At 54.4% G+C, this 57,671-nt stretch carries 43 protein-coding genes, 5 tRNA genes and 2 pseudogenes (1 of these 50 cut by a window edge); 8 read left to right on the top strand and 42 right to left on the bottom strand.

Features of this window, described 5'->3' with window-relative positions:
- The 5 genes from J4772_RS30890 to J4772_RS30910 form a co-directional block, all read right to left on the bottom strand.
- On the bottom strand, nt 1-540 hold the 5' portion of the coding sequence (locus J4772_RS30890; RefSeq protein WP_116062792.1) for a carbohydrate ABC transporter permease. Its footprint begins 375 nt before the window's first position; 540 of the gene's 915 nt are visible here — the first part of the coding sequence; the start codon lies at nt 538-540; the stop codon falls past the left edge of the window.
- A gap of 24 nt (nt 541-564) precedes the next feature.
- The gene (locus tag J4772_RS30895) at nt 565-1,500 is read right to left on the bottom strand and encodes an ABC transporter permease (RefSeq protein WP_116062793.1); all 936 of its coding nucleotides are present in this window, start codon (nt 1,498-1,500) and stop codon (nt 565-567) included.
- A 90-nt stretch (nt 1,501-1,590) separates the two neighbouring features.
- On the bottom strand, nt 1,591-3,075 hold the full coding sequence (locus J4772_RS30900) for an ABC transporter substrate-binding protein (RefSeq protein WP_116062794.1): 1,485 nt from the start codon (nt 3,073-3,075) through the stop codon (nt 1,591-1,593).
- Between the two features lie 195 nt (nt 3,076-3,270).
- Nucleotides 3,271-4,782 (bottom strand): response regulator transcription factor, encoded by a 1,512-nt coding sequence (locus J4772_RS30905; RefSeq protein ID WP_209072839.1) that lies wholly within the window; start codon nt 4,780-4,782, stop codon nt 3,271-3,273.
- Complete coding sequence (locus J4772_RS30910; protein WP_209072840.1) at nt 4,775-6,598, bottom strand: sensor histidine kinase; 1,824 nt, start codon at nt 6,596-6,598, stop codon at nt 4,775-4,777. The genes J4772_RS30905 and J4772_RS30910 overlap by 8 nt, the downstream gene beginning before the upstream one ends.
- Before the next feature lie 231 nt (nt 6,599-6,829).
- Between J4772_RS30910 and J4772_RS30915 the strand changes: the two genes are divergently transcribed.
- The 4 genes and pseudogenes from J4772_RS30915 (at nt 6,830) to J4772_RS30925 (ending at nt 12,035) form a co-directional block, all read left to right on the top strand.
- A complete protein-coding gene (locus J4772_RS30915) occupies nt 6,830-7,957 on the top strand; it encodes a transglutaminase domain-containing protein (protein WP_116062797.1) in 1,128 nt (375 codons plus the stop codon).
- 982 nt (nt 7,958-8,939) lie between these two features.
- A pseudogene (locus J4772_RS37695) lies at nt 8,940-9,101 on the top strand (transposase); the annotation flags it as partial.
- An 18-nt stretch (nt 9,102-9,119) separates the two neighbouring features.
- Entirely contained in the window at nt 9,120-9,851 is a 732-nt protein-coding gene (locus J4772_RS30920; RefSeq protein WP_247740901.1) for a hypothetical protein, read from the top strand.
- A 258-nt stretch (nt 9,852-10,109) separates the two neighbouring features.
- The gene (locus J4772_RS30925) at nt 10,110-12,035 is read left to right on the top strand and encodes a beta-N-acetylhexosaminidase (RefSeq protein ID WP_209072843.1); all 1,926 of its coding nucleotides are present in this window, start codon (nt 10,110-10,112) and stop codon (nt 12,033-12,035) included.
- A 109-nt stretch (nt 12,036-12,144) separates the two neighbouring features.
- Here J4772_RS30925 and J4772_RS30930 read toward each other — a convergent pair whose 3' ends face one another.
- The gene (locus J4772_RS30930; RefSeq protein ID WP_116062800.1) at nt 12,145-12,465 is read right to left on the bottom strand and encodes a hypothetical protein; all 321 of its coding nucleotides are present in this window, start codon (nt 12,463-12,465) and stop codon (nt 12,145-12,147) included.
- A gap of 25 nt (nt 12,466-12,490) precedes the next feature.
- Entirely contained in the window at nt 12,491-12,826 is a 336-nt protein-coding gene (locus J4772_RS30935) for a helix-turn-helix domain-containing protein (protein WP_209072844.1), read from the bottom strand.
- 222 nt (nt 12,827-13,048) lie between these two features.
- On the opposite strand from J4772_RS30935, the gene J4772_RS30940 reads away from it, so the two are divergent.
- A complete protein-coding gene (locus J4772_RS30940; protein WP_209072845.1) occupies nt 13,049-15,919 on the top strand; it encodes an ATP-binding protein in 2,871 nt (956 codons plus the stop codon).
- On the opposite strand, the gene J4772_RS30945 is transcribed toward J4772_RS30940, so the two are convergent.
- From J4772_RS30945 to J4772_RS31010, 14 genes are all read right to left on the bottom strand, one after another.
- The gene (locus tag J4772_RS30945; protein WP_209072846.1) at nt 15,897-16,451 is read right to left on the bottom strand and encodes a hypothetical protein; all 555 of its coding nucleotides are present in this window, start codon (nt 16,449-16,451) and stop codon (nt 15,897-15,899) included. The two genes, J4772_RS30940 and J4772_RS30945, sit on opposite strands and share 23 nt — an antisense overlap.
- Nucleotides 16,448-17,092: an SCO family protein gene (locus J4772_RS30950; protein WP_209072847.1), complete on the bottom strand. Its 645-nt coding sequence runs from the start codon at nt 17,090-17,092 to the stop codon at nt 16,448-16,450. The genes J4772_RS30945 and J4772_RS30950 overlap by 4 nt, the downstream gene beginning before the upstream one ends.
- A gap of 9 nt (nt 17,093-17,101) precedes the next feature.
- The gene (locus J4772_RS30955; protein WP_209077550.1) at nt 17,102-18,691 is read right to left on the bottom strand and encodes a cbb3-type cytochrome c oxidase subunit I; all 1,590 of its coding nucleotides are present in this window, start codon (nt 18,689-18,691) and stop codon (nt 17,102-17,104) included.
- A 68-nt stretch (nt 18,692-18,759) separates the two neighbouring features.
- Nucleotides 18,760-19,227 (bottom strand): cytochrome c oxidase subunit II, encoded by a 468-nt coding sequence (locus J4772_RS30960; RefSeq protein ID WP_209072848.1) that lies wholly within the window; start codon nt 19,225-19,227, stop codon nt 18,760-18,762.
- 18 nt (nt 19,228-19,245) lie between these two features.
- A complete protein-coding gene (locus J4772_RS30965) occupies nt 19,246-19,398 on the bottom strand; it encodes a cytochrome c oxidase subunit 2A (RefSeq protein ID WP_246016640.1) in 153 nt (50 codons plus the stop codon).
- Nucleotides 19,399-19,547: 149 nt separating this feature from the next.
- The gene (locus J4772_RS30970) at nt 19,548-20,237 is read right to left on the bottom strand and encodes an LrgB family protein (protein WP_209072850.1); all 690 of its coding nucleotides are present in this window, start codon (nt 20,235-20,237) and stop codon (nt 19,548-19,550) included.
- Nucleotides 20,212-20,508: a CidA/LrgA family protein gene (locus J4772_RS30975; RefSeq protein ID WP_209072852.1), complete on the bottom strand. Its 297-nt coding sequence runs from the start codon at nt 20,506-20,508 to the stop codon at nt 20,212-20,214. The genes J4772_RS30970 and J4772_RS30975 overlap by 26 nt, the downstream gene beginning before the upstream one ends.
- The gene (locus tag J4772_RS30980) at nt 20,478-22,013 is read right to left on the bottom strand and encodes a TIGR02679 domain-containing protein (protein ID WP_209072853.1); all 1,536 of its coding nucleotides are present in this window, start codon (nt 22,011-22,013) and stop codon (nt 20,478-20,480) included. The genes J4772_RS30975 and J4772_RS30980 overlap by 31 nt, the downstream gene beginning before the upstream one ends.
- The gene (locus J4772_RS30985) at nt 21,988-26,199 is read right to left on the bottom strand and encodes a TIGR02680 family protein (protein WP_209072855.1); all 4,212 of its coding nucleotides are present in this window, start codon (nt 26,197-26,199) and stop codon (nt 21,988-21,990) included. The genes J4772_RS30980 and J4772_RS30985 overlap by 26 nt, the downstream gene beginning before the upstream one ends.
- 17 nt (nt 26,200-26,216) lie before the next feature.
- On the bottom strand, nt 26,217-27,473 hold the full coding sequence (locus tag J4772_RS30990) for a TIGR02678 family protein (protein WP_209072856.1): 1,257 nt from the start codon (nt 27,471-27,473) through the stop codon (nt 26,217-26,219).
- On the bottom strand, nt 27,466-28,971 hold the full coding sequence (locus tag J4772_RS30995; protein ID WP_209072857.1) for a TIGR02677 family protein: 1,506 nt from the start codon (nt 28,969-28,971) through the stop codon (nt 27,466-27,468). The genes J4772_RS30990 and J4772_RS30995 overlap by 8 nt, the downstream gene beginning before the upstream one ends.
- A gap of 418 nt (nt 28,972-29,389) precedes the next feature.
- A complete protein-coding gene (serS, locus tag J4772_RS31000; RefSeq protein ID WP_209072858.1) occupies nt 29,390-30,682 on the bottom strand; it encodes a serine--tRNA ligase in 1,293 nt (430 codons plus the stop codon).
- A 13-nt stretch (nt 30,683-30,695) separates the two neighbouring features.
- Nucleotides 30,696-31,781 carry a 3-phosphoserine/phosphohydroxythreonine transaminase gene (gene serC / locus J4772_RS31005; RefSeq protein WP_209072859.1) on the bottom strand — a complete coding sequence of 362 codons (1,086 nt, stop codon included), beginning with the start codon at nt 31,779-31,781 and terminating at the stop codon, nt 30,696-30,698.
- A 336-nt stretch (nt 31,782-32,117) separates the two neighbouring features.
- Nucleotides 32,118-33,980, bottom strand: a complete 1,863-nt coding sequence (locus J4772_RS31010; RefSeq protein WP_209072860.1) for an SLC13 family permease — start codon at nt 33,978-33,980, stop codon at nt 32,118-32,120.
- Nucleotides 33,981-34,160: 180 nt separating this feature from the next.
- Between J4772_RS31010 and J4772_RS31015 the strand changes: the two genes are divergently transcribed.
- Both J4772_RS31015 and J4772_RS31020 read left to right on the top strand, forming a co-directional pair.
- The gene (locus J4772_RS31015) at nt 34,161-34,742 is read left to right on the top strand and encodes a TetR/AcrR family transcriptional regulator (RefSeq protein WP_181917859.1); all 582 of its coding nucleotides are present in this window, start codon (nt 34,161-34,163) and stop codon (nt 34,740-34,742) included.
- 54 nt (nt 34,743-34,796) lie between these two features.
- Nucleotides 34,797-36,632, top strand: a complete 1,836-nt coding sequence (locus J4772_RS31020) for an alpha/beta fold hydrolase (protein WP_209072861.1) — start codon at nt 34,797-34,799, stop codon at nt 36,630-36,632.
- A gap of 7 nt (nt 36,633-36,639) precedes the next feature.
- Here the strand turns inward: J4772_RS31020 and J4772_RS31025 are convergent, their stop codons facing one another.
- The 6 genes and pseudogenes from J4772_RS31025 to J4772_RS31050 form a co-directional block, all read right to left on the bottom strand.
- Nucleotides 36,640-37,647, bottom strand: coding sequence for a S1C family serine protease (locus J4772_RS31025; RefSeq protein WP_209072862.1), 1,008 nt, complete (start codon nt 37,645-37,647; stop codon nt 36,640-36,642).
- A gap of 121 nt (nt 37,648-37,768) precedes the next feature.
- Nucleotides 37,769-38,980, bottom strand: coding sequence for an MFS transporter (locus J4772_RS31030; protein WP_209072863.1), 1,212 nt, complete (start codon nt 38,978-38,980; stop codon nt 37,769-37,771).
- Between the two features lie 25 nt (nt 38,981-39,005).
- Nucleotides 39,006-39,663 (bottom strand): annotated as a pseudogene (locus tag J4772_RS31035) (hypothetical protein).
- Between the two features lie 16 nt (nt 39,664-39,679).
- Nucleotides 39,680-41,434 (bottom strand): methyl-accepting chemotaxis protein, encoded by a 1,755-nt coding sequence (locus tag J4772_RS31040; protein ID WP_209072864.1) that lies wholly within the window; start codon nt 41,432-41,434, stop codon nt 39,680-39,682.
- Nucleotides 41,435-41,603: 169 nt separating this feature from the next.
- The gene (locus J4772_RS31045; RefSeq protein WP_209072865.1) at nt 41,604-42,635 is read right to left on the bottom strand and encodes an ABC transporter substrate-binding protein; all 1,032 of its coding nucleotides are present in this window, start codon (nt 42,633-42,635) and stop codon (nt 41,604-41,606) included.
- Nucleotides 42,636-42,678: 43 nt separating this feature from the next.
- A complete protein-coding gene (locus J4772_RS31050; protein WP_209072866.1) occupies nt 42,679-44,322 on the bottom strand; it encodes an AraC family transcriptional regulator in 1,644 nt (547 codons plus the stop codon).
- Between the two features lie 141 nt (nt 44,323-44,463).
- On the opposite strand from J4772_RS31050, the gene J4772_RS31055 reads away from it, so the two are divergent.
- Complete coding sequence (locus J4772_RS31055; RefSeq protein WP_116062815.1) at nt 44,464-44,925, top strand: ion transporter; 462 nt, start codon at nt 44,464-44,466, stop codon at nt 44,923-44,925.
- A 216-nt stretch (nt 44,926-45,141) separates the two neighbouring features.
- On the opposite strand, the gene J4772_RS31065 is transcribed toward J4772_RS31055, so the two are convergent.
- The 15 genes from J4772_RS31065 to J4772_RS31135 all read right to left on the bottom strand — a co-directional run bounded on the left by J4772_RS31065 (nt 45,142) and on the right by J4772_RS31135 (nt 57,242).
- Entirely contained in the window at nt 45,142-45,366 is a 225-nt protein-coding gene (locus tag J4772_RS31065) for a cold-shock protein (RefSeq protein WP_371822786.1), read from the bottom strand.
- A gap of 237 nt (nt 45,367-45,603) precedes the next feature.
- On the bottom strand, nt 45,604-46,347 hold the full coding sequence (locus tag J4772_RS31070) for an NAD-dependent protein deacylase (RefSeq protein WP_209072867.1): 744 nt from the start codon (nt 46,345-46,347) through the stop codon (nt 45,604-45,606).
- 24 nt (nt 46,348-46,371) lie between these two features.
- Nucleotides 46,372-47,688, bottom strand: a complete 1,317-nt coding sequence (locus tag J4772_RS31075; RefSeq protein WP_209072868.1) for an ATP-binding protein — start codon at nt 47,686-47,688, stop codon at nt 46,372-46,374.
- A gap of 7 nt (nt 47,689-47,695) precedes the next feature.
- Nucleotides 47,696-49,126: an RtcB family protein gene (locus J4772_RS31080; protein WP_209072869.1), complete on the bottom strand. Its 1,431-nt coding sequence runs from the start codon at nt 49,124-49,126 to the stop codon at nt 47,696-47,698.
- A gap of 523 nt (nt 49,127-49,649) precedes the next feature.
- The gene (locus tag J4772_RS31085; protein WP_209072870.1) at nt 49,650-50,876 is read right to left on the bottom strand and encodes an RtcB family protein; all 1,227 of its coding nucleotides are present in this window, start codon (nt 50,874-50,876) and stop codon (nt 49,650-49,652) included.
- A gap of 239 nt (nt 50,877-51,115) precedes the next feature.
- Nucleotides 51,116-51,901, bottom strand: coding sequence for a nucleotidyltransferase domain-containing protein (locus tag J4772_RS31090; RefSeq protein WP_209072871.1), 786 nt, complete (start codon nt 51,899-51,901; stop codon nt 51,116-51,118).
- 271 nt (nt 51,902-52,172) lie between these two features.
- Nucleotides 52,173-52,634: a DIP1984 family protein gene (locus tag J4772_RS31095; RefSeq protein ID WP_209072872.1), complete on the bottom strand. Its 462-nt coding sequence runs from the start codon at nt 52,632-52,634 to the stop codon at nt 52,173-52,175.
- A 32-nt stretch (nt 52,635-52,666) separates the two neighbouring features.
- The gene (locus tag J4772_RS31100; protein ID WP_209072873.1) at nt 52,667-54,160 is read right to left on the bottom strand and encodes a TROVE domain-containing protein; all 1,494 of its coding nucleotides are present in this window, start codon (nt 54,158-54,160) and stop codon (nt 52,667-52,669) included.
- Between the two features lie 428 nt (nt 54,161-54,588).
- Nucleotides 54,589-55,398 carry an ankyrin repeat domain-containing protein gene (locus tag J4772_RS31105; protein ID WP_209072874.1) on the bottom strand — a complete coding sequence of 270 codons (810 nt, stop codon included), beginning with the start codon at nt 55,396-55,398 and terminating at the stop codon, nt 54,589-54,591.
- A gap of 683 nt (nt 55,399-56,081) precedes the next feature.
- Complete coding sequence (locus tag J4772_RS31110; protein WP_247740902.1) at nt 56,082-56,642, bottom strand: ribonuclease H-like YkuK family protein; 561 nt, start codon at nt 56,640-56,642, stop codon at nt 56,082-56,084.
- Nucleotides 56,643-56,771: 129 nt separating this feature from the next.
- A tRNA-Trp gene (locus J4772_RS31115) sits at nt 56,772-56,846 on the bottom strand.
- A gap of 1 nt (nt 56,847) precedes the next feature.
- A tRNA-Asn gene (locus tag J4772_RS31120) sits at nt 56,848-56,922 on the bottom strand.
- A 7-nt stretch (nt 56,923-56,929) separates the two neighbouring features.
- Nucleotides 56,930-57,006 (bottom strand) — tRNA-Glu (locus J4772_RS31125).
- 83 nt (nt 57,007-57,089) lie between these two features.
- Nucleotides 57,090-57,163 (bottom strand) — tRNA-Gln (locus J4772_RS31130).
- Between the two features lie 4 nt (nt 57,164-57,167).
- Nucleotides 57,168-57,242, bottom strand: a tRNA-His gene (locus tag J4772_RS31135).
- Nucleotides 57,243-57,671: the final 429 nt, after the last annotated feature.

Below are 57,671 nucleotides of genomic sequence, written 5' to 3' on the forward strand. Positions count from 1 at the left end.
CGATTCGATAATCGCGTCGGGAATCATCGTGGAGAAAAAAGTCCGCATGATCATGATGTAGAAGGCGTTGACCGCCAGCGGCATAATCAGCGCCCAGATCGAGTTTTGCAAGCCGAGCAGCTTGGTCGTCACGATATAGGTCGGCACAAGACCCCCGTTAAACAGCATCGTGAAAAACGCGAAAAACGAGAAGAACGTTCTGTACTTAAAGCTCTTGCGCGAGATCGCATAAGCGAACAGCGAGATGAAGATGAGGCTAAGCACCGTTCCAACGATGGTAACGAAGACCGTTACCCCGTAAGAACGCAGCAGTTGATCTCCCGCCTTGAAAATGTATTTGTAAGCTTCGAGGCTCCATTTTTCCGGAAACAAGGAGTAGCCGTTCCGCGCCAGCGTCTTCTCGTCGGTGAACGACAGAATGACGATGAACAGAAACGGGAACACGCAGGCAAGCGAGAACAAGCCGGCGATCAAATTAAACGTAACGTTCAAGACTGGGCTAAGCCGGTGAAAATCGCGGGATTTCGCCAAAGAGGCCATAAGAGTTGCTCCTTTCTGCGCAAATTAGAAGAGCGCGTTGTCCTTGTTGAACTTGCGGACAATGTAGTTGGAGGTGATGACGAGCACGAAGCCGACCAGCGATTGATACAGTCCCGCCGCCGTGCTCATGCCGATCTCCCCGGTCGTCTTCAGACCGCGATAGACGTAAGTGTCGATAACGTTGGTGACGGAATAGAGCGTTCCGGAATCCCGCGTCACTTGGTAGAACAGACCGAAATCCGCGTAGAAAATGCGGCCGATCGCCAGCAGCGTCAAAATCGTCATCAGCGGCGTCAGCATCGGAATCGTAATGTTGCGGATTTGCTGCCACTTGTTCGCTCCGTCGATCATCGCCGCCTCGTACAGCGACTTGTCGATACCCATAATCGCGGCGAGATAGATGACGCTGTTATAGCCGAGCGATTTCCACGTAAAGACGAGCACGAGAATTAACGGCCAGTATGCCGGCTCGGAATACCACTGTACCGGGTCGGCCCCGAAGGCGGTAGCAATCCGGTTGACCATACCGCGATCGAAGCTGAGGAAGCTATATACGAAATAACCGACGATAACCCAGGACAGGAAGTACGGAAGGAACATCCCGGTCTGGTACCATTTCGCCAGTCTTTTGTTTGCGATTTCGGACAGAACGATCGCCATCGCAACGGCCAGAACGAGGCCGATGAAGATGAAAACCGCATTATAGAGAATCGTGTTGCGCGTAATAATGTAAGCGTCGTCGGTGCGGAACAGAAACTTGAAATTGTCGAAGCCGACCCATTTGCTGTTGATAATGCTGGACAGGAAGTTGCCGCTGAAACGGTATTCCTTAAACGAAATGATTGTTCCGAGCATCGGTAAGTAAGAAAAGCAGATAAACCATACGGTGGCGGGCAGGACCATCAGCAGCAACGCTCTGTTGCGGTTGACGTCTTTTAAATGGCGCCTTAAGGCTTTCATGAACAATCCCCCTTGCGCTGTAGAATACAAACGCGAACCTGATCGTGAAAAGCGGGCGAATGCCGATCATTCGCCCGCAATATTCACTTTTTACTTGTTGTTTGCGGCTTTCCAGGCGTCGATCTGGCTTTGCGCTTCGGCCATGATCTTATCCAGGCCGGCAGCTTTCATCTTCTCGATCGCTTGCGGCACGTATTTCTCAGGATCGACCGTACCGGTCATCAGCGGCGACCAGAATGCTTCCTTCGCATTCTGAACGGCTGCGATTTCTGTCGACACCTTCGAAGGATCGAAGTTAAAGCCGAGCAGGACGGCCGGTTTGCCTGAATCGTTGTACTTCTTGAACTCTTCCCACTTGTTTTCCGGATCGCCCTCGACCAGGTACGTCAGCATGACGTTTCCGAAGGAGAAGGTCGGCATATCGTAGTTTTTCGATTCCGGCAGGTTTTCCATATACTTATCGTCGAGCTTCTTGTAGTGAACTCCCTCGATACCGGAGTCGACCATGTTGCGCAGCACCGGATCAGTATTAAGCAAGTTCAGGAAGTCCATTGCCTTCTCCTTATGCTTGGAGTTGGCGGAAATCGCCTGCATGGAACCCATAACCGATACGTTGTAGATCAGCGCATCGCTTTGCGGGGTGGAGACGATCGGGTAGCCCGCGCTCATCGACCACACGTTGTCCGCGAACGGCTGCGTTGTAGCTTTGTCGGCAAACCATTGCCCCGTTGCAATGACATCCGTCGAAGACTCGAGCGTCGCCGCTTCCGTCGGAACGTAGCCGGCTTTGTAGTATTTGTTCATCGTTGCGAGCGCCTGCTTCATTTCCGGCGTTTCGAAGATGTTGACAACTTTGTAGCTCGTATCGTCCAGCTTAACGGCCAGCGGGAATTTCTCGATCAAGTAGTCGTACGGCACGTATGGTCCGTAGTTTTTGTCCACTTGAAGCGGCATCACGTCCGGATTGTTGGCCTTAACCGTTTTCAGCAGCGGCTCCAGGCTTTCCAGCGAGCGTACGCCGTCCAGGCTCAGATTGTTCTCTTCGAGAACCTTTTTATTGAAGCGCCATACTTCTTGAGCCGGAAGCTCTTTATTCGCCGGAACGCCGTAGTTTTTGCCGTCGACCTTGGAGCCTTCCAGGAACGCCGGATCCAGCACCTGCTTGATGCCTTGACCGTTCGTCTCCAGCAGCTCGTCGATCGGAGCGAATGCGCCTTTACGCGCGTTCTGCACATAATCGAACGCCCACGATGCCGTAAACATGATGTCCATATCCGAGCCGGAAGCAGTCAAAACCTGCATTTTCTGGTTGTAGTCGCCCCAGTCGATCATCGTCATTTTGACCGTTACGCCGATTTTCTCTTTCGTGTACTTGCTAACTTCCGCCATGACCTTGTCCACGTCTTTTTGCGGCGTGCCGATCGTGTACCAGCTCAGTTCAACCGCTTCGCCCTTGTTTTCGCCGGATGCGGAGGAGTTGTTTGCTGCTTTATTGTCTCCGCAAGCGCTCAGGAAGAGCGACGTGGCCAGAATCGACGTTAACCCGATCGAAAGTTTTTTGCGAGTGTTGCTCATGTTATGGCCTCCCTTATCTGTCTGCACTAGTATGTTGCATCTTCATTTTGAATATTAAAGGATGAAAACATTTTCAAAAATATTAGAAACCAAAGATTCCATGGACAAACTAAACAAAACAACAAAAGACGCTAAACTTCGAGTCGTGATGTCGACTTGAAGCTTAGCGTCCATTCGATGCGACCGGCGACTGCCTTACAGCAGCCCCTTATACTCGCTGGGCACAATCCCGACGTGCTTTTTGAACTGTTTGTAAAAATAACCGATCTCCCAGTAGCCCACCTGTCGAGCGATTTCGTTCACCTTCAGAGGACTTTCCAGCAGCATCGCCTTAGCTTTGCCGATCCGATACTTATTCACGTAATCTGCGAACGTCTCGCCCGTCTGTTTGTGGAACAATTGTCCAAGATAGTTGGGATGAATATGGTACGTCTGCCCAAGCGATTTGAGCGTCATGGAATCCGCGTAATGCGTCTCAATGTGCCGCAGCACCTGCTTTATTACCGGGCTCATATCTTCACCCGCAAACGAATCGGCGGAAAATGTCGCCGCTGCCGTCACCGCTTCCTCTAGCGCCTCCATCGTATCCGCGCCGACGGCCCGATCCAGCGCGCTTCGGTACGCTTCGGCTGCATCGGGCCGATTCAGCTTGTCGGTCTCCAGCTTCATTCGGATGATCAGCTCGACGGCAGCCCCTTTGGCGCGCATCAATTCGACGCCGACGGCTCGGATGGCAGCGAAATCGGCGGCAATCCGGTGCAGCAGCTCGGTCTTGTCTTTGGAGACGAATTCCTTCGCGTAGGCTTCCCATTCCATCAGGCCTTCGGACAGGGCAAAATCGGAAGCAGAAGGGAGTGCGTTGCAGTCGATGTAGTGGCGGTCCGGCGCGATCAGAAACATTTGCTGCGCGCGTCTGGCCTGCTCGTAGCTCTCTCCGGCTGCCTCGGTCGGCTTTCCCCCGCCTAGCGAAATGCGCAAGCGCCCCTCACCGGCCTCCGCGAGCCCAAGCAGCTTTTTCTCGGCCATCCTCCTGCCCTCGTCCGGACTGTCCATACCGAATATGGCGATCGTATCGTCTTCTTCCGCATCTTTGAACAGGATGACGGCTTCCTCGTCCGCGAGCAGCTTCTCCACCTTGTCGCAGCCTTCGTCCCCACCCCCGGAACAACGGACAATCGCCACTGCCGAATAGGGCTTCTCCAGCCGAATGTCCAGCATTTCCAGTCTTTCCGCCAGTTCCGCCGCCCCGATTTTCCCCGTCAACCAGCGCTTCATAACGTTGTCCCGCAAAATTCCGAGCTCATCCTCGCCGAAAGCCCGCTCGGGCCGCGCTGCGTTCAGCTTGTCGACCGTGTCGCGCAGCGTCGCTCGCAGCTCTTCGAAATGGACGGGCTTGAGCAAATAATTTTCGATGCCGAGGCGCATGCCTTCCTTCAAATAATCGAATTCGTTATAGCCGCTCAGAATAATGACCTTAAGCCCGGGCAGCAGCTCGCGAGCTTCCCGGATCAGCGTCAAGCCGTCCATAACCGGCATCGAGATGTCGGTAATCAGAATGTCCGTCGGCACTTGTCGCAGCAGCTCCAGCGCCTGTTTTCCGTTCTCCGCGCTGCCGACGACCTCCAGTCCGAAGTCCGACCAGTCGAGCGCGTCGCTCAGCCCTTCGGTTATAAACGGTTCGTCGTCGACGAGCAGCACGTTATACATCGTCCGATTCCGCCCCTTTCTTCTCTAACGGCCATACCGCCGTAACCGTCGTTCCTTCTCCCGGTTTGCTCTCTATATCGACTCCGTAGGATGGTCCGTAAGCCAGCTTCAACCGTTCGTTCACGCTGCGCAGGCCGAACGATTCTCCTTCGGCGGCTTCCGGAGTCTCCAGTCCGCCAACGATCGCCTTAAGCTTGTTCGGCTCTATGCCTTTGCCATTGTCGCGCAGTTGCGCGACAATCCGTCCGCCATCTCCGAATACCCGGATTTCCAGTACATTATCCTTTCGCTCCGGATCTAGCCCGTGCAGGACGTAGTTTTCCGCCAACGGCTGCAGCAGCAGCTTAAAGATAACGATTCCCGCCAGCTCCGGCTCGCATTCGATCGAATAGGTAAACTTATCTTTATATCGGATGCGAAACAGCTCCAAGTATAGCCTGCACATTTCCAGTTCCTCGCGCAGCGCGCAGTCCGGACTTGCGCTGACTGAGTTGCGGAACAGCGCCGCCAGGCTGTAGATCATCTCCGCAACGTCCTCTGCCCCGCGAGACATCGCCCGCATCCGGATGACCTCAAGCGTATTGTACAGAAAATGAGGCTTGATCCTTGCCTGCAGCGCGGACAGCTCGGTTTGCTTCATCCTGATTTCCGCCTTGTATTCCCGATCGATCCGGCGATTCAGCTCGTCCAGCATCTCATTAAAGCTATGAGAAATTTGCCCGAGCTCGTCTTCTCGCGGATCCTGCAAACGCGCGGTCAGATTGCCTCCCTCGACCTTCTTCATGAAGAGAACGATCTGGTTTGCTCTTCTGGCCACGCTGGCGATAACAAGAGAAGGAATAACAATCGCTACAGCGATGCAAATCATCGCGATGAGAATGATCGTCCTCTTAAGGCCGGCGTAAGCTTGGACGACTTCATCAACCGGCGAGATGCCTACGACGACGTAGCCCGCTTTGTTTTGCGATAACGCGGAAATATAGGAAGGCTCGTCCAGCGTCTCGATCGTATTCAGCGACCGGAGCTGCTCCATATAGGGGAAGTCGGCGTCGTAATAACGATTGGACGTATCCATCATCACTCGCCCCTCTGGCGTAAGGACAAGAATCGTTCCATTAAAAGGAATTCGGTTCTGTTCCAGCACCCGGTTAACCATACCGGCGTCAAAGTAGACGTGCAGCTCCCCGATGTTTTCCAAGGAATTCTTATCGTTAAGACGGGCGCGAATTCCATAGAGCTGAGAATTCCATTGTCCGATTGTCTTGCGGATCCAGACGTTGGGCGCGAACGCGGCCGTACCTTCAGCAGCCATAATCTCCGGGATGTAGGAGCGGGTGGCGTTCACGTCATACAACCGCCCCATTCCGTTGGCATCGTAGACGTACATCGTCTGCTTTTGCGAGCTGTAAAGAATGACGTTCTGAATGTCGGGATCCGTCTCCCTTCGTCTGGACAAATAGTTCAAAACGTCCGTCGAGCCTCCCCCCTCATAATTTTGTTCCAACATATGCTGAACATAATCGGGGTAGGTGTGCTTAAGAAAATACGAAGCGTTGCTCGCCAGCGCGTCATTCCGGTAAAGCTCCGACACCACGCCCTGCAGCCAATCGTATTTTTGCTCAATATAACGGTTAACTCGATCCATCGCTTGCTTCTGATTGTTAAGCTCGCCTTCGACGACCGAAGCGGACATGAGCCGATACAGCAAAACGGAAAAAGTAATAATCGTCGCGTTAACGATGACCGCGAACACGAGAATTACTTTGACAAATAAATGGTTGCGAATGTAGTTGCGGTAGAGCTTCCCGAGTTTCATCCTGTTGTCCTCTCTCGCGCAGGATTCGATCTGCGACCATCATAGCAGATCGGCCGTAAGAAACCCAGCGCCTCCCATGGGAAGACCATTCTAAACCTGTCTGCTGCCGAATAAAGATGTACGGCCGAACGAGCGGTATGCTATATTACGATTATAACCCGTTCGGCTGAATATCGATGCCGTCGGGACGCAGCCTCGACGCTCGACGATACGAGAGAGGACACGACGACTATGAACGACAAACTGAAAGCTTTGCTCGCTTCCTCGCTCTTGTTGGGTATTCTGCTGATCACGGCAGGGTGCAAATCTCTCCAAATCATTTACGCCGCTGACGCCGCATCGTCTCAAGCGCGAATGCAGCAAGATATTCTAACCGCGCTCAGCCAACGACAAAGCTCCATTCAATTGAAATACGTCGGCAATAAGAACTCATCTCTCAAACAGGAAATCAAGGACATCTTAGAGGCCGCTATTCGTACCGACGATTACTTGCACTATACCGTTAAGACCTACAAGTATAAAGCATCGATACAAGGAAACTACGCAACTATCGACTTCAGCTTTACTTACTGGGAGTCGCAAGCGCAAACTGCGGAAGTTCGCAGACAGGTTGCATCCATTGTTAAACGAATTATAACCCCCGGCATGAACGACCATCAGAAAGTCAAAGCCGTTCACGACTGGGTCGTTGCGAATTTGGCCTACGACACTCGACTTGTTTCCCATTCCGCCTACGATGGGTTGGTAGACGGATCGACCGTGTGTCAAGGCTATGCTCTGTTGACCTATGAAATGATGAAGCAAGCGGGAATTCCCGTGAAGATCGCGGAAGGCACTTCTAGAGGGAGAGCCCATACGTGGAATCTTGTGCAAATCGGAGGAAAATGGTACCACCTCGACACGACCTGGAACGATCCTGTTCCGGACGCTCCCGGCAAGGTTCAATACGGCTATTATAATCTGACCGATGCCCAGATCCGGGTCGATCACAAATGGTCCGCCTCCTCTGGATATCCAGCCGCCTCGTTCGATTACGGCCAAGCGATTTCGGCGCTCGCCGTTAAGGGTACGGGTATGGCCGCTTTTTACCGCCAGCTGCACGACCTGATGGGTTATGCTTATCTCGGGGACGCCTACACCGCTTCCAACGTCTCCGAACTGACAGATCGAATCCGGGAAGCCGCCGACAACGGCGATTCCGAGCTTATCGTTCGCTATACTAAGGGAGTCACGGTCGCTTCGGATCTTAAAAAAGCGTTTAATGCCCAATCCGGCACATCGCGCATCAGCTACACACTCGAGGATTATACTCGCACTCCGGCCAACGACAAGCTTCTTCGCATTACGCTTCATCGCTAAATCCCTTTAAAATGCCAAAGCCCCGACCATGAACCTACATGGTCGAGGCTAGAGTTGCGGTAAGCTATTCATTTGTACTCGTTCCAACCTCCGATACATGCGTCGCATGCACTTCAAATTAATCTTCCCTGAACATGCTTGGCATGTAACCATTCACGTTCTTCTTACTTATGTGTTGCTTAATTCGTTAATTCACTTTCTTCGGATACCCGCATGCCGGGAGGTATGCTGGCACGCTTCGCCTTTCGCTACGTCATCGGATGATTCTCCCTTCTTCCCGTCGTGTATATTGTCAGTTCAGGCGAGTAATTATTGGGGGTGAGCCGGACCGTCTTATTTGTTGCTGCGAGACGCCGTTTGGTCACCTGAGCTTCGCCTGAAGCAGGACAATCATTGTTGTTGTAATCTTTGTTTCTTGGTTGCTTCTGTCTTTATTATAGTATATCGCCTAATTAAATTAAATATTCAGATAATTCTGTTTTAGTTGAAATTGAAGTGATTTTCCAGCCTATCGTCTTGCATAATCGCTCTCCCTCAATCTTTCGCGTTTTTTCGACTTCTTGTTGTATTCGTTGTTTTCGCCGCTTATGGCCATTATCCCTTTGTCTCAGATTTTCTCTACACTCACCCCGTTTCACCATCTCAGTTCACGTCAGTTACCTCAATTCACCTAAGATAACCTCCTTTTGCTCGAACAGTATTTCCTTTTTTCACCTTATGGCCATTATCCCTCTCCCTCAGAAAATATACGAATCAGCCAACCCGCTTGTCCCCGCCAGCACTCAAAAATGACAAAAAACTAACCATTATTGATTCAGAATTTATTACTTTTTCTCCCCCAATTCCACCATGAAAATCTTGTAAATAATTCAAAAATGATTTATAATAAGAACATAAGTTCCCATCGATAAAACTGTCCGTTCTCTCGCCTCAAATTAATCGTTAAAGAAAGCGGGTGGCTTCCATTTCTACCCCTAACGAGATGACGTTTGAGCAATTCTGTTCCCGATTCGCTACAGAGACCCAGTGTGTTAAGGCTTTATTTCATTCCCGCTGGCCCCAAGGATTCATTTGCCCAAGCTGCAGCCATCGCGAACATTACGAAATCCGCACCCGCCGGTTACCTTTATACGAATGCCGCTCCTGCCGCCGCCAAACCTCTTTGATCGTCGGTACGATCATGGAAGGCAGCCGTACACCTCTGACCCTATGGTTCCAAGCTTTATTTCTTCATGCCCGCCCGCAGGGAGTCAGCGCATCTCGTCTAGCTTCCGTTATCGGCACTACCTATAAGACCGCATGGCTGATCTGTCATAAAATACGCCACGCCATGATGAGCTTCGATTCGCAAGAACTGCTTTCCGGAATCGTGAGAGTCAATTGCGGTGGATACGGCCGCCCGCACAATCCGACGGTTTTCCGGCATCCGCAGGAGCAGCCTCTAATTCTCGGAGGAACGATCTCCGCCGAAGCTGGGGTCGTCCACCTCAAAATCAAACAAGTCCCCGATCGCCATCTCATCAATGATCGGATTACTTCTTTGGGAAGTCACGATTTCATCCAAAAACATGTCGATTCCGCGAAAGCGGAAGTCACCACCGTCATTCAAAAATTCAGCGGTCAGAGGTACCGGCCGCTTCTTCAGATCGCCTTGGATGCGTCCAACTGGATCAACTGGAAATTTTGCGGCATAGGCCCCAAGCATCTTCAAGCATATCTTGATCAATACAGCTTCGGGTACAACCAACAACGGCGAAACACCGATCCTTTTCAGGTATTGCTGCGGCATAGCGCCATAACTTCCACACTCACCTATCCCAACTTAATTCGTCGTGAAGATCATTCCGATCAACGCAAAATTACGTACAAGAGATTACTCCAAGAAGCCTGTTAATCGTCTTCCACTCCCCAATGTTGCCTGTGCATGATACATAGAGAAGCTTCCCATTGCCGACAGTCTCTAAGCCACTTACCTGAGCGACTGGGATAATGGCCATAAGCGCGAAAATAGATAGGTTCAGCAACTCCGACTCCAATTTCTCCCCCAACTAGTCCCTACACAAAACTATTGCATTCCTACCCGCCATCGGATAGCATGAAATCTGAACAATATAACGTTATAATGTTTTAGTTTTTTAGGGAGGCACATGAAATGAAATTGCGCTTCGAAGGTCAAGTCGAGCAGTTGCTGCCAGGAATCAAGCTCTTGGCTTCCGATTTAGGAATCGAGTTGCATGAGGACGGAGCGTTAGTGCGCGTGGGGTCGTCTCCCGCCGAGAACGAATTGGAAATCGGTTTGGAAAATGGGCAAGGATATATGCGCTACGGTAAAAAACATCAATTTTTCCGCGGACTCGGTTTATTTGTTCAGCACAGCCGCCTCCACGATTCGTTCAACCTTCGAGAAAAGCAGCAATTCGAGCTGGTCGGACCTATGTTCGATCTGTCTCGCAACGCCGTACTGACGGTCGATGGCTTCAAGCTTATGCTGAACAAGCTGGCGTTAATGGGAATGAACAGCGTCATGCTGTATATGGAAGATACATACGAGGTTTCTAGCGAGCCTTATTTCGGTTATATGAGAGGTCGCTATTCGCATGCCGAGCTGCGGGAAATCGACGATTATGCCGATTTGTTCGGTATCGAGGCGTTTCCTAGCATTCAGACGCTCGCCCATCTAGAAGAGTTCCTGAAGTGGCAGACAGTATGGCATTATCGGGATACGAAAGGAGCGCTGCTCGTCGGAGAGGAACGCACGAACAAGCTGGTCGAGAACATGATCGAAGCAGCTAGCTCGCCTTTCCGCAGCCGTAAAATCCATGTAGGGATGGACGAGGCGGAGGAGCTGGGCCGGGGAAAATATTTGGACAAAAACGGCTACGGAAACCGATTCGACATCATGGCGGCTCATTTGGACACAGTGCTCTCTGTCACGCGCCGACTCGGCTTGAAGCCGATGATCTGGAGCGATATGTTTCTGAAGCTGGCCGTCGGCAACGCCGGAACCGAAAGCAATTACTATGATCAAAACACGACAATTCCGGAGGAGATGGCCAGGAGAATTCCCAAAGACGTCGATATGGTGTACTGGGACTACGTGCATACGGAGCCGGAGCATTACGAGCGCGTAATCGCCAATCATCGGCCGCTGGGATGCAATGTCGTTTTTGCCGGGGCTGTGTGGATTTTCAATACGTTCGGCGTCAACTATGGGTTGTCGCTCGGAGCAACCGATGTCGCGTTGCAGGCGTGTAAAAAAGAAGGCATTCGCGAAGTGTATGCGACAATGTGGGGCGACGATGGCAACGAGAGTAATCCGTTCGCGGCGCTGCTCGGCCTGCAGCTCTATGCGGAACACGCCTACACCGAAGGCAGTCCGGCGTCGGATCGGCTGGCTGAAAGGGTTAAGCTGTGTACGGGAATCGAAGCGAATGCCTTTCTTCAATTCAAGTATTTGGACGAAACTCCGGGATCGGAACCCAACAATAGCAAGCAAAGCAATCCTTCCAAATTTCTGCTGTATCAGGACGTGTTGTTAGGTCAATTCGACAAGCAGATCGAGGGTTTGGAGATGAACGCTCATTATAAATGGCTGGAGTCGCAAATTCGCGCCCATCGCAATCCGAGTGCAGAGCTGGATTATTTGTTCGACGTGCCGGAGAAGCTGAGTGCCGTGCTCAAGCGGAAGAGCGAATGCGGACTCTCTCTTAAGCGAGCCTACGACATGAAGGACATGGATGCGCTGAGGCATATCGCAACGATAGAACTGCCTGCGATCGCTGACGCGGTTCGACAATTGCGGGGGGCTCACCGCACCCAATGGCTCCGCATGTTCAAGCCGTTCGGTTGGGAAGTGCTCGACATCCGATACGGAGGCGTCGTTAACCGGCTTGAGACCGCTTCTTTCAGGCTCCTCGATTACGTAGAGGGCCGCATTGACAGAATTGAAGAGCTGGAGCAGGAAAGGCTGCTATTTAACGCCACCAACCGTTTCAATAACAAAGGCGCCGGATGGTGCAGCTATTACTATCGAATGGCCTCCCCGAACGTGTTTTTTCACGTCATTAATCCTTTCTAGAATTAACAAATGTAGCTTGAGACTGCTGCCGGGCCTCCAACACAAAAAAAACCCCCGCGAGGGGGGACATGGGGGTCGGCAAGCTTATTACTCTTGCCGCCAGTTACTGTTACTGAATGCTTCTAATATGCCCAACCTTGGGCCAGTAGGCGAGCGCGAACGCCAATTCGTCCGTCAGCATGTCAAGCATCTCCTGAAGCGGCCCCACGACCGGCACCAATTGCCATTTGCCGCGATGATTGGCGAGGGTCAGCACGTAGTCTTGACGCCCGTTGAGACGTGTCAACACGGCTCGTATCGCCTCTTCTTTGGGCTCGATGGAGTAGATGATCAGACTGCGTCCTTCCGAGCGAACGCTCAAATGCGTCATTCCCGTAGCTTGCAACATATTCCGGATAAAACCGAGCGAAATTTTCAGATCCAGATCCAAGGCTGGCGCCTCCTTACGAATGACGTTATCCCTCGTAATCGACGATCGGCTTGATGATCTGCGCGATCAGCTTGATCTTCTCAGGTGAACATCCTTCCAGCATGTCTATGATTTCATTGCGCATGTAATCTTCGTTAGATGTATTCGCGCCGCGCAAAATATAGTCAGCGGATGTTTCCAGAATCGCGCATATTTTATCCAAGTTGTTAAGGTTGACCGGTGTCCGGCCTCTTTCGATCTTGCTGATGTAAGCGTTTGACACATCCAACGACTCTGCTAGCGTCTCCTGCGTGATCCCCTTCTCTTCTCTGGCCTTCCGAATACGATTGCCAATCACCGAGTAATCGAATCCCAAGTTCATCACCCAATCCGACTATAACAAGCCCCCTCATCCGATTACATATCTATAAATTCAATATGAACCTATAAGTTCATCAAAAAGGATAATTTTATATAAAAATACGACTGAATTTCAAGTTACGTGTCGAAATTGTTTGTCGAGCAGAGAAGTGGCAAGCAGGAAAACCGAGGGAAGTCCGAGAAAGATGTATGACTGATTGTATTAATGCAAGGAGTTGATGCGGTGAGTTTCTTAATACGGGATCTGATTATGAATTCCGCGATCTTAATCGCTTTCTCCTTCATGGCCGGACACCTCTACGCCAGCTCCGCGCGTCACGACTCATGGAAGTTTAAGCTGTCGATCGGAAGCGTCAACGGTATCATTGCGATCCTCCTGATTATGATCGGCATTCGGGTGAATTACAGCGATGTTATGAATATTCTGGATCTGCGCGTGCTTCCTATTCTTATGTCCGCCTATATCGGCGGTCCGGCGGCCGCCCTCATTACCGCTTCGATGATTACAGTGTTCCGATCCCTGCAAAACCCCTCTGTATTCTTGATCGTTCTCGTCACCATGCACATGCTTGCCTATCTATCCAGTTGGATTGTGCGCCATGTCCGCAGCTTCTTGGTGCAATGGAGCGCCATGATCGCACTCATGCTGCTTAACTATTTCGGCGTATTTCACTTTGTCTATCACGTGCCTATATTCACTACGTTGGGCCCATTTCTGTTGATCTGCACGCTGAATGCTTTGCTAATTGCGGCGATCATGAACTTCTTTAACAAGCAAAGAACGATGGGGAGACAGCTGCGACAGGCTCAACAGGATGTGCTAGACATCGTACGCATGCAAAGCGGTTTTTCGTTTAAACTCATTCGTCAAGACGACGTTTTTGTATGTACAATGCTCGGCGGGCAGCTCTTGGAGCAGTTGGGAGTGAAGTCGGAGCAAGCGATTGGTGGCTCGATCACAAAGCTGTTGTCCGAGGAGACGGCAAGAAAAACGCAGACGTATATGGAGCAATTGGAACGGGGAGAAAGCGTCAATTTCGAGTTGCAATCCGCGCCGGAAACCTATGCTCCGGGGGTTCTCGCGGAAGGGATTACCTTAAAGGTTTTACTCATTACGCTTCAGCCGATCATCGACGACGGCGGGTCAGTAGCCGAGATTATCGGAACGGCAATCGATATAACCGACCGGAAGAAGGCCGATCAACGAGTGGCGGAAGAAGAGGAACGCTACCGTACGCTAGTCGAGAGCTCTTACGACTTTATTATCGGCCTTGATCCAGACGGCGCCATCACTTCCGTTAACCAAGCGTTGTGTCAACTGCTTCAGCTTGAGGCGGAACAAATCCGCGGAAGACGGTTAACCGATTTCCTGTTTCAGGATCGGCCGGATAGTTGGAGCGCCATTCTTAAGCAAACGCTGCGCGACGGCATCCCACAGCAATGGGAATGGGAGCATACGGACGGCGATTCGACCCGCACCTATTCTTTGACGGTATCCCCTTGTTTTCCGGCCGGACAGAACGCTTCAGGTATCACGGCGACCATTCATGATCTTACCGACTTGATCTCCAAGAAGGAGGCCGTCAAGGCAAGCGAAGCGAAAAGTCGATTTCTAGCGAATATGAGTCATGAGATTCGAACGCCGTTGACAGGCATCATCGGCGTCAGTCAATTGCTGCTCGATACGCCGCTGTCCGCTATTCAATGGGACTACGCGAATAAAATACACTCCTCCTCGCGAACGCTCAATACGTTGATTAACGAAATTCTCGATTTCTCTAAAATCGAAGCCGGACAGATTTCAATCGCACGAGTTCCCTTCTCTGTCGGAGATTGGCTCGCAGATGTTGCCGACGTCGTCGGAACGTTCATCGGAGAGAAGCCGGTTGACGTCGTCCTGGATGTCGCCCCGAATGTACCGGACCGCCTCATAGGAGATCCGCTTCGCTTACGGCAAGTGCTGCTTAATCTGTGCAACAATGCCATCAAGTTCACATCGCACGGCTATGTGCGCGTATACGTGGAAGCAGCGCCGCTCGGCAAGGAGCGCTGCTCCTTGCAGTGTACCGTTCAGGACACCGGCATCGGCATTCCGGCGGATAAGCTGGCAAGCCTGTTCCAGCCGTTCACACAAGCCGACGATTCAATCAGTCGCCGATACGGGGGCACAGGCCTTGGCCTAGTCATCAGCAAGCAGCTAGTCGAACGGATGGGCGGCACGATTCAAGCCCGGAGCCAGCCTGGGCAAGGCAGCTTGTTTAGCTTCGAGCTGATTTTTGAACTCGAGGCAGAGCAGATTGGGCCTCAGCCGATTCCGCTTGAGCAACGCAGGGCGCTCGTCGCCGGAAGCTCCGAGATCGTGCGGACGTCCGTTGCCGGAATGTTGACGTCGCTGGGGCTTCGCGTCTTGGAATCCCGCGATCAGTTAGCGCAAGCCGATCTGCTGATCGTCGACCTTTCGCAAGAGCATGCCCGCTCCGGTCGCTGGAACTCGCTCATCAACAACGCTCACAGCACAGGCATCCCGGTGTTCGTGCTGGCGACGACGTTTTCGCGTAATTTGCTTCTTCAACGCGACGGCGCTGAAGAGCGCACATTTACGCTGCTCAAGCCCGTCAGTCGAAAGCAACTCGCCGACGCTTTGGCATCTTGGCGAGAGCATGGCATCGGAAGGGAACAGGCTGCCGCCTCGACGGCCCCCGTTCCAATTCCCGAACCGCCGGAGGGAGCCAGGAAGATTCTGCTCGGCGAGGACAACGAGATCAATCAGCTCATCGTGATCGAGCTGCTGAAGGACAAAGGCTACGCCGTCGGTATTGCCAATAACGGCGTCGAAGCGCTTGAGTTGCTGGAACGGGAGCCGTGGGATCTGCTCCTGATCGACATTCACATGCCGGTCATGGACGGCTGCGAAACCGTTAGCCGAATTCGGCAAAACCCGCGGTTTCGAAATTTGCCGATCGTGGCGCTAACTGCCGACGCTTTCAAGGAAAACCACGAGCTCTATCTCCGTTCCGGGATGTCCGACATTCTAACCAAGCCTTTCGATCCGGATCAGTTATACAGCAAGATCAACCGCTGGCTGGACGCGTAAACCAATGATAGATGATGAAAACGACCATAAAGAACGCCGTAGTCAGGAACCCCCAGCCGAGCGCGATTTGCTCAAGCAGCACATAATTGTTGCAGAGCTGCACGGGCGCAATGACGTATAGCAGTCCAAGAGCGGCGAAGAGCAGCGCGAAAACAACCACGACTGTACCTTTTGCCGCAAAATCGATTTTGGGCCAACTGTTTCTTAGCGGGACGCCGCATAGAAGGGACAGGCTCAGAAACTTGAACGCCTCCATTCCCGATGAAGCCAAGGCTTCGTCCATTGCTCGGGGCAGCATCCAATAAGCTGCAACAATCGCAAACATAAGGATACCGGGAATCCCGTTGACGTTCCAGGTTTCCCAGAACCGGGAAAAACGTATTTCCCCATACTTCGCCATCAAGAAGCCGGATAGAACCAATAAAGGCATCTGCATGTGCATATGCGCGATCATGAGCGATTCCATCAGACCGGCCACTGGCGGAAGTGCGAGCAGGACGAACAACGCCAGCCCGTAAAGCGACTGCTTCATCGGTCGTCCCTCCCTGTCTCTTCGGCCAGCAAACGAGCGATTTTGTCCACCGCCTCTTCCGGCCGGGTGTAATCCATCACGTCAACAAGCTTCCCGTCCGGATCGACGAGGTAAAAAGCGGAGTTATGGGCGAAACCGCCGCTCTCGTCGGGGATCACGATAACGCCGAACTTCTTAAGCAAGCTGTCCAGTTCGTTCGGGTCGGAAATTCTCGCCATTCTCCATGTCTCGCCGTCGCTGTCGAAGAAGGTCCGATACTCCTCCAATCTTGCCGGATCGTCCCGCTGCGGATCAAAGCTTACGCTCAGAAAGACGATCTCCCGACCGCGCTGCTCGGCAGGAAGGGTATCGAATACCCGCGCCATGTTCCCCTCAAGCTGAACGCATACGGTAGAGCATGTGGAGTAGAAAAACGTCATAAACACGTACTTGCCCGCGAATTCGGAAATCGAATAGGTTCGTCCCTTGCTGTCCTCGAAGGTGGTATCCGCCGGAAAGGTCGGGCGCGCTTCGAGCAGCCGGTTTACTCTGGCCGACTCTGCGGTGTAGGCGGTAAATCCGTCAGTTCCCCAATAAAACAACGCGATTCCAAAAAGAACGACTACGAACGTCGCAAGGGAATTCGGACGAATTGTTCTCATAACGATCACCTACCAAGTGACGAAAGGAGGCGACCCCGGCGGCGCATTGATAATAAAATTGACCAGCGGCGCCACGTAGGCCATCGCGACGAGCAGCAGCATAAGAATAATGGTGCGTCCCCAGCGCTCGGTCCAATAAGGCGTGGCCGAAGCGTTCTCTTCCGGTTCGGCTAATGGAAACTCGGTTTCCCCCTTAGGCGCACGGAACATGAGATGGAACACGGCATACAATTGAAGGACGCCTCCGACAAGCAGGAACGCCGCGCCGACGACTACGACGACCGTATACGGCTCCCAGCTTGCGGCCACTGTATGATCGCCGTAGGTCGTATACGAGGTTCTGCGAGGAGCGCCCAGCAGACCGGCAATGTGCATCGAGAACGTCATGATCGCCATGCCGATCGTCCAGAAAATCGTCTGGATTACGCCTACCTTGTTAATGCGGGGAGTCAATACGCGCTTGGAGACGTATGGAATCAACCAGTAACTGATACCGAAGAAGGTCAGAATAACGGAAGTTCCGACCGTCAGATGGAAGTGTCCGACGATCCACAGCGTATTGTGAACGACCTGGTTCAATTGGTTTGTCGTCTGCACGATGCCGCCTGCTCCGCCGGGAATGAACGCGACCATGGCGATAAACGGGGCCAGAAACCGGACGTCGCCCCATGGCATTTTTTTGAACCAGCCGAGCAGTCCTTTACCTCCCAGCTCCCTGCCCCGTCGCTCGAAGACGGAGAACATGGCGTATGCCGTCATCATGGAAGGGATCGCAATGACCAGACTCATGAACACGTGCATAAATTTTAGCGCCTGCGACATACCAGGATCGACAATCTGATGGTGGAATCCGCCGGGAATATTTGTGATGACCAGAGCGATAACGACGAACCTCGTCAGAACGTCGCTGAACCTTCTTCCGCCGATCACCTTGGGCACGATTACATACCATGCGGATACAGCCGTTAAATACCAGATGTTGACCAGCGTATGGCCGAACGACCAGAACAGCGTACGACTAACCATTACGTTGATCGTCTTTGTCCATCCGAAAGCCCACGGAATAATCGTCAGCACCTCGACCGTCACGCCAAGGCTGCCGAAGAACAACAGCACGAATACCCCGGTGGCGAAGAAGGAAAGAATCGGCAGGTGCTTGCCTCGGTTGTTTTTCCGCCAGGTTGCGACTTGAATGAAGGCCCCGAACGCGCACATCCACACGCCCAGCACGATAAACACCAGGCCGATATAGAAGTAGGGCGAGGCTTTCATCGGCGGATAAAACGTATACATCACCGTCGCTTTGTTCATCAAAAGGGGAACGACGACGAACACGAAGCCGACGATTTTCAGTGTAAAGCCGATCCAGGCCATTTTCCTGACTTTCGGCAGCAGTCCGTCCAACGTGTGCGACAGAGCCGCGTAGAAGTAACCGATCGTGAAGAAAGCGGTCAGCACGACAACCAGCACGATCCCGTGCGTCGTTAACGCTTGGTAGTAGGTGAAATAGCTTGGCATTTCAAACAATCCCGCACGCTCGATCGCCTGCAGCAATCCCATAATACCGCCCAACAGCAGCGCCGCGAAGGCGACGAACATATACGTTTTCGACAGGGCCGCGTCCCGCGGATGAGCTCCCAACAGTTTATTCAATCGACTCGCCTCCTCTATACGACTCTGATCGTCGTGCTCATGTATTGGTGGCCGGCCCCGCAATATTCATTGCAGACCACCAAATACTCGCCTGCGTCGCCGAACTTCTGCGTAATTTTCTGAATGTAGCCCGGCATGACCATCGCGTTGACGTTGGTGCCCGCTACCTCGAAGCCGTGCGTCACATCCTTGGAGGTCAAAATAAAATGCACGGTCGAGCCGGCGGGAATCTCGATATCGGCCGGGGTAAAGACGAACGATTCCAACGTCATGACCACTTCGTACTCGTTCTCTCCGATCTTGTTTACCCCCGGCTTGTCGAACGGCGCCGTCTGGTCGACCTTCTGCGGATCGATCATCTCTATATGGCTTGGCGGCCCCATATCCATAGCGAACGTCTGATACCCGGTAATAAGCATAAATACGACAATCAAGGAAATTCCGCAGGTCAGCCATATTTCTTCATAGCGATGCATTTTCATATTCGCGCCTCCTCCCGGCTACAGTCTGGACATATACAGCCCGAACACGACGACAAACAAGAGAGCAATAAAAGTTCCGACCATGAATACGGAGAATAGGGTTCCTTTTTGCGAATGCCCCTCGTTGTGCCGATCTTCCTCGCGATTCGGTTTAACGGATTCCATCGCCATCTCAGAGCTCCCCTTTCGGTTGATAATGATTCTGCTGTAATCGTAGCGGATCGCCGAATAGAGTTCGTGATAGGAATCACATTAACGGAGAAAAAAAAGAACGCCTCGACAAGACGTCATAAAAACGTCAAATCGAGGCGTTCAAACCTTTACAGCCAACCGTATATCGGAATCATCAAGATCGAAGTGGCGATACCCGCCGCTGCCATGGAAAACCCGCTGACGCCGCCCGCCCATTCCGAATCCAATAGCACTCTGGCCGTTCCGATTCCGTGAGAGCTCGTGCCGATCCCGACGCAGAGGAGAATGTCGCCGCGTATGCCGCACAATCGCATAAACAGCGGACCGGCGATGCTGCCGAACAGCCCGGATAAAACCGAGAACACGGCGCTTAGCTCCGGGATACCCCCCGTTCGCTTCGTAATTTCGAGGGCGATCGGCGAGGAAACCGACTTCGTCAGCATGGACAAAAGGAGTTCCCTGGGGCTTCCGGGAATATACAGCAGCAGCATTACCACCGTTAGGGAAAGGATCGAGCCAGCGATGATCCCGAGAAGAACGGGCCCCAACATACGACGGATGGCAGCCGCATGTTTATAGAGCGGAACCGCTAACGCGACCGTTGCGGGACCAAGCCCGTAAGCGATCCAATCTCCTCCGGCACGATAGGATTCGTACGAAATTCCGGTCAACGATAGAAAAGCGATCAAAAACAGCGATGCGACGACTAACGGATTGACTCCGCGCCTTTTGCTCCTGGCCCATACCGCCGCACAATAAACCAGTAAGGTCAGGCCAATACCGAACGCCGGATTATCCAGCCAAGTCGGCAGAGTCATGGACGTCTTTCCCCTTTCGGCTCAATCCCTTCGTCACGAGACCGGAAACCGCCATGACAAGCAAAGTACCCGGAACGACCCCTGCGACAACGTACGCCCAATGCGACTTGAGCATGTCCGCGAACGCAATCGTCCTTACGATCGCCGGCAGCGGCAGATGGAGCCAAAGTTCACATCGTACGGGCAGGGACGACGGCGCTGAAATGAGCGAGAACAAGCTGAGCGGGCTGCAATCCCGGCTCATTTCTTCTGAGAAAATGCGCCGAGCCACTCGCGCTCCAATTCGTTGACCCACAGCTCCTGATGCAGCTTAAATCCCTTGGTTGCGATAATGTTCCCCAGCTTCGACTCCCATGGCATATCGGCAGTTTCAAGGCGAAGACGTTCCGCATCCGTAAGCGGAATCCCGAGATGGGAATAACGGATGTAGTGTCCAGAATCCATCCTCCAAGAGCGATAGCGCTGCGGGAAACATTGCTGTAAGCCACGGGCAATCTCCAGTCCCTTAACGTCCAGATCCCCCGAATACCATAACTGCGGGCCATCCTGCGCAAGGTTTCCAAGAACCAGTTTGAGCAGCTTCACAACGGCTACGCTCGGTTGCCCGTTTACGCAAACGAGAAGCGGCATGGGCTCCTTTGCTTGGGCCTGAGTTTGAATTCTTGTCCTGTTTTGCATGTACCGCTTCACTGCCGAATCCGTCAATATAGCGAACACAGACGGATTCTCCACAGCGTATACCGCAGAGCAGCGTAGCGTCCCCACGGTCGCACCTGCCAGCCTTTCCACCTGCCGCAGCGTTAGCACCCTTTCTTCCCAGTGCAAGTCCCATCCCGGCGCGAAAAACATCACTTGAGAAGACAGGTCGTCGTCCGCCACGCCTCCCCGGCGATAACCTTCGCGGATCAGTTGAGCTTGCGAGAGGCTAGGTTCGCCGTGCTCTTTACCAAGCGAATCCTCTTCGGCTTCCATGTGTATGTCCGAGGATACAAACGATTCCGCCTCGCGCGAATGGAAGCAGGCGACCAGGCCCCACCAAAATAATCGCCCCGGCGGATGCTTCCAGTCCAGCGCATGGGCGTCGCCCGTCGCTTGCGCAGAGAGAACGGGCAGACGGATCGACTCATGTTCCGACTGGAGCCCGGATCGGGCTTGCGCCTCGTTTAGTACGAGCAGCGCCCGAACGGCAGTCGTCAGCCCCTCCCTCGCCTCCTCCGGTCCGGACGCGAACAGCTTGCGCAATATCCCCACGCCGGGAGAGGTCTCTTCCCGCATGCCTCCAACCCATTCCTCAATTCGCCCTCTGTAATACAGGAGTTCACGTTCCATCTCGCCCGCTTCTCCCGTTTCTCTCGCTTCCTCGCACAGAACCGGAACGCCGAATGCACGCAGCGTCTCCCTCACTTCGCGGATCATCGCCTCCCATGACTCCGCGGACGCCGCTCTCCGCTGTCCTCGCGTCCGCACCTCCGGCCCGTACAGAATCCGAAGCAGTTCCGAAATCGACATTTGAAATCGGTTTGCTCGCATTAATTGCTCGAATCGGCGTATAGAGTAGCGATAGACAGGCCTGCTTCGATCCGGCGTGTATATCTCGTAGAAGCCGTCCAGCGCCTCGAACTCGTCCTCTGTCGGACGATACAGCTCCACGTAACCGCGCGGACCGGCCCCCGACGCTTCGAATTTTCCGCGTAGTTCATCAAGAAATCGGCCAAACCCGGACTGCCCGAAATACGCCCGAACAGCCTTCTCAGACTTCGATTGTGTCTCGCTCATTCTGCCCCGACTCTCTCGCTTCCGCAATATACTCTCTCGTTTTCCCATTCCAGCGATAGCGGAACAACGTCACGAAATTCGCATCTTTAGGGCGGTAAATTTCACAGATCGACAGGCGAGGTACAGTATCATAGCACCCCCACAGCACCTGCGAAGTCATCATATAATCGAAATCCATCTGTGTGAGCAAGCCGAACAAATCGCGAATATTTTCGTCATCCACCCCGGCAAAAGCTTCATCCAGCGAAATGATTTTAGGAGACTCGGCTCCGGCGTCCGCGTAACGAGAATAGGTTGCAGCAAACAGCGGAATGTACATCGACATGGCCTTCTCTCCGCCGCTCAGCACGTTGAAGCGCGCGTCAGTCAACTCCCGATATTGCGCCTCTTCCCCTTTCTTGTAGCGCAAGGAAAACTGGAACCACGTCCGGTAATCCAGCATCTCGTACAGATGTTTGCGCAGCGTCTCCCGTTCCTCAGCCGCCCCCTGTTTCGCCCACTGAATCCGGGAACGGAAATGGGCGATCAGCCGCTCGACTTCCTCGTCATGCAGCAAATGGGCGTCGCGTCGCAGCAGCGTGACAAGCTCGTCGCTATTCAACTCTTGCTCCGTCTGCGCGGCTTTGGGCAGCCATTGCAGTTGCAGCTTCAGCCCGCTGGACGTATTGCGTTCGGACATCAGCTTGTTCATCGTCTTCATCCACAGCTCTGCGCGTTGAATGCGCTGGCGAATGGCTTTGCCGACGCTGCGCAAAATAATTTCCTCGAACAGCTCGCGATCCTTCTCGCTCAGCAAGTCCTGCTGTTCCGCCAAGATGAGATTCATTTCGGCCAGCAAAGCCGCCGGCTTCATCGGTCTTGTTCGATCCCTCATCGACATGAGCGTGACGCGGCCTTGTTCGCTGATCTCCGCTTCGATCGCATATTCAACCAGCAAATGCTTGGTCGCATTGTATTGATCTTGCAGGATGCTGCCTAATCGCTCCTTGCCTGTGCGGGACATGGTCGGTTCGAGCATTGCCACCGCTTGCTTGCAAGCCCGCAGCAACTCGTCGCGCCCGCCTTCAAGCGCCCGTGCAACATCGACGAAAGCCCGCTCGCTCTCCGCCCCATCCGGCAGCAACTCGGGGATATGCTGCAAACGGAGTTCCTCGCGGAACACCCGCTCGGATCGCTCCAACCGCTCCAGCCGCTCGCCTTCCTGCTCCGCAAGCTGTCTCTGCCGCTCGCGTAACCCGCCGAGGCGTTCCGCCAGCTCCGCCCGCAGATCGGCGAGGCGTTGCTGCGCCTTCGCGGTTTCGCCGCGACGAGCGCGCAGCTCGCTGACGCGCGCATGTAGATCGCTGATGCCAAGCTCTTCCATCAGCTTCCGCAGCTGGTCTACTCTAACACGGTAACCGTACAGCTTGTCCTGCAACTCATCGCGCTGCTCTTCCTCGTATTCGGCTTGCTCGGCGTAAGCCGCAACGTCGGAAGCGTGCTTCTCCTCCTGCTTCGCCGCTTGCGCATAAATACGCCAGTCGGCAAGCAGTTCGGAAACCGTCTCCCGGTAGCTCGAAACGGCCTCAAGGGCTTCTCTAAGCGCCCGCGCATTTTTCATACGGTTCCATGGAGCCGTAGCCGCGATCAAATCCCGCTTTAACTGCGCCCATTGCTCCTGCTGCGCCCGAAGCTCATCCGCCTTGCGAGCTTCCTGTTCCATATACAATTGGAAGCGAGCCGTCGCATCGTACTGACGCTTCCAGGCTTCTTTCACTGCTGCATGAAGCTCCTCATGCAGCGGAAAGAGCGCCAACTCCGCATCGATAGTCGCCATCGATACTTCCAGAGCCGAGATTTCGGTCGCCAACTCGCCAAGCTGTCGCTCGCCCTCCTCAATCTCGCGGGCTAATCTTTCGATTTCGGCCAGTTTGAACTGCCTGCGCGCCTCCTTGCCGATATACTGCGCGCGGCGCTCCGGCGCTCCGAGCTTCCCCGTCACCGCTCCGAATTGGAAATAGTTGCTGCCGACAGTTACACCTTGAGCGGCTCCGCCAGATAACGCAGCGGAACCGTCGAAGCTCTCGCCCCAAGCGAATGAACGCAAAACCTCCTCTACCATCCGCTCCGCTATTCCCGATTCCGGAGATGGCGTCGGCTTTAGCACATCAGCAAGCGTATAGCCCCACTCCAGTGGCGCCGGCGTAATCCACACTTCCTCGTCCCGCTCCGTCACCTGTGCGATCGTCCCGTCCGGCCGCACCCAAGCATCAAGCAAACCGCTGGCAAGCAGCGTCTGCTCGATCGAGGCTTGCTCCTGCGGCGACAGCGAGCCGCGAAACTCACACAGCTCAAACAACGGCGCACCTTGCCCCGCACCGTAGCCGCTCCGCGTCGCAATGCGCGCTTCGCTGCGCGGCGGCTCCGGCTCGCGAGCGCTCTGCCATTCCCGCTTCTCCGCCTCCAGCTTCCGAGCCTCGTCGCGAATCAGCTTCGCCTGCTGCTCCAGCCCCAGCTTGTCTACCACCAGCGACTGCTTCTGCCGGTCGGCTTCTTCCTTGGCCGGCCGCAGCACCGCTTCCATATCCTGATGCTCGTAGGTCAAATCTGCGCTGGCCTCGAATAATAGCTGTACCGCCCGTTCTCCGAGCTTAAGCTCCTGCAGTTCTTCCTTCCACTCCAGCACGCCTTCCTTCCAGCGATGCAGCGCATCCTCGGCCCCGGCTTCCGCCGATCTCATCGTCCGCTCGGCTTCGTCGCGCTGCGCCCTCATACGACCAAGCTCCCTGTCGTATTCGGCCACCCGGCGCTCCGCCTCTTGCTCCTGTTCGGCAAGCTTGGCCGCCTCCGTTATCGCGGTGCGATGCTCCTCCAAGTCCTTGAGCCATGCGGCGGCAAAAACGGTCTCTTCCGGAGGCTCCGGCATCCAGTAGCGATGGTATACGCCGTGATGGCCGAACTCGATGTCGCCGGCCAGACCTTCCAGTTCCTCCAACGCATTCGTCTGACTCGCCAGTTGTTCCGCCATTTCCGCTTGCGCCTTCTCGCGAGCATGCTGCGCCGCCGCCTGACTTGCCAGCGCCGCAGTCAGCCGCTTCTGCGTCTGCTCGGTGTAACGCTTCGTCTCCTCCAGCGACTGCTCAGCCTGCTCCAGCTCGCGCTGCTTCTCCATCGCTTCGCTGCGGGACAGCAATTCCAGCTCCGAATCGATCGCCACAATCTGCTCGCGCGCGCTTTGCAGTTCCTCCTGCGCTCTAGCCTCTTCGCTCAGTTCAGCCTGCAATTGTTTCAATAATGCTCCGGATTGTCGCTGCGTATCGTCGCTGTCGGCTTTAGCTTGCAGCAATCGTTCGCCACTGTGGTACACGTGATAGCGATTGTACTGCTCATAGCTTCGATTCAGCTTAACCAACTCCGCCTGATGAAGCTTCAATTCATCCAGACGGTCCGCAAGCTGGTCCATGTCTTCCATCACCTCGGACAACGGACGCAGTTCCTCTTCATGCAACGGCGGCAGCGCCTGAACAAGCACTTCGTAGATCGCCGTCGGCTTCACGTCCTTGGACAGCTTCGGGCTGCGAAGCTGAACAAGCAACTGGAGCAAATCCGTATAAGCGTCCCGATCATAAAAATTAAACAAAGCCCGATTAACCAAATCGCGATAAGCGCCCTGTTCTTGCACCACCTGGCCGCCCGCTTTGATACTTAGCTCAAGCGACTTGCGATCCAGCGGGAACTTGCCTGCCCCTTCTTGTTCCAGCACCCGGTCGTACAGCCAGAAATCCCGATTGATGCGCCTGCCGTCCTCCAGCACAAACCCCCAGAAGCCAATCTGCGCCGCTCCTTTACGGGCTCTGAGACCAATGCCTACCGTCTTGTAGATTTCTTTCTTTGTATGCCGGAATTCCAGCCAAAGATAGCCGGTTCTGTCAGTGTGCTCGTCCTTCTCCCCAAGCAAATAAAATTCGATTCGGCGATCCTTCGAGCCGAACGGGTCCAGCCGATGGGGACGCTTGTCTCCGTCCAGCACAAGCGGCAAGAAGCTCTGCATCGTAACCGACTTGCCCGACCCGTTAGCTCCCCGCAAGACGAGACGGCCATCCTCAAGCACGAATTCCTCATCCTCATAAAACCAAAAGTTCAAAATGCCTGCGCGAGACATCTGCCATCGTCCCTGCTCATTTACTCTCGTCTCCTGCTCCTGCATCTCCGAGTCTCCCCTCTTCATCCCTTGTCGAACTCGTCGCCATCGAAGGAATAATCCGCATTCCAGCGCGATAGTGCCGCCGACACGACAAAACGTTCCCCCTGACCGCCTTCATCTTGCCGCCGCCAATTGCCAAGCCCCCATTCGGACATATGCGCCGTCAGCGCTGCCGCCAGTTCGGCAAGGCCCATCGTGCGATGCTCTTTGCTCCAATAATCTTCGAAATGTCTTTTTAACGCGTATAGAACACCCTCTACATCCGTGCGGGTCAGTTCAATCGTCCCTTGCTCTGTCACGAACCAATCCCGCTCTCCCAATCTTCGCCGCAGTTCCCCCGCGAACAGCAGCGTCAAATCCGAAACAGCGGCTGCCGTCGGAAACAAATCGCATTCCCCGGTTAACTCCGGATAGAAGAAGTAAAGCCCCTCCCGGTAGCGGCTGCCTTCCATCCCGAACATAAACTGCATATTGTCGATGATCGTGCGTCGCTGCGTAACCACGTAGTACAGATCGTCCGGATGCCAATCCGTATCCGACACGGCAGGCTCCAGCAGCAATCTCCGAAATACGCGATGGCGGCGCTTGCGAAGCTCCGCGGCATCCGTCTCCGGATAGACGATCAGTTCATTGAAGTCATTCTCCTCCCGGTATTGTCCCAACGAGCGCGGAAAATGCCGAAGCACGTAGCGGGTGCTTGGGGAACATTCGTACAGTACGTTGTTCTTCTGACCGCTGTGCGACGCCCACTCGGACTCGTCCCCGTCAATCCCGACAAGCACGCCAAGCTGCCGCAGCTTCTTGAGCGCCCGGACCATCGAGAGCCGGTGCTGGTAATTTTCCCAATCGACAGTTGTCCCTGCCGCAGCCATCTGCTCTCCTACCTGTTCCACGATATCGGTCAGCACGAATTGATCCAGCTCCGTTTTTCCTTCGAGAAACCATAACGCATACGTAAAAAACGTATAATCCCTGACTTCCCGGAATTCCGCGATTCCCATCCAGGGCTGGGCAACAAGCGGCGCTTTGTCCAGCTTGGCCATCGTACGGGTCAGAATGAGCACAAAACCGGTATACTCGGAAAACCAATCTCTTAATTCGGTATATTGATCTTTAATCCAATAAAACATTTCGGGGTCGGAATCTTTCGTAATCCACGTCCGGTTCAGCAAAGCATGCGCGCATGCCCGGCGCCGCTCGTTCCACTGCTCTGCATCCGCTCGTTTGCTTGTCCGCATTCTGCGAATCGCGTAGGAGGTCGTTCCGCCTTTAGCCATGCGTGTGCTCTCCTCTCGTGACCTCAATCCGATAATTCCGCATCGTCAGATCGCCGTCTTCACAGCAAAGCATCGCTGTATCTTCCGGTTCCGGCTTGCTTACCGATACCCTGCATCCGTCCGCCGTCACGAACGAACGCGAGGCAACCGCCGAGCAGCGGCCAATCCACTGCAGCAACCGCATCCGTTCCTTCCCGTCCACCCGGGGCAGTTCGTCGATCCGGATCGAGCCGTAGCCAAGCATCCGCTCCGTAAAAGCATGCTCCTCGGCAAGCAATTGTTGCACCTGCTCCCGATGCGCTTCCCGCTTCGCGTCGTGGCTGCGCATCGGCTCCGAAGCGCCCTTCAAGACGCGCTTGCGGCTGCGGGTACGGATCAACCGAATATTCGGCGGTTCCTCCCAGGTCGAAGCATCCGCCCGTTCCGTCTCGCGACGATCCTCCCCTTGCAAATGACGAGCGGGAAACAGCCCAAACACATAAGCAGCGAAGCGATGTGCATCCTCCAGCTTGTCCATGGCCGCGAATCTCTCGGCTACAAGCTCCAAATCCAATCTTCTGCTGTCCCCGCCGCGTCTGCGCTCCTGCAAACGAACCGCGCTACGCACCACTTTGGCAATCGTGTCCTTGGTCGCCTTCTCCAGCAGGGTAAGCTCGCTGACATTGCTCGCGTCTCCAACAAACCAGCGCATCAAGTTGCCCCAGCCTTGACGGAATTCGTTCATGAGTTCGTTTGCCGATTTGCCTTCCTCCAGCCTCGGCTTGCGCAGCTCGTCCGCCGTTACGTGCGACAAATAAAGCTCGGCAAGCGTAATGGAAATCTGCTGCAACTGCCCTTCGATCTTATACGCATTGCGCTGCAAGCTCTTCACAAAATGCTGCAAATAGTTGACGAGATTTTCCTTCATCGCCAGAAAACCGTCCGTTGCCATCATTTCTTCCGCCTGAATCGAGTTCATACTGGCAATGAAATCCGCCGCATTCTCGTGCATCGTCTTAAACGCCACATAGAGCTTCTCCCAGTTGTTCAGCGCCTCGCCCTCTTGCATCCCGTCGGCATTCGCGCGAATATGCTGAATACACTCCGATATCGTATCGAAGTAAGTCGTCTCTAGCGAGCCGCCGTAACCTTTGACCCTCTCCAACGCCTCAAGCATCCGCTCAATTTCAATGGCATATGGAGTAAGCAAATATTGGCTCTTCTTGCGCATATATTCTTCCAACGACAACGCCCTCCCGCCATCGTGACGGGAGGCCAGATTGCCCCAATTCTTCAACTGTTCCAAATCTGAAACACACTGTTCCAACGTATAACCGTCTATGACGTCCCAAGCTTGAACGCCCTCAAAAACTTCCTCCGGTTTAAGCCAATATTTCAACCTCTGATATTGCAAATAAATATATCTCATAATCGCACGGTAACGAGCGACATTGATTGCGTTCAAATAGTTCAGCTCGGCTACCGGCCTGAGCGCCGAAGGCTTTATCCTCTCATCCACTACAGCTGCCCCTCCACTAACAGATAGATGTAATCTATTTTATCACATTGCCTATGCACGATTTTATCTGAATTTGATGCCAACTCAAATAGGCCATCCGGCAACCGGATGGCCTGAAATTGGAGCTCTACATAAAGATAAGACCAGCGCGAGGCGGCTCCTAGTCAGAACCACAACACCAGTCTTACAAAAAACATAGTTTTGTTTCATCAAAATGTCAACTTTCAGCTCATTCTTCTTTTTGGAAATATTTTACTACGCCTGAACCATTACCCCTTGCCGCCTCTTACAGCCATTATCCCCCTCGCTCAGATGTACTTCCGCACCATCCTGAGTAGAGGGGATAATGGCCATAAGTACCGCAAAACGATGTAACACCGCACAAAATCCGGGGATGAATCGTGAGCGGAAAATGTCGTTAGTAACCGTCCATTCGAAGCTCCGTCTTGCCGCCCAAGTACGGTCGCAATGCCTGAGGCACATAGACCGAGCCGTCCGCTCTCTGATGGTTTTCCAGCAGCGGAATCAATATTCGCGGCGTCGCGATCGCCGTATTGTTCAGCGTATGGCAGTAGCGAAGCTTGCCCTCCTCGTCCCTATAGCGGATGTTGGCCCTACGCGCCTGGAAGTCGAGCAGATTCGAAGCCGAATGCGTCTCTCCATAGGCTTGTCGGCTTGGCATCCATGTTTCGATGTCGTACTGCTTATGCGTCTTCTGCGACATGTCTCCAGCACAGACGGCGACGACCCGGTAAGGAAGCTCCAAAAGCTGCAAAATGCGCTCGGCATTGCCCGTAATTTCCTGAAGCAGCCGCTCAGACAGCTCAGGATCGTTCTCGCAGACGACGACTTGCTCGACTTTGGCGAATTGATGCACGCGGTACAGACCGTGAACGTCGCGGCCCGACGAGCCGATCTCTCTTCTGAAGCACGAGGTAGCCGCAGCCAGACGGATGGGTTGACCGTCGTTCAGCTCGACAATTTCGCCTGCGAGATACGATACGAGGCTTACTTCCGATGTGCCGACCAAATATCTGTCTTCCTCCGCAATGGCGAACACCTGGTCTTCGCCCGTCGGGAAAAATCCGGTGTTCAGCAGCGCCTCGCCGCGCACCATCATCGGTACCTCCAACGGCGTAAACCCGTTGCTTTCCAGTACGTCCATCGCCAGCTGCTGCACCGCCCGATGCAGATGCCAGCCCGCGCCTTTAAGCACATACTGCCGCGCGCCTCCGATCTTCACCCCGCGCTGCAGATCGATGATGCCAAGCCGTTCGCCAAGCTCCACATGGCTCAGGGGCGCGAATTCAAATTCAGGCAACTCCCCGACCCGCTTGACCTCCACATTGTCCGCATCCGACTTTCCCTCCGGCGTGTCCGCCGAGACGGGATTGGGCACGAGCAGCATCAGACTTCGACAGCTTGCCTCGACTTCGGTCAGCTCGACTTCCAGGACGCCCAATTCATCGTTAGTCGTCTGAACCCCCTGCTTGATTTGCTCCGCCTCTTCCTTCGCCCCTTGCTTCATGAGGCCGCCGATCAGTCCCGACAACCGGTTCCGATCCTGGCGCAGCCGTTCGACCTCGCGAAGCAGCTTTCTCCTTCGCTCATCCTGTTCCAGCAGCTCCGCCACCGACAGCGCGATCCCTTTTCGGTCGGCCGCTCGCTGCAGCAGCTCGCCATTTTCTCGTATATACGCCATATCCAACATCCGGTCGTCCCCCTTACCCGTGTTTCCTAATAAAATCGTTCATGAACTCGGCGAGCGCCTTGCAAGCCTCCTCAGGCACCGCGTTGTAAGCGGAAGCTCGCAGCCCCCCGACGCTGCGATGACCCGCCAGACCAATGAAGCCTTCCCGCTCCGATTCCAGCACGAATTGCTTTTCCAGGCCTTCGTCCCGCATCCGCCACGTCGCATTCATCATGGAGCGATACGGCTTCTCCACGATTCCCTGATAAAATCCGTCCCCGGCGTCGATCGCCTCGTAGAGGAAGCCGATTTTCCGTTCGTTCCGCTTCTCCAGCTCCGGAATTCCCCCTTGGCGCGCGGTCCATTCCAGCGTCAACTTCATCATGTATATGGCGTGAACCGGAGGCGTGTTATAGAGCGAGCTGTTGTCGGCGTAGGTGCGGTATTGAAAGATCGATGGAATTTGCTTGTTGCCGGCCTTTATCAGCTCTTCCCTTACGATAACCGCCGTCACTCCCGCAGGCCCGAGGTTTTTCTGCGCGGCCGCATAGACTAGCGCGAACTTCGTCCAATCCAGCCTGCGGCTCAAAATGTCGCTCGTCATATCGCCGATCAGCGGAATCTCTCCGGTATCGGGCAAATCGCGGAACTGCGAGCCTTCGATCGTATTGTTCGTGGTCATGTGAACGTAGGCGGTATCGGTCGCTACCTTCAACTGCCGCACATCCGGGAGTTTCCTCCAGCCTTCCGCCTTGCCGCTCGCCAGCGCTTCCGCTTGCCCGATCGTCAGCGCCTCGCGGTACGCCTTCTCCGCGAAGCTGCCGGAGACGAGGTAGCGCCCGACCTTCCCTTCCCCGAGAAAGTTCATCGGCACGAGCGCGAACTGAGCGCTGGCTCCCCCTCCCATAAACAAAACCCGGTACCCCGAAGACAGTCCGATCAGATCCAGCAGCAGCCGCTCCGTCTCTGCGACCATCCGTTCCACCGTTCGGCTTCGGTGCGACATTTCCAGCAACGACAGCCCTTGATCCCCATATTCGACGAACGCATCCTTCGCTTGCTCCAGCACTTCCAGCGGCAGCGCCGCTGGTCCCGGATTGAAATTCCAGCCCCTCTTCATGTTTCCTCAACCTTTCTTAAGTTAGGTGAAAACGACAAAAACGCCCCTCGTCCGAATTGGGACGAGGAGCGTCTGCTCGCGGTGCCACCCAACTTGACCGGAACGCTCTCGTTCCGATCCTCTTGGTTCCGCGATAACGGGCGGGGCCGGTAAGCTTAGGATGCAGTCCGCTGCCGCGGGCCGATCTTGACGAAAACGCCTCCGAGTTGGATGCTCTTCACAGGCATGATCCGAATGTGTAATTGTTGATTATACTAACGCCTTCGGCTGCGGCTGTCAAGCAAGGATTGCAACCACTGTCGTTATAACTGCAATTGTCATGCGTATATGCATGGATCAGAATGGGAAAAACAGCGGAAGCACGGCAACCATCACAATGCCCATAATGATCTGGAGCGGCAGGCCGACCTTGATATAATGCGAGAAGCGATAACGTCCGGCCGACATGACCAGCGCGTTCGGCGGCGTAGAGAACGGCGAGGCGAAGCACATGCTCGCTCCGACAGAGACGGCGAACAGGAACGGATACGGGCTAACGCCGAGCTGAAGGGCGGCCGCAAGCGCGATGGGCGCAAGCAGGATTGCACAAGCGGTGTTGCTGATGAACATCGTCAGCATCGACGTCGTGAAATAGACGCCCGCCAGCAAAATCAGCGGCCCTTGCCCGCCCAGCAGATTGACCATTCCGTCCGAGAGCAGCGCGGCAGCTCCCGTCTTCTCGATCGCAATCGACATTGGAATCATGCCGCCGATCAGCACGACGCTCTCCCAGTTGATTGTCTTGTAGGCATCCTCCATGCTGCGCACGCAGCGGAACGCGACCATCAGCACAGCTGCAATCATAACCGCCGCGACGGCCGGTATCAGCTCCGAGATGAGCAACAGTACCATCAGTCCCATGATGCCCGCGGCGATCGGCGCTTTGTTGTCCATCGTCACCTTGCGCGCTTCTTCGTTCGGCTGACCGACGACCACGACGTCCGGTTCGGTCGCGAGCCGGGCAATATCGCGCCACGTTCCCTGTACGAGCATAGCGTCTCCGAAACGCATTTTCTCTTCCTTGAGATTGTGCAGAAGGTAGTGATCCTTCCGCTGAATGCCGAGTATGTTGACGTGATACTTCTCGCGGAAGCCCGATTCCTTGATCAGCCGGTTAATCAGTCGCGAGGTCGGCGTAAGCATCACTTCGGCGATGCCGACGTCCTCTGTCGCGTACTGCTCGGAGCCGGCCGCCTTTTTGTTCTCCGGGATGCGGCGATCCATCATCTCCAGGCCGCTCTCGAGCGCGAACGCCTGAACGTTCTCGAAGGGACCGTGGATGTACAAAATATCTTCTTCCTCAATCACCGTATGCGAGCCGGCGATCTCTTGATTAATCGTTTTGAAAAACTGGTTTTTCGCCGAAATTTTACGACGAACCTCGATAATGTTCAGTCCGTGTTTGGCGGAAATGTCGAGCTCATGCAGCCGCTTGCCGCAGACCGGCGAGCCGGCTCCGACCTGAACGCGATACAGGTTCTGCCTCAGCTGATACTGCTGAACCAAATCCAGCAGAGAGCGCCCTTGACGATCGTCGTCCGCATTCCGCTCGTTCTTCGGCAGAAATCTGCGAAGGAAAAGCAGCGACAGGACGCCGACGACGATACAGACAAGACCGACCGGCGTAAAGGTGAAGAACGACACGGCCGTATACCCCGCCGCTTGAAGCGTCTCCTGGATGACCAGATTGGGAGGCGTCCCGATCAAGGTAAGCATTCCCCCAAGGCTGCTGGCAAAGGCGAGCGGCATCAGCAATCTTCCGGGGTTCGTGCCCGCGCTCATCGCCAGGCTGACGACGATCGGCATCATCACGGCGATCGTGCCGGTGTTGCTGACGAACGCGCCGATCGCCGATGTCACGATCATGATCATGACGAGCAGCCGGGTTTCGTTCGTTCCGGCCAGCTGCAGCATTTTGCTGCTGACCATTTTCGCCAGGCCGGTCTGAAAAATACCCCCGCCCACGACGAACAAACCGACCATCATAATGACGACGGAATTGGAGAAGCCCGACAGCGCTTCGGCAGGCGTCAAAATATCGCACAGCATCAATGCAATAAGCGCCCCGACGGCTACCAGGTCGGAGCGCACTTTGCCCGATATGAAAAGCATGGAAGCAATAATCAGTACGGCTAAAGTAATTATCATCGATTCATTCACGTTGCGGCTCCAGTTCGATAGATTGGCCGGACGGTTCCATCAAACTCCCAGCCTTGCTCCCATTTAAGCACGGTCAATCGACCGGCGTCAACGCCTCAAGATTAATCGAGCGCGATCCCGACATTAGTTAACGATATGCGACGTTTGACAATTCGATAATTAGTACTGTATAGTTCTAATATGATTAAACCTAAAAGAACGTCCAACCGGGATGTCGTCCTCCGAATCGCTGCGGCACTCTTTTTGGAAAGAGGCTACCAAGTCACCAGCATGGACGACATCGTCGCCGCGAGCAAGGTGTCCAAGACAAACATCTATTACCATTTCAAAAGCAAGGAGGAGCTTCTGTCCGCCATTTTAGAGCAGCTTATCGAGCATTACGACCGGCTTATCGGCGACGTGATCGCTCAAACGCAGCTTCCCGTTATGGAGAGGCTCGGCCGGTTCGCCGCGCTGCTGGCGGAAAATCAGTCCGACAGTCTTGGCGGCTGCCCGTTTCTGACGCTCTACGTTCAAACCTCGCACGAACATGCATGGGTGAGAGAGCGGATCGGCGTTTTTTTCCGCAAGCAGATCGGGGCATTGGAAAATTTGCTGCAGCAAGGAATAGACAAGGGCGAATTAAAACCCGATCTTCCCGCTGCCCGCACGGCCGCGATGATCGTCTCCACGATCGAGGGCGCGTTGTTCTTGCAGCATACCGGACAGGAAGGCGACATTTTGCAGAACATCATTCATACTTTGGCATTTTTGCTGAAGTAATTTTTTTACCCATGATTAGTACCGAATAGTACTATAATTAAGGAGAGATAGTTTATGAAAAACATTTTTATAACCGGAGGCAGCGGTTTTATCGGGAGATACGTCATTGCGGAGCTGCTGCAGGCGGGTCACAAGCTGTACGTCCTGGTCCGTTCCGAGGAGAAATTGTATCATGCGCTGAAGGAAATCGGCTGCGAGGACTTCTCTTCCATCGTCGCCGTAAGGGGCGATCTCACGCTTCCGTCTCTAGGGCTAAGCGACGATGAGCTGCGAAAATTGCAGGACGTCGACGTTATCGTTCATGCGGGCGGGCCGATGGATATTCTGATGAAGGCGAGGGAAGCGCGGCAAGTGTTCCTCGGCGCCGCTCGTGAATTGTCGCGTCTGGCCGGGCAGATGCATGCCGCCAAGGGCATCAAGCAGTTCATCCACGTCGTCGGCTTTAAATCCCCCTACGGAGAGAGCGGTGTCGGAGGTTCGGTTCCTATCGATCATAAGGCTCCCCCTTACGAGCAAATGAAATTCGAGGCGGATCTATTGCTGCGGCAAGCCATGCAAGAGCAAGGCATCCCTCTGTCCGTGGTCAATCCTAGCGCCGTCATCGGGGATTCCCGCAACGGGATCACCTCGCAGACCGGCGGCTTCGGCCTGCTGATCCGCGCCGTGAGCAGAAATCTCATGGGACTCGTCCCTGGCGGCGATCGCTACTGGCTCCCTCTCGTTCATGTCGATCATGTCGCAGTTTTCATTGCGGCTCTGGTCGAAGAGGTATCGCCTGCGAACGGCACTTATTTTTTACTGGATGACAGGAAAGACAGTCCTTCCATGATGGAGCTTATCCGCATCATTGCCCGAGAAATGCGAGTAGCCGCCCCCAAAGGGAGCGCGCCCTATCCGCTTGTCAAAAGTCTGCTGAAGCTCGGCGCGGACAAACTGCTCGGTCTGCCTGTGGAATCGATGGATTTTATCGTCAATACGGAGTTTCCGACGGCAACCAAGCAAGCGATCGAAGCAAAGCATCATCTCCAGCTATCTCTGTCGGCAGACACATTGCCATTGGTCATTGCAGATCTGGACTTCCGGCTGAATCACAGCGACGGGCCAGCGCCTCTCTCTCCGTCATTTCGCAGGAACGCGCGTGCGGGATTGGCCACGATCGAAAGCAAGGGGAGCGGCGCTCCGATCATTGTTCTTCACGGAACGTTCAGCGCGTCCGACAGCTTGCTTCCGCTAGCCGAGCGGCTGACCGAATCCGGCCGTCCCGTTTATCTGGTCGATCTGCCGGGATTCGGGCGCTCCCCTTACCATCGTCACTCCGGGCAAATGCAGGGCTTTGAACAGGCTGTGCTGAATTTGATCGCCAGTTTCGACGAGCCCGTCGCGCTTGTCGGCCACTCCTTCGGCGGACTGCTCGCTTCGCGAATGCTGGAGTTGGCCCCGGAGCGCATTGCCCATGCCGTTCTGCTTCAGCCTGTGCTGGAGCCGGTCAGCCGAAGTTACCGCCGCCCCCGCGTAACCCAGGCTTTCCTGAGAAGGATGTCCGAGCAAGTCTTCGTCGAGAAACTGCTTCAAGCTCGAAGCTTTCGTTCCGCCGAGGAAATTCCCGAAGGCTATATTTCTTTTGTCCGCAGCGAAATGAAATCTCCTCGAACAAGGAAAACTACGGCAGAGATCATGTCCCTGCTTTCCCGTTCCGAAAGCTGGCGGCTCGCTCCGAACAGCTGGAACCGAAGCAAAGTATCGATTGTATGGGGAACGCAGGATCAGCAAACAGACGTGCCGCCAGCCTTCTCGCAACTGGCTGTGACACGTCTGCCCTATGCCCATCAATTTCCGTTATCGCATCCCGGCGCCGCAGCCGCGCAGATTCTCGAACGGATCGGAATTTGAACGAGGCTTAAGAAACGACGGAGCTCGTGTTCATTAGCTTGCCTAGCGCCTCCTTAATGACCGAGGACGGAATCGCAAACCCGATTCCTTGCGCTTCGGCGTTAACCGCCGTGTTCATTCCGACGACTTCGCCCTGCTCGTTCAACAGCGGTCCGCCCGAATTGCCTGAGTTGATCGAGGCATCGGTCTGCAGCAGATTTACGTACTTATGCGGGCCCTGTTCGTCGGCGATCGTAATCTCGCGCCCTTTGGCGCTGAGCACGCCCAATGTCATCGTATGATCCAGCCCGTATGGATTGCCGATGGCGATGACCCAATCTCCGATGCTTGTCTGGTCGACGTCGCCCAGCTTCAACGCAGGAAACGCTTGTTCGTCCGGGCTTTCGACCTTCAGCACGGCTAAGTCGAGCTCGTAGCTCGCTCCAACAACTTTGGCCGTCAACGGCTCGTCATAGCCTTGGACCGTCACCTTAAGCTCGTCCGCATCCGCGATAACATGCTCGTTGGTCAGTATATAGCCGTCCGTCGAGTAAAAGAAACCCGTGCCCGACCCGGCCAGCATCGGCTCGCTCGTCGAGCGCTGCTGGCTGCCTCCCCTGCCTCCGAATAAACCTCTTGAGGAATAGGTTTGGACGGCATAGTTTTCGATTTTGACCACTGCCGGGCTGGCCGATTCGAATACGTTGGCGATATCGCCCTTGCTCTTCAGCGAAGCCGCCGTAATTCCGGAGGCAGTCTGGGTCGAAGAGCCGCCGGATGTGTCGCTTCCCGAGCTATCCCCTCCGAACAGGTTGCTCCGGTCCGCGGCATAACCGAACCCTCCGACCAGCATCGCTCCGACCAGGAAAGAGGCCAGATAAGCGCTGAACGAAACGCCGCTTCGGCGCTTGTTCGGGATACCGTTCCCGCGGGAAGACTGACTGCGGAAGGCCGACATTTCCTTCTCATAAGAGGCTACCAGCGGAGTTTCATATACCGTCATCGGCTCGCGACGCTCATCGTTCATTTCGTTCATCTTCTATCATCCTCTCGTTTCCGTCTATGCTTCTATCATGGAGGACAGAGCTTAAACGGAACTTAAACGAGAGTAAAAGATAGATGAAGATTGCCTAATCTTAGCCCCGCGGACTCCCCCGTTAGATCGCTCGCGGACTTTTAATCAAGTAGCGGTTCAGCTTCTCCGTACAGATCAGCATGATGGCGGCAAAAACAACGATAAAGAAGGGCAGGATGCCGATCGTGGAATACGATGCCAATGCTCCAAGAAGGGGCGGCACGAAGGTGCTCCCCGTATAGGCTGCCGCCATCTGGTAGCCCATGATAGATTGGGAATGCTTCTTCCCGAACCGCACGGGCGTCTCGTGGAGCATGCATGGAAAGATCGGCGCCAACCCTAACCCGATGATCATAAATCCGGCGAGAGAAAAACCGGATGGCAGGGGAAGCGCCAGCAGCACTGTACCGCCCAAAGCCGTAAGCTGTCCGTAGCGGATAAGCGCCCGATTGCTCACTTTGAAGGTGATAAACCCTGTAATCATACGTCCGACCGTAATGCCGACAAAAAACAGGGAAACCCACTCCGCCGCCGTGGATGCGGGCAGATTTTTCATTCCGACAAGAAAACTGCTTCCCCATAGCCCTACGCCGGCTTCCACGCTGCAATAAAACAGGAAGGTGATCATCGAAATCTTAACGCCTTTAATCCGCCACGGCTTAGTCGTCCCGGATTCGGACTCCGGCGCTTGCTCCCCCGGTTCATGGCCGTCTTCCGAATGGTTATGGTTCCCGCGGCTTCTGGCAGCAACTTTATCCCACAGCGGGAGGGAGACTAACAGAACCAGCACCAGCAAGCCTTGAATGGCGGCAACCGCGAGGTAGCCTTGCCTCCACAGAGCTTGCCCGGATATATACGAAGCCATAATTACGGGCCCTAGCGTCGCGCCCACTCCCCAGAAACAGTGCAGCCAGCTCATATGATGTGCCTTGTAATGTACGGCCACGTAATTGTTCAAGCCCGCATCCACGGTTCCTGCGCCCAAGCCAAGAGGAATCGCGAATACGATCAGCCAAATCAACGAAGGCGACCAGGCGAATCCGAGCAAGGCTCCCGCCGTCAGCACACAGCTCGCCAGCGTTATTTTGCCAACGCCGCACCTCCGAATGATGCCCCCGCTGACCAAGCTCGATATGATCGTGCAGCCCGCAACCGCCATGGAGATCACCCCTGCGGTGCCGATAGACGCGCCCAATTCCAGCCTCATCACCGGCCAGGCCGCCCCTAATAGGGAATCCGGCAATCCGAGGCTGATAAAAGCTAAATAAATAATCAAAATAAAAAAAGTGGCCATCAGATGTAAAGCTCCTTCGTTGTCTTTATCCGACCGGTTGCGAGAGCAGCAAGTCCAAGCCGAGACTTTGCAGGCCGACCAAGTAATCCGCTCTCCACTCGCTTGCCGCCAATTTCGGAAGATGCTCCCTTGGAACGTAAGCAGCGGCACGCTCCGCGATCGGGATTGAGAATCGCGGTCGTTAACGCCACCAAGCGACCGACCGACTCCGTGCGAACGGAAGCTTCCCCCATGAGCGCTTCGGAGAAATTGCTACGATCATGCAGCGGAATGAAGGCCACCTCGCCCGAGAAAAAAGACTTGCCGCGCACAACTTCGCCATTCACGACGATTCCGTCTAGAAAGCCGGCCGTGATGTCCTGCTCGATCGTCTCCCCCAAACAGTTAAAAAGAGTATAACGAGTCTCGTCCTTCTCCAAAAAAATGGCCAACCCGAGCATATAATCGGGATTGTATCGATACCGTTTCGCTCTTCTGCCTCCGCTCGAGTCGTCATATCCGACCGAGATCGCTTCTCCGCGAGCCTCCATGTCGTCCAGAAATTTGCTTGCGGTAGGAAAGCTGATCCGCAAGCTTTGGCTCAATTCCGCCTTCGTGGCGCTGCCTTGCTTTAGCAGTACCGTTCGAATTCCGTATATAATGGTTGTGTTCGCAAGCCGCGAAGCGAGTTGTTCATCGGTCACGAGATGTTACAGAACGCTATAGCTTAAACTTAGCTACGGCCGCTTCCAGGCTGGCGCTTCGCTCCCGCAGCATTCCGGTCGTATCGGCAATCAGCTTGGCCGCCTCCAACTGATGGACGGACATCCGTTCGATCGACTCGGTGCTCTCCGCCGTCCGCGCAGAAATCTGCGAAATCTGTTCTACCGAGGCGGCGACCTCCTCGGCGCTGGCCAGCACCTCTTCAATCACCGCCGACACTTCCTGAATCTGTCCGTTCACATGACCGAAGCTTTCCATTGTATGGCTAAACAGCGTTGCCGCCCGATCGGACAGCTCGGAGCCCAGCCTCATTCCTTCGTTGCCGATTTGCATTCGCTCGTCGATCTGCCCGGATTCCTGCTTAATCTGGTACAGCAGGGACGTAATCCGCCCAACGGAGACAGCTGAGGACTCGGCCAGTTTGCGTACTTCGCCGGCTACGACCGCGAAGCCCGCTCCATGCTCGCCCGCCCTGGCGGCTTCGATAGAGGCGTTAAGCGCCAGCAGCTTCGTCTGATCGGCGATGTCCGTAATCGATCTCAGCACGGGCTCGATCTCTGCCATATGGGTATTGAGCACCTGGACCGACTGCGTCGTCTGCACGGCCACCGCGGCCATCGCAAGCACCTGCTCTCTCAGTCTGCGAATGGAATCGGCACCCTCTTCGGCGGAATCCAGCGCTTCGCCCGATGCCTCGGTGACGCTCCCCGACGCTTCCGAAGCCTTCTGAATAGCCGCAGTAATATCCTCCATCGATTTGGCGCTCTGCGCCGCTCCGATACGTTGATTGTCGGCCCCGTCCGCCAACCGCGCCGCGGCTTGCTCCAGATCGATATTCATTGCGATCATCCGCTCCGCTTCGGAGCCGAATCGTTCGGTCGACTGCACGAGGTCGCGGGCGGTCAAAGCGATATCCTTCATCACTTCCCCAAGCGTTACGCCGAGTCGATCGATCATTTTCAACATCGCCGCATAGGTTTGTCCGATCTCGTCGCCTGAACCGACTTTTCTTGCTCCCAAATGAGCCTTTGCTTCTGCAAGATCCCCACGGGCCATCGCTTCCGCCCCGCGCACGACCGTACCCAAAGGACGCAGCGCCCGCGCCAGGAACATCACGATCAGCACAAAAAAGACAATCGCGGCCACGCCCATTAACGCAAAGCTAGCCGTACTTTGAGCCAGAACGTCTCGATAAATCGTCTGCGACACGGACACATCCGTATCGATGCCGAGAATGCCGATTTGCTTGCCGTTCTTATCCAAGAGCGGAGCAAAAGCAGATATGTAATCTCCGTATACCGGATTGCGAATAATATCCGACTTGGCCGTATTTCCGCGCAATACTTCTTCAATTGCTTCGGGAGGCATGTCGGTCACTTCGCCGATTGGAGAAGCCTCCTCCGAATCCCGCGGCTGACCGTCGATCAGGAGAATCGGCTGCTTCTGCTCGTCTATAGCTACCGTGTACACAAACACGGCCCCGATCTGCTCGCGAAACCGATCCATTTCCGCCCTCAAACGCCAGTATAAGTCGCTCTCTTGAACGTCCTGCAGAAATTCCGCATAGGCTTCCACATCGAACTGGCCGGCATACGCTTGCGCCGTATGAATGCTGAATTGACCGATCGCTTCCTCGCTTGCTTTCTTCGTATTCTGAATTTGCATGTAGACCAGCGCGCCGGACAGAACAATCAAAACGGCCAAAATAAACGCCGATAGCTTCGATACGAGACGACTTCTGAATTTGATCATGGTGCCCATACCTCTCTGACCTTAGTCGGGGAAATTAATGAAATCTTTAGTTCTTTCGACACGGTTCCCGGTTTTTCCTTCCGAGAGGCACGACAAAGTGCCGCACCACCTCCGGTTGAGGTCAGTGCGGCTTCATTATCGCTATATTACTCCATCGGTCTCAGGCGGCCTAGCCGCGATCCCGCTCCAGCAATTCGATAAACGCATCAAGCTGTTTCAGGGTCGATAAGGGGTCCGTCGTAAAATAAGTGTCCCAATCCAGGTCGTGCACCCGGTTGTTCTGAACCGCCGGCAGCTTGGCCCATAATCCGCTCTTCTTGATTTCCTCCGCTCTCTCCTTGCCGCCGTCCGCCTCCAGTACCGATAGGAATACGTGATCCGCGGACGCGTAGTCTCCGATGACCTCTTCCGAGATTTCGAGCATCGCCAGCTTCTGATCGATCACGTCCCGCTGGATCGTTTCCGAAGCTTTGAGTCCGAGCGCCTGATAAATCACATAGCCTCCCATGGCGCTGTTGCCATAGATAAATTGATTTGTCGGCCGGAGGTTAACGATGGCGACCGTCTCGTCTGGGCCGATCAGCTCCGCCGCTTTGAGCTTGGTCGCTTCCACTTTGGCATCGAAGTCGGCAAGCCATTGGGCGGCCTCCTCCTGCTTGCCCAGTATGTCGCCAAATTCGGCAATCTGCCCGCGCACGTCATATTTCAGCCATGGGATGAAAATCGTCGGCGCGATTTTCGCCAATTGCTCGTAAGTCTGTTCGACGTGCGTGACGATCAGATCGGGCTGCAGGGAAATGATTTTCTCCAGGTTTAATCCCGTCCAAGGGTCTCCTACGTCTTCGATCCCCGCCCACTCCTCCTTCAGCAGCGGATAGACGGACCATTCGTCGTCGGCGCCGACCGGCTTCACTCCAAGTGCCAGCATGGCTCCTGTATATTGAATGGATATGACGCGCTGCGGATGAGTCGGAATTTCCGTGCTGCCCATGGCGTGTTCGTATATTCTCTTGCCGCTTTCCTGTTCCGCCGAGGACGTGTCGGATCCGGATGCCGCTGCGGACGCGGGTACGGAAGTTTCGGCGGAAGGAGTAGCGGAGGGCGAAGCTTCGGTTCCATTGTCTTTGCCGCATGCGGCGAGGAGCAGAAGAGCGATTAGAGCCCCCGCGATAAGTAGTCGATAACGTAACGTTGCCTTCATATTCATCCTCCTGATACTGATTCTCATTATCATAAGAATCATATCAAAGAGGGCGTCCGGCCTCCATGTACGGGCGTAAGAACTTATTTGCACTCTCATAAGGCGAATAGCTTGGCTGCGTCTTCCAACTGCCATAGGATGGACAGCGGATCGTAGCCGTGCCATCTCGCCATATCCACTTCGCGAACGCGCTTGCCGGGAAGATTACAGAAGAACTTCCATTCCGAAGATTCCAGCATGCGTTCCGCACGCTCCTTGGCTTCCGGCGACCTGTCCACGGATAGTAAAATACAATCGGCGGAAAACGCGGGATCACTTCTTTCGGTTCGACCGGGATGAAGTTGCCTTGGACCGATCGGGCTTGGACGCTAACGGGCATCCTCATTCCAAGCTCGTCGTAGATGACTTGGCTGCCCATCGCACGGTTCCGATAGACAAAAGCCGCGTCTCCCCTAACATTGTAAATGAGGACGGTCAGTTCGGCTCCCACCGCTTCCCGAATGGCATTCCGGGTTGCATCGGCCTTGGCGGCGAATGCCTTCAGCCAGCTCTCCGCTTCCGTCCGTCGGTTGACGGCCCTTGCCACTTCCCGGAAATGCCCGCGCCAGTCTGACAAATACCAGGGGATAACCAGCGTGGGACAGATTCCGCGATAGAAGCTCAACCGGTCCGGGGAAACGTTGTCGATGCACAGCAGCAGCTCCGGCTCCATCCGCAGCAGTTCCTCGTCGGAGAAGCCCTTGTCCCAGCTGCGGCAGACGCAGCCCTGTTCGTCCATCCACTCCTGATAGTCGCCGAACCCCCAAGGATATGTGACAGTCGCTGCAGGCACGATTCCGAGCGCAAGCAAATGACGGGTCAAATGCGGATTCAGGGACACGATTTTTTTGTCGGATTTGACATAGGCACTTGGAGACATGCCCGTGACGTTCTTGAATTTGCGGCTTAAATAGTATTCGTCCCGATACCCGACCGCCTTAGCGATCTCGGCTAATCGCTCGTTCGTAAATAGCAGCCTCTCCTTGACATGCCCAATGCGAACGCCTGCCAAGTAGTCGGTCAGACTGCTCCCGCTAACAGTCTTGAACTGTTGTGAAAAATACTCCGGACTGATGTTGGCCATCCTGGCCAACTCGTCTCTGTGCAATTCTTCGCGGTAATGCTCTTGGATGTAGCGGATCGCATGTCGAATGGCACCCTGCGAATCCTTCTGCTCCTCTGTGCGGCCTACGCAGGCTCGGAAGCATTCGTAGAGAATTTCCTGGAACAGCAAGCGCCGACGATACATCGCAAGCTCGTCCCGTTCTACGATGCCGTGCAGAACGCTCGCCTGTTCCAGATAACGTCCTTCGTCCCCTACATCCAACGCGCCCTCCGGCAGCCATTCCGAAAGGTCGGCTACCCATATCGGTTCCCGACGATCGTTCTCCGTTTTCCTCCATCGTTCGAACCGGATATGATATAAATCCAGGCTATTGAAGTGCGGGGACACCGTCGTCTTGGCTCCTGGCGCCGCATAATAGCACCTCCCCATCGAAACGGGAATCTTCTGGTGACGAATCGTCATATCGCCCATTCCGCTAATGACGACAAACAGGCCGTGAGCACGCTCGTCCGTCAATTCGGTCTGCGATTCGCACCGCCGCAAAGAGATGCTCGCCATCTCTTCGATTACGTTCGTTTCCATCTCCGGGCTCCTCCGCGCAGATATCGATAGCTCATTATACCCGACAGCCTGCTTACGCGCACCCACAGCTTCACCTCTAGCCTGTGCGGCGGGAATCGTGCTACACTAATTCCAGTTTCGAGCAGGAGGCGTTCATCCGCTATGTCCAAAGCCTATTTCAAAAAGTGGTACCTAGTCGTATCCCTTATCCTTTCGCTGTATCTCGTATTCGTTACCGTTATAAGCTTCACTTCCGTTTCCAAGGACATCAAAACGCCGCTCGAGACGATTGCCCACTACATTTTATGGTTTTTCATTATCGAGTTGGGCGTGCTGTTCTTCGTTACGAAGGATGTTCGCAGGTTTTTCAAGGAGCAATGGCTGAGCATTCTCGCCGTAGTATCGTCGATTTCCGTGACGCAGTTCGTCGATGCGGTCGTCGGTCTCGGTTCGTTAACGGGGTTAAGCGCGTTGAAGGGCCTAAAGGGGTTAAAAGCGTTAAAGGGGCTGAAGCTGTTCAAAGCCACGAAAGGCGTTAAAGTCGCCAAGTCGTACAAAATCGGCAAAAAGGCTTCGAAGGCCGCGAAGGAAGTTGAGTTGTTGGAGCAGACCCGGCGGAGTTAAACCGGGCGGCGCTACGATGCAGGCTGCCAGCAACCACGCCAGGAAGCGAAAAAGCGAATGCGCCGCCAAGAGCCCGAAGGCGGATTCTATCGGACGGATGAAGCCCGTACGCGCAACAGCGGCGGCATGGGGCTCGGCCTCGCGATCGCCAAGGAATGACGCTCGCTCATGGAGGAACGCTGGAGGCCGAGAGCCGCCCGGGTCTAGGAACGACTTTCAGCGACGCCCTTTACTCTGGTTGGGACTTGTGTTCGATAACGTGGCAAGCATTTTCTCGCCTCTGACCATCTCGGATTGGCATTCCGGACATACGGGGACAAGGGAAAACGTGAAATTATCTCTCATCCATCGCTTGCAGTTCTCCCCGGAGCAAAGCCAAACGGCGGTCATCTCTGCCGGCACCTCTTCGAACGGTTTTTTTCGAGAATAATACACGTGCATTCCCTCTTTCTGTTAAGTGGTGGGTACAAAGATTAAAATGCCCAAAATGACGGGCCAGAGGCGCACAACACTCATATTTAATCAAAAAATAAAAAACACATAACGTACAAGGCTATTGCATCAAAGAATAACCCTCTACGCTATGTGAGTTCGGCCAGACGTCTATACGTCCATTATAGCTCATTTAGTCCAAAATAGCGAATAACAACTTGGCCGACCGAGGCGAGTTAATGCCTGTCAAGGAGTTTCGCCGCCGGCCGTCATCGCCGCCAAGACCTTCGCCACGCTGTCGGAAATCAAATAATTGGCCATCCCGTCCATCGGTGTCGCGCTCTTGTTGATCAGAATGAACTTGCTCCCTTCGTAAAGCCTGACCAGCCCGGCGGCCGGTTGAACGGTCAGCGAAGTGCCCGCAACGATCAGGACATCCGCCTGCCGAATGTATTCGGCCGCCCGCTGAAGCAGATCCATATCCAGACTTTCCTGATATAGTACGACGTCCGGCTTAACGATACCGCCACAGCGCTTGCAGCGGGGGTACTCCCCCTCCGATTTCAGCACGTCCTGCAGCGAGTATGTCTCGCGGCAATTCATGCAGAAGTTCCGATGGACCGAGCCGTGCAGCTCGAGCACGTTGCGGCTGCCGGCCTTCTGATGGAGCCCGTCGATATTCTGGGTAATGACCGCGGCAAGCCGTCCTTGCTGCTCCAGCCCCGCCAGAGCGTAATGGGCGGCGTTAGGCAGAACGTCGGGATACACCATTTTACTTCTATAGAAGTCGTAAAAGTCTGCCGTGCGAGCCATGAAAAAATCATGGCTCAAAATTTCCTCCGGAGCGATCTGTCCCCCGCCTTGCGCTTGATATAACCCGTCCGCCGACCTAAAGTCGGGAATTCCGCTTTCCGTCGAAGTGCCCGCCCCGCCGAAAAACACGATATTCCGGCTCTCGGCCATAAGCTTTTTCAACTGTCCGAAATCCACTTCATCCCCTCCTCATCGATCAAGTTACGCAAATCCCATTTTACGCGACTTATCCTCCGTCATCCACTCTCGGCTGCGATCTTTGGCGTAGTCCGATTTCATCCCGGCGATCAGCCGCTCAAGATCGACTTCGTTCTCGTAATGCATCTGCAGCGCGGCCGAGGCGTATAGCTCGCTAAGCTGGGCAAGCGTGAATCCGTCCGTTTGCCGGGCTGCTCGTGCCATCTCCTCCTCGCTCGCAAGACGCCGCAAGCCAATATGGGCCAAATAAGCGCATCGAATCACTTCGTCGGGAGACTTCACTTCGTACGCCCGGTCGAAGCGTCCGGCCCGGTTCATTAGCGCCGGATCGATTTTCTCCGGATAATTGGTCGTGCCGATGAGGTAGATGCCTTCCTTAGACGTGGCTCCGTCCAGCGTGTTAAGAAAATAGGAGCGGCAGGATTCCGGCATCGAATCGATATCTTCAATAACGAGCACCATCGGCGCAAGCTGCGAGGCCGTATCGAACACTTCCTTGATCGAGCCGCTGCTCGTGTACTCGGTAATCTGCCAGTAGGCGACCGGAGCCCCCGTCGTGGACGAGATCGACTTCACCAGCGTCGTCTTCCCGTTTCCCGGCTTGCCGTACAGCAGAATTCCCCGCTTGTAGGGAAGACCGTAGGTTTGGAAAAACGCGCGATCCTTGGAGAAAAACTCGTCGATCGAACGGTAAACCTGCGTCTTCAGCTCATTTTCCATAAACACGTCCTCCCGACTGACCGCGTACCCGACCTCTTTCCGCTCCTGCTCCAGTCCGTCCCGGGTGTCGGTGAAGACGATGATTTTCGGATCGGCGAGTCTGCGCACCCGCATATCCTCCAGAAAGCGCATAAGCCCTTCGTCCGATTGGCAGAAAATTAAATCCTCAAAGCCGAGACCGTGCAGCGTCACTCTCGGGATTCGGGTCAGCGCGACGAGATGATCGCGGTACACGAACAGATTGTTGCGGACGGCGGGACGGATCGTATAACCCGAACGCTGCGGATCGGAATCCGCGGCGTACTCGAATACGTCCGTCTCAACCAGGTCATACAGGCTCGCCGCATGCTCGACTCCCGCGTAGCCGCTGCGAAGATCCTCTTCCAGCCCGTTCCATACTTCGTTGCCGTCATCCTGGAAATAGAGGCGGAAGCCTCCATTATACCGCTCGCTCAGAAAATCAATGATGGCCTGAACCGTGGAAATATAGTTGAAGTAGTTTTCCACATTAAGAGGCGTCCCGCCGGATTTCACCAGAAAATGAGGCTTTGCGGCAGCATTGGCTGTATTAGGGACAGTGTTGGCCGTCATAATCGTCATATTAGGATCACACTCCTTTTACCGCCGCCAGCGGACGGCACTTGGCGACGACGGAGGCCAGCCTCGCCTGGACAACGCTGTCGATAATTTGGTCTACGTCTTTGTAAGCCTGCGGCGATTCGTCCACAAGCGACTCGAGCGCGCGATGATTCAACACAACCTCGTCGTCCTGACCGATTCGCAGCGAAGATGCAAACTCGTCTACCGTAACAAGCTGCTTGGTTGCGTTGCGAGAACGAATCCTGCCCGCTCCGTGACAGATCGAATGGTAGTTGCGCGAGCCTTCTGGAGCTCCGACCATCAAATAGGAGGCCGTTCCCATCGAGCCGGGAATAAGCGCGGGATGTCCCGTCTCGCGATATGGCTCGGGATTGCCGGCATGTCCGGCCGGCAGCGCGCGCGTCGTGCCTTTGCGATGAACGAGCATCGCCTCTTCCCCGTGGCTCTCCTCGCAAGCATAGTTGTGCATCAGGTCGTAGAGCGTGCTCAATTCCGCACGGGAGCCGAACGTTTCCTTAAAGGCATCGCGCACCGCGAACGCCATCAGATGCCGATTCGCAACCGCGAAATTAAGCGCCGAATACATCAAATTCGCATAAATCCTGCCCGCTTCGCTATCCAGCGGCGCATAGGCGAGCTTCGGATCGGCCGTGCCGAGTCCGAGCTTGCTCATCGTCTTGGCGACCTGGGAGCCGCAATACTGATTAACAGCGCCGCCCCAGGAGCGAGAACCGGAATGGATCATCACCGCGACTTGGCCGTCCCGAAGTCCCCACCGTTCCGCTATGGCGCGGTTGTCCTCGGGAATGCTCAAAGCTTGAATTTCGATAAAATGATTGCCGTTGCCCAGCGTGCCAAGCTGGCGATGCGCCCTGTGCCACACCGGCATCGCGATGCGATCCAGCTCGCTCTCGTCAAACCGAAACCGGCTGCACTCGACATGGGTCATGGAAGTCGCTTTCCTCGGCGTGTAAGCATCCGGCACATATTTTCCAGGGAGGCCGTGAAGCCCTTTGCGCAGCACATCCTCCAGACGAATGTCGGAGAAGTATCCTCTTGCATGATTTTCCACCGGGATACGTTTCTCGATCGCCTTAACCAGCTTGCGGCGAAGCTTGACGTCCTGGAGGTCTTCCGCCTGCAAATTCGTCAGGTGCACCCGCATCCCGCAGCCGATGTCGCTGCCGACGATAGAGGGAGAGACGAAACCGTCCGCCACGCCCCACACCGCCGTTGTGCCAATGCACGTGCCGACTCCGACATGGGCGTCGGGCGTGTAGCTCATATAGCGGATATTCGGAATTTGCAGATTGTTGTTCGCCATCTCAAGCACTTTGTTCCCCATGGCATAAAACAGATCGTCGTGCGCGAATACGTGGAGATCCCCGGCAGGGAGATCGATTCGCCGATAATAAAGATCGTTAACATTTTGTTCCATAAAGTATAATAACCTCTCTCTTAATTCCAATTTAGTCGAAAAATAAAACGCAAAAAAACCGCAAGCCTCATCGCTCACGGTCTTCTGCGCATAGTGAATACGAAAGATTGCCGTCCCCTCTCCCGAACGTTACCTGATGGGGCGGTTATCTTTCACTTTCCTTGGCTGGGGCCCGTAGAGGCCGATGGACAATGAACGAAATATTCAGTTGCGGCATAACGGCGTTGCGGCTGTTGTAAATGACGGTCATGTCCTTCGGCCTCCTTTCTTAGTAAGATAGTGTCTATCATATACGCGGCAGGGAAGTTTTGTCAATATCCCATTTGCTCAGTTTTTCTATCGGGTGCCTAGGGCGTGTCTGAATACTCCGAGGGCAGCAGATTTTGCCGAATTTTCGTTCCATGCAAGGAACTTTTGCGAAGGCGTACCGGGGTACGTCAAGCAAAAGTGACGAAGCAGGGGGCGAAAAGGTGGTGAAAGATGCCCCTGAGCGGGTTTTCAGACACGCCCTAATCCCATCCGCTCAGTCCTTATACGGATCGAACTCGTCCGCGCCGGCCATGCAGACGCCGATTGGCTTCAACACATGCAGAACCTCGATTGTACCGGCATGAGCGTCCAGCACCTCCTGCAGCTTTCGATAGACGAACGGGCTTTCGTCCGTACCGGCTCCGCGCAGCTCCACTCCGAAGGCCAGAACGGCTTGCTTCATTTGCTCAGGTGTGATCTGCCCGCCTGAACGGCTGCGAGTTTTCCAGTTCATTTTGCCGGCCGCCTGCGTACGACTCATAATCCGACCTGCTCCGTGCACGGTGCTGTAAAAGGAATCGCGATTCTCGTCCGTATCCTTCCCTCTTACGATTACAGAGATGTCCCCCATGCTGCCGCCGATAAAACCGAGCTGTCCCGGAGCGGACGGAGTCGCGCCTTTGCGGACGACCATTGTCGTTTTGCCGACATGGGTTTCCTTCCAAGCGTAGTTGTGGTGGTTATGCACTTCGAAATCGGCGCTTGCGCTCAAGAGCGACAGCACCTGTGCGATAACGTAATCGCGGCCCGCGTATGCATATCGACCGGCCAGCTTCATCGCCCGGTAGTACAGATCGCCGAGCTCGCTGTCCAGATCGAGCAGCACGGGCGGCTGGTCCATCTTCTCTCCCGGCGCATTCGCTAGGAAGTCCCGTCCGGCGGCCAGATTGAGAAATCCGCTCGCCGTCTTATGGCCGAAACCGCGACTTCCAAAATGGTTGCCGATCCAGAGAAGACCCGTCTCCGGTTCTTCGAACAGATCCACATAGTGGTTTCCGCTGCCGACCGTTCCGAGCTGATCGCGGGCCAGCGCCTTCAGCTTGTCATGCTCCTGCTTTCCGATCGCCGAATACACACTCCAGTCGGGATCGTCGAACAGGTCGTGATCCACCTTTTCGCTGTTAACGCGCCCAACGCCGAAAGATATTTTTCTGGCGATCTGATCCATCACGGCGGGTAGTATCGGTTTAATGTCCGCCGCCAGCACGTTCGTCCGCACTGCTTTGTTGCCGCAAGCAATGTCATAGCCGACGCCGGAGGGCGAAATTTGCCCCTCGTAAGCGACAACGCCGCCGATCGGCTGGCTGTAGCCTTTGTGGTGATCGGCCATTAGCAGCACTTGCACGACGTTGCCGTGCTCCGCGCAGGTTTTCGCTTGGGACAGCGCGCCGGCATCGGGGTTGCCCCATACGCGCACGCCGTCAATTGTCTGGTAAGTCATTTCTCTATCTCTCCTTGCTATATACGTTGAACCAAAATAGGGCGATTGAAGAGCCGAGCCATTGCATTCCGAAAGGGATGATTTTGCCGGCTTCAGACAGGTTGTTTTGAGTTGCTTGGATCGATAGGATCTGTATAGGTAAGCAACTCAAAGCCAAAACTCGCGGCAAAACCATTCCCTTTCTCCATTCCATTGGCTACTCTCCACCCTTTTCGTGGTTCAACATAGATCGTTTCCTCTTAATATGACCAGTTGTCTACTAAAGCCGAGCGAAACAAGTCGTCCAACTGCGCTTCCAGCTTGGCGTCGGCCGTTTTCATCTCGATCGCCGAGCTTTCCAGCTCTTGCAATCTTTTTTCCAAGTAATCGTTAATCGGGGCAAGCTTAGGCTCGATGTCCAGTTCGTCGCCCGACTTTTTGCGCGCCAGCAGCTCCGCCACTGTCTCTCCCAAGCTTCCCGATCGCGGAATTAGCCGCTCTACCAGCGTATCGAACTCTATGGGCGGCATCTCGCCGTAACGCTCGATCCATTCGCATGCCAGAACGGGTCGCAGAACATAGAAATATTTCTTGATCCGCACGCGCTCTCCCTGCAAATAATCCCGATAGTTGCCCCGCGCCATGTTGAGATAGTGGTACATGCAGGATTTCGGGGAAAAAGCCAGCGGAGAAATACGACGAAGCTGACTCGCAACTTCGGATTTCTCGGCATAGCGGATCGGCGATTGCAGCCATTCGAGCAGCGGCGGGTTCGATTTGCGATACAGGTTCAGCGCCTTGCGCAAATCCCAGCCGCTGATGTCGAGCTTGTCGCTGATCGGGCGCTCGATAACGTCCCGCCGGTCGAAAATCGACAAGTACCACTCCGGCTTGCGGACGTAGATGAATCGCACATCGTAATCGCTATCCCGGGAAGGAAAGCCCCACGCCCGGCTGCCCGATTCGCAGGCGTACAGAATGCGAACTTGCTCCTCGCTCTCCAGACGCTCCAGTTGTTCGGTTATTGTCTGACGTATGGCTTCCATTTCTATCACCTCTATAAAAACGAATCGTTTATGAAATATCAATCGGAGCGGATTAGCCGCAATCCCCTTCCCCACCCTCGTCTCTCCTAGCAAATCAGCGCGTGGTCGTCACATTAACCAGTACACAGTACTTCCATGCTTAGGCGCATTCTTGTTACATTACTGGGCTAATTCATGAAAAGATAGACATGGCCCCGCGTCTACTCAAGGAGGTCCAACTTGCCCGTTGGCGGGTTGCGCTCGCCTTCGCCGGGAGAGACTACCTTCGCGGCTATTCCTCGAGCAGATCGGTCCGCCAGTTCAGCTCCTGAATGCGAAAATCATATTCACGGTAGGCTTTCGACAGGGCGTCGACCTTAGTCTGGATCTGAACGACGTCGATTGTCCGCTCGTATTTCACTTCGGAGCGGCTGAAGCGATCCTGCTTTATCGAAGCCTGCTCAAGCACATCCCCCAACAGCTTGCGATGCTGCATGATTCGATCTCTTTCCGCCAAGGCGTCCGAAATGCTCAATCCCTCGGCGAAAGACACCGTTGCGTTCGTTCGATTGATCTTGCGAATCCATTCGGTCTGTTCGTCTAGCGTTTGCTCCAACTCTCGAAGCAGGGACGACGGATCTTCCGCAGGAAGCTCTCCCTCTTGAACCTTTACGACTCTCTCCAGTCGCTGTCTCAGCTGCGCAATCTTCTTCTGAGTATCGGCGCGCAGGACGAGCGCTTCCGCTAATTTCATATCGTACAGTTCCCCTCTCAAAATGTCGTTTTCTACAGCTCTATCTTCTTGACGGTCTCCACTAGCGAATCGTAGCCCTTCGCGGTCTGAGCGATGTAGCTCAGCACCGTATCGCTCCAACCGTAGATGTAGTACGTATTCGGATCTTGCGGCGGAACCATTGCGCTGCGGTAAGGCGAGATGTCGATGATGAACGCCTTCACCTGCGGGTTCACCTTGGCGCGATAGTTCGCCAGCTCCCGATAGAACATGCTGCCGCTGTTTTGTTGTTCGTCGGTGATGATGACGATCTGATCGACCTTATGCCGTTCGGATAGCAGCTTGCGGACCGGAGCTCCGGTATCCGTGCCGCCGCGCGTCTGAATCCGCTCCGCCTGCGATAGAATGCTGTCCCGGCGCGACGGGTAACCATCCTCCGCTTCCGTGTCGAACAACCAGAACAGAGAGTTACCCTGTGTTTTCTTGTACAAAGCCAGCGCGAACACCGAGCCGGTCTGCAAATATTCGCCGTCCATCGATCCCGAGATGTCGAGGAAGATCGCCGTGCGGTCTTCCAGGTCGGGCAGGTTGGCGAACGTAAGCTCCACCGCATCCCGCAGCGCGTCTCGCAGCTCCGGATGCTTCACTTGACGGAACGCTTTCGCGAACCGGAAAGGCAAAATCTTGGCCTTGCTCAGAGCGACCGGATCGGTCAGTCGAGCAATTGCGGCATCAAGGTTGCGGCGGTCTTCCAGCACACCTTCGCGTTCCAGCGTGCTCAAGTGACGAAGCAGAGCAAACGTCGGCATCTGACCAAGCAGTGCCTCCCAGATCGCCTTCGTCGGCTTCACTGCACCGGTCACAACTTCGTGCGGCAGCTTGCCATTTTCAATCCAGTGCAGCCGTTCCTGCTCCGTCGCCGCCCGCTTCAGCTGCTCCAACGCCCCGACTTGCGGAAGGAGAGTCAGATTCGCCTCCTGGCCCCGCAAATAACGGAACAATGCTTGCTGTTTCAGGTCCGCAGGCTTCGGATGAGCGGTTGCGATCGCGTCGCCCAAGCTGTAGCCCCGACCCCTGCCGTTGTATTTGATCGCCCAATATTCGGACACTCCCGCCAGAAACCGGCTCACTTGACGTTTAACCGCCCGGCCGCCTTCGCCTCTGCCCATTCCCTTCAGAATCGTCAGAAAATCGGACAAATCGGAAGGAATCCGCACAACTTGCGGGAACGCTTTGGCAAACAAATCCGGACGATACTGCGATAGAATCGCCAGACCGTACAGCGGCTGAAGCCGCATGTAGCCTTCGTTGCGGGCATAGACGAGCGCCTGTGCCATGAATTGCGGACGATTCTGCGCCATTTCGCGGTGGAGCTCGTCGGCTTCGTCCAGCAGCGTCTGCTGATCCGCGTAAAACGTATTGCCGAACGTATTGGTCACCAGCGTCTGCACGTACTGCTCTTCAATGGAGCGAGCATATGCCGGATAGCCTTCTCTATTGCTTATTGTAGGTCGGATGACCGAAAACAGCTTTTTTGCGAAGCTCATTACAATTACCTCCTTAATTGTAGGAACCGGCGAGGAAAGGGCGGAGAAGGTTGACTGCAGGACTCGAACCTGCCGTAAAGCCCGGGCAAATCAATTGGGTGCGCTAAGTGGCGAAGTAGCCCTCCCCGGCGCCTCGCCGGTCATATGTGATTTTAGTAGAGCGAGGAAAAGTTCGAGAAGGCTTAACGGAGAAGCAGTTTTGCTCCTTCCACCCTTTTCTTGGACGAAGTAGCCCTCTTGAGCGCCTCGCTCTAAGTTGCGTGTTATTGCGGCCGTTGTTTCATGCTCTTATCTTCGCGCATTTCCGGTTGAACGAACATGGCGGAAGTATGACGACGGGGAGATTTGTTGGGGAAAATAACAAAAAAAGCATCCTTTCGTTCGCGTAGAAAACGAAAGAACACTTTTATATCATCCATCAGCCCCGACTATTTGGCTCCCGCTTCTCTCAAGACGTTCGCGAGCTCTTGCATCGTATTGCTTAAGGCAAGCTCAAGCAATCGATCTTTCTGGGCTTGGGTGAGCGGATCAAGATTTGTTTTGTAATTAACGATAAGCAAGTTAAGGTTTTGCATATTCTCAAGACTTGGATTCCAACTGGTGATTTCATATGCCGATACAATCAATTTTTGTTTGCGTTGAGGGTCCCGCTCAAAACCGTAAGCATGAAAATAAATATTTTTTTCCGTGTCGTCCAGATAAACCAGCTTTACCGTCTCCCCGTTGGGGTCTGCTCCATGACTAAGCAACCATTCCAAGTTCTGTGTATTACGGGAAGCTAGAGCCTCGTACACATCCAAAGGAACGATTTCAAAACCATGCTCATAAAGAAGCTGCGCCACTTCCCCGGAAGGCGGGGTCGTTACCTCAGGCGGAATTCTCGCTGTAGCACTTTCTTGCTGCAGATTCCACTTGCCCAACGCACTGCCAATATAAGAAAGTCCATGCTCAAGTTTAGGGGCGCTTTCTTTTGTCACCTTTCCCTTCTCAAGCATCAATCGTACAATTTCAGTTTGTTTATATTTGACGGCCGCATCAAAATAATTAGCTGGTTCCAAAATATTGTCGATCGCATCTAATGCGATATTTACGATTTCAATATTAGGAGTTTCATTCTGTATACTGTACATAAGTGCAAAGGATGGATTTGCTCCAAGCCGAATAAGCTCTTTCACTTCCTCCGCAGCTTCCTTATCTACTGCATCTTCCACAAGTGGAATCCAATCGTAAAGCTTCAATTCTACTTTATCCTTATTCCAAACGATCCCTAATCCAGAAACATGATCGAGAACCTCTAGACGTTAGCATTGCTTGAGTAGAGACCAAATGCTATATTTCCCAATTGATTCTATCACCAACTTGATTATTGGTAAATCTAAAACAGTCAAACGAGGCTTTCTCACAGCAGGTTGATTGAAATGGTCGATGACAAAAGGGGGACGTACCTTCCGGAGACTTATGATTGACCTACAATGGTTCCAATCGACACACATGAGTTTACGCAGGGAGTTAGTCGGAAAATCGTACAAAGCAGCTCGAATCAGGCTTAAACGGTGGACGTTTGTTCGAAGAATCGTACAAAACTGCTCTGCTCAGGCTCAAACAACGGACATTTGTAGGGAAAATCGTATAAATCGACCAAGATCAGGGATTGTATGTCACTAAACGTCTTCGATGGTGATACGAATAAAATCTAGGAATTATCTGGAAGGTGTTGTGGGTCATGATTAGTCCGGAGAATGCCTCATACGCTCCTGAAACCGCCTTATCACGGTTTTACCCATTCAGGTTTCAGGTGCGTATAGCATCGGAGGAGGAAGGTACATCCCCTTTCACTTTGCTCATAGATTATCTTTCACTGTAACTTGGTTGGCTTATGGGACAGCCCCATCGCCCTGATCGGTTAATAGGGACAACTTCATTATGTTACTGCCGATTTCTTTTCCCGGTAGGGAGTTTTCGTATAGCGATTCGATATGGAAGAAGCCGCGATCGCTTCCGGTTTCACCCGAGCCGACAATCCCATTGCCTCGATCCGTCCAACCAGCTCCGCCACGAGTGTTGAGGTCCGATTGCGCTTGGCGTCTGTGCCCGCGTCGATGTCGATGAACAGCTTCAATTCGGCGCCTTGGTACACGTAAGGAAGCAAAATATCCTCCAACTCGGCGCGTTTACTTTCATCGAAATACGAGGCGGTTTCCTGGCTGAACGTCGTCTCCAGGCTGAGCTTTTCCTGGAGTGAGCGGATTTCACGGGGCAGAATGATCTGCCGGTAGCAAAACCATGCCCCTCTGCCCGGCCGGAATACAACGACGGACGTCACGAATTTCGTATGTCCGGCGTGAACCTGCGCATCCGTGCCAACCATCAGTTGGTAAGCGGCGCGAGGGTCAACCAGCATAAAACTGCGAATGCGTGCAAACACGTCGTCCATCGTCAGCTCTCTCTCGGAGATGTTGCGGAACGTTGTTTCGTGAATCATAGGGGTTTGTCTTCTCTGCATGAGGGTCACCTGTGACGCAAGATCGGCTTCTTCCTTTCTAATTAGAGGTAGTTCAAAGAGTCCGCTTTTAATCGCGAATTTTGAACTTTCATTAAAATAATAGAGTTATGGCGGGGGCAGCAGGAGTCGAACCTGCATATGCGGTTTTGGAGACCGGTGTTCTTCCCATTAAACTATACCCCCGTGGCAGGGTTGGCAGGGCTCGAACCTGCGACCGTCCGATTAACAGTCGGGCGCTCTACCGCTGAGCTACAACCCTATAAAATTGGAGACGTGGACGGGACTCGAACCCGCACATCCGGACGTGAAAGGCCCGTGTGTTATTCCTTTTCACCACCACGCCGTGGAGGACAGGAGCGGATCTCCCCCCGCCGATCTGTCGGCCGCCGAATTGCGGCAGCCTATCTGATAACGCCTATCCATGTATGGATGCCCGGGCAGGATTCGAACCTGCGATAGATGAGTCAAAGTCATCTGCCTTGCCGCTTGGCTACCGAGCAATGTTGGGGAGACTAACCAGACTCGAACTGGTACTAACGGACTCACAAACCGCCGCGTTTGCCCTTTCGCCATAGTCTCCAAAATAAAAAGCTACCCGTGACCGTCCCCCATTTTCCCCGTCGAAACAGGGATCGAAGGATTCGGAATCCGGATAGCTCAATTCGCACCGCGAGAATGCTCTCGCCTATGAGAAGATATGGCAACTCTGTCGGTAACCCGGCCATCGTTGCCCGCCTCTCGCGAATCGGCTATCCTTTGTCTCGATAATCTGATGATCCTGCTGACGCCAATTCCGTTCATACGGATGTAAATTGTTTTTCAACGTGCTCGCCTCTCTTCTAATTAGTGGATTTTTACTGCGATATGTACTTTGTTAGGGATCAATCATAGACATTTTCCGTCAAAAAAAGACCCCTGTCGCCGCCGTCTTCCTCTATGGTTGCTCCATAGAAAAAGACTGCCAGCCTCGGCAGTCTCTACATGTACGCGAACTATGCGATTACGAGC

This window comes from Cohnella sp. LGH, assembly GCF_017671885.1.
GTDB lineage: Bacteria > Bacillota > Bacilli > Paenibacillales > Paenibacillaceae > Cohnella > Cohnella phaseoli.

Bases quoted from the DNA above. Each gene is read 5' to 3' on its own strand.
- J4772_RS30895 (WP_116062793.1), bottom strand. From the start codon at position 1,500: ATGAAAGCCTTAAGGCGCCATTTAAAAGACGTCAACCGCAACAGAGCG.
- J4772_RS30900 (WP_116062794.1), bottom strand. From the start codon at position 3,075: ATGAGCAACACTCGCAAAAAACTTTCGATCGGGTTAACGTCGATTCTG.
- J4772_RS30905 (WP_209072839.1), bottom strand. From the start codon at position 4,782: ATGTATAACGTGCTGCTCGTCGACGACGAACCGTTTATAACCGAAGGG.
- J4772_RS30910 (WP_209072840.1), bottom strand. From the start codon at position 6,598: ATGAAACTCGGGAAGCTCTACCGCAACTACATTCGCAACCATTTATTT.
- J4772_RS30915 (WP_116062797.1), top strand. From the start codon at position 6,830: ATGAACGACAAACTGAAAGCTTTGCTCGCTTCCTCGCTCTTGTTGGGT.
- J4772_RS30925 (WP_209072843.1), top strand. From the start codon at position 10,110: ATGAAATTGCGCTTCGAAGGTCAAGTCGAGCAGTTGCTGCCAGGAATC.
- J4772_RS30935 (WP_209072844.1), bottom strand. From the start codon at position 12,826: ATGAACTTGGGATTCGATTACTCGGTGATTGGCAATCGTATTCGGAAG.
- J4772_RS30945 (WP_209072846.1), bottom strand. From the start codon at position 16,451: ATGAAGCAGTCGCTTTACGGGCTGGCGTTGTTCGTCCTGCTCGCACTT.
- J4772_RS30950 (WP_209072847.1), bottom strand. From the start codon at position 17,092: ATGAGAACAATTCGTCCGAATTCCCTTGCGACGTTCGTAGTCGTTCTT.
- J4772_RS30955 (WP_209077550.1), bottom strand. From the start codon at position 18,691: ATGTTCGTCGCCTTCGCGGCGCTGCTGTTGGGCGGTATTATGGGATTG.
- J4772_RS30960 (WP_209072848.1), bottom strand. From the start codon at position 19,227: ATGAAAATGCATCGCTATGAAGAAATATGGCTGACCTGCGGAATTTCC.
- J4772_RS30965 (WP_246016640.1), bottom strand. From the start codon at position 19,398: ATGGCGATGGAATCCGTTAAACCGAATCGCGAGGAAGATCGGCACAAC.
- J4772_RS30970 (WP_209072850.1), bottom strand. From the start codon at position 20,237: ATGACTCTGCCGACTTGGCTGGATAATCCGGCGTTCGGTATTGGCCTG.
- J4772_RS30980 (WP_209072853.1), bottom strand. From the start codon at position 22,013: ATGAGCGAGACACAATCGAAGTCTGAGAAGGCTGTTCGGGCGTATTTC.
- J4772_RS30985 (WP_209072855.1), bottom strand. From the start codon at position 26,199: ATGCAGGAGCAGGAGACGAGAGTAAATGAGCAGGGACGATGGCAGATG.
- J4772_RS30990 (WP_209072856.1), bottom strand. From the start codon at position 27,473: ATGGCTAAAGGCGGAACGACCTCCTACGCGATTCGCAGAATGCGGACA.
- serS (WP_209072858.1), bottom strand. From the start codon at position 30,682: ATGTTGGATATGGCGTATATACGAGAAAATGGCGAGCTGCTGCAGCGA.
- serC (WP_209072859.1), bottom strand. From the start codon at position 31,781: ATGAAGAGGGGCTGGAATTTCAATCCGGGACCAGCGGCGCTGCCGCTG.
- J4772_RS31015 (WP_181917859.1), top strand. From the start codon at position 34,161: ATGATTAAACCTAAAAGAACGTCCAACCGGGATGTCGTCCTCCGAATC.
- J4772_RS31020 (WP_209072861.1), top strand. From the start codon at position 34,797: ATGAAAAACATTTTTATAACCGGAGGCAGCGGTTTTATCGGGAGATAC.
- J4772_RS31025 (WP_209072862.1), bottom strand. From the start codon at position 37,647: ATGAACGAAATGAACGATGAGCGTCGCGAGCCGATGACGGTATATGAA.
- J4772_RS31030 (WP_209072863.1), bottom strand. From the start codon at position 38,980: ATGGCCACTTTTTTTATTTTGATTATTTATTTAGCTTTTATCAGCCTC.
- J4772_RS31040 (WP_209072864.1), bottom strand. From the start codon at position 41,434: ATGATCAAATTCAGAAGTCGTCTCGTATCGAAGCTATCGGCGTTTATT.
- J4772_RS31045 (WP_209072865.1), bottom strand. From the start codon at position 42,635: ATGAAGGCAACGTTACGTTATCGACTACTTATCGCGGGGGCTCTAATC.
- J4772_RS31050 (WP_209072866.1), bottom strand. From the start codon at position 44,322: ATGGAAACGAACGTAATCGAAGAGATGGCGAGCATCTCTTTGCGGCGG.
- J4772_RS31055 (WP_116062815.1), top strand. From the start codon at position 44,464: ATGTCCAAAGCCTATTTCAAAAAGTGGTACCTAGTCGTATCCCTTATC.
- J4772_RS31065 (WP_371822786.1), bottom strand. From the start codon at position 45,366: ATGCACGTGTATTATTCTCGAAAAAAACCGTTCGAAGAGGTGCCGGCA.
- J4772_RS31075 (WP_209072868.1), bottom strand. From the start codon at position 47,688: ATGACGATTATGACGGCCAACACTGTCCCTAATACAGCCAATGCTGCC.
- J4772_RS31080 (WP_209072869.1), bottom strand. From the start codon at position 49,126: ATGGAACAAAATGTTAACGATCTTTATTATCGGCGAATCGATCTCCCT.
- J4772_RS31085 (WP_209072870.1), bottom strand. From the start codon at position 50,876: ATGACTTACCAGACAATTGACGGCGTGCGCGTATGGGGCAACCCCGAT.
- J4772_RS31090 (WP_209072871.1), bottom strand. From the start codon at position 51,901: ATGGAAGCCATACGTCAGACAATAACCGAACAACTGGAGCGTCTGGAG.
- J4772_RS31095 (WP_209072872.1), bottom strand. From the start codon at position 52,634: ATGAAATTAGCGGAAGCGCTCGTCCTGCGCGCCGATACTCAGAAGAAG.
- J4772_RS31100 (WP_209072873.1), bottom strand. From the start codon at position 54,160: ATGAGCTTCGCAAAAAAGCTGTTTTCGGTCATCCGACCTACAATAAGC.
- J4772_RS31110 (WP_247740902.1), bottom strand. From the start codon at position 56,642: ATGATTCACGAAACAACGTTCCGCAACATCTCCGAGAGAGAGCTGACG.